A 56,956-nucleotide genomic window follows, 5' to 3' on the forward strand; every position below is an offset into this window, starting at 1 on the left:
GCACTTTGTCTTTCTCTTGGACTTTGATTTTGCATACGCGTAATAGCCTCGCTACTTGACTTAGCTAAAAGCTCTTCACTTAATAAATTTTGAACGATTTTATGCTCAGGAGCTAAGGCTATATAAGAAATACCATAAATCGTATCGGCTCTAGTGGTAAAAACTTCCAAAGCTTTCTCTTTGGCTTTTTGCCTACTCTCTTCGTCTAAATTTAAAGAAAATTCCAAACCTTCGCTTTTGCCTATCCAATTTTCTTGCATAGTTAAAACCTGATTAGGCCACTTGCCCTTTAGTTTTTCTAAGTCCCTTAAAAGCTCTTCGGCATAAGCTGTAATTTTCACATAATAGCCGGGCATTTTTTTCTGCACCACTTCATGACCACAACGCCAACATTTTCCATCTTCAACTTGCTCATTAGCCAAAACGGTTTTATCTTGCTCACACCAATTAACATTAGCTTCTTTGGTATAAATCAAACCTTTTTTAAACATCTTTATAAAAAATTCCTGCTCGAATTTCGTGTATAAAGGGTCTGAAGTGGCTAACATTCTTTTTTTAGAAAAGGAAAGACCCAGAGAAAAAAGTTCTTTTTTCATATAGGCTATATTTTCATAGGTCCAAGTTTTAGGATGAATTTTGTGCTTAATCGCGGCATTTTCAGCAGGCATACCAAAGCTATCAAAACCTATGGGGTGCAAGACATTAAAGCCCGCCTTGCGATAATACCTAGCCAAAGCATCGCTTATAGTATAGTTTCTTACATGTCCCATATGAATGCGTCCGCTAGGATAAGGAAACATTGATAAAATGTATTTTTTAGGTAAAGTTAAATCCTCTTTTGGCTCAAAATACTCACTTTGCTCCCAAAATTCCTGCCATTTTTTTTCTATCAAACTTGCTTTATAAGCCATAATTTTTAAACCCTTCCTTTTTCATATATAGCACGCTCTTTTTCTTTATCCTGTTTTCTTTTTAATTTTTCAAATTCTTTAGCCCTAAATTCAAGCACACTGAATTTAAACCAAAGCAAGGTTGGACTTGCTACAAAAATAGAACTTAAAGTTCCTGCTATAATACCCACAATCAAAGCCAAGGAAAAGCCTTCTATCATTTGCCCACCGAAAAAATATAAAATCACAACAGTGGCTAAAGTAAGACCTGAAGTGAGTATAGTCCTTGATAAAGTCGCTGAAACGCTTTCGTTGATTATAGGTGCAAGTTCGTTGTTTTTGCTGGTTTTAATATTCTCTCTAATCCTATCAAAAATAATAATAGTATCATTTAAAGAATAGCCAAGCACGGTTAAAACAGCAGCTAAGGTATCTAAATTTACATCGATTCTAAACAAAGAAATTGCTCCTAAAGTAATCACAACATCGTGTATTTCGCTAATAATTGCCGCAAGAGCAAAACGCCATTCAAAACGCAGTGCTATATAAATCAAAATGGCTATCAAAGATACAGCCATAGCCATAAGTCCTTTATTTCTAAGCTCATCGCCCACTTTTGGACCCACTACATCAGCACGCCGCACTTCAAATTTTCCTGTATCTTTTAAAAGAGTGCTAATGTGTTCGCCTATGTCATGGCTTACGCTATCATTGCTTCCTAAAAAGCGTATGGTTACTTCTTCATTACTTCCAAATTCCGTTACAGATAAATTTTGAAAAGTCCCCTGCTTTTCTAAAAGATTTCGAATTTCACTTATAGGAGCTGCATTTTCATATTTAAGCTGAACTAAGGTCCCTCCGCTAAAATCAATACCATAGCGCAAACCCCTATCCCAAAGCAAATAAATAGAGCCAAAAAACAAGATAAAAGAAAGAGAAATAGCAGCAAAACGCATTCTCATAAAATCATAAATTTTCTTTTCGCTAAAAAATTGCATTATTTTCTCCTATAACCAAACCAAAATCTTGTATTATTGCTTTTTTCTATGCGTTGCATAAAATAATCAAACATTCCATGAGTTCCTAATATCGCCGTAATCATAGAAACAACAATACCAATTCCCAAAGTTACAGCAAAACCCTTTACCGCTCCCGTTCCATAAGCATAAAGTGCCACTGAAGTAACTAAAGAAGTGATGTTTGCATCGATAATGGCACTCATAGCATTTTTATAGCCTTGTTCTATACTAGCTCTTATCTTAAGCCCTTCACGCAAAAGTTCTCTTATGCGTTCATTGATGATAACATTCGCATCCACAGCCATACCCACGGTTAAAACAAGTCCTGCCATTCCGGGCAGGGTTAAAGTCGCTCCAAACATAGCCATAACCGCTACTACGACTAAAACATTAACCAGCATTGCTATGTTGGCAAAAATTCCAGCTACCCCGTAGTAAAACATCATAAAAACAATGATAAAAACAGAAGCACCCATAAGAGCTATCATACTCATTTTTATACTCTCAGCACCCAAAGATGGTCCTATACTTCTTTGCTCTAAAAGCTTTACAGGAGCGAGTAAAGCCCCACTTCTTAAAGCCACTGCTACATCGCGAGCTTCTTCTTGGCTAAAAGCTCCGCTAATTTGCCCACTTCCCCCTCCTATGCGTTCATTGATAGAGGGTGCAGAATAGACCTTATTATCCAGCACAATAGCAAGGCGTTTACCTACATTTGCTCCTGTATAATCAGCAAATTTCTTAGAACCTTCCGCATTTAAGCTAAAATTAATCACAGGATAAGAGCTTGTATCGCTAAAGCCTACTCTAGCATCAGTAAGCATAGAACCATCTAAAATAGGTATGCTTTTTAAGGCATACTTTAAATTTGGATTTCTAGAATCAGGCACCAAAACAAGCCCATAACTTGCAGCTTCAGCATCGCTCATAATAGAAGCTTGATTCATTTTACTATCATCAACTTCCATAAGTTGCAAATGTGCCGACTTGGTGATGCGTTCTTTTGCCCTTAATTCATCTTCTTTGGTTTTAATCCCTGCAAGTTCAACCAAAATTTTATCATCGCCTTGTTTAGCAACGGTGGGTTCTGCTAAACCAAATTCATCAAGCCTATTTCTTATCGTTTCAACCGCTTGCAAAAGGGCAAAATTTTCTATATTTTTTACTTCTTCTGGGGTAAAAGAAATTTTATAATGCATATTTTCACTTTGCACATGAATTCCTTTTATTTCTTTAAGTAAATTTTCAAGCTTTGGCACATCTGCATTATCAAGTAAGCTAAATTCTAAAATATCATTATGGGTATTTAAGCCATCATTCAAAATATTTTCTTTATTAAAAGAATAACTCAACGAAGATGCGATTGACTTCATTTTTGACTTTACGGCTTCTTCATTATCCACGCCTAAAAGCATATAAAGCCCACCTTGCAAATCAAGCCCTAAATTTATCTTCGCACCTCGTTCTGACTGCAAAAAAGAAGGGAGCGAAAAAGCCACTCCAAAAATAAATACCGCTATAAAAATAAGCAAGCGATAAGTGATTTTAGCATTACGCATCAATTTTCTTTGCTATAAATTCTCTTGAAATTTTTGCAGTAACATTGTCTTCATTAAGCTTAACTTTGATAAAATCCTCCTCTGGTTTTACAACTTCACAAATAAGCCCGCCATTAGTGATGATTTTATCGCCTTTTTGCAGGGACTCAAGCATTTGTTTATGTGCTTTTGCTTGTTTTTGTTGGGGTCTAATCACCAAAAAATAAAAAATTGCAAATAACACTACAAGAGGTAACAATGAAGTTAAAATTGAATTTTCTGCCATATTTTTCCTTTATTCCAAAAAAATTAAACACTAATTCTATCATTTTTAAAATAATAAAAGTCTTTTTTATTGCAATTTTACTTTCAAATTCTATTTATTTATCCTTTTTTGCAAATATTTTCACACAAACTATCAGCCCATTTTTAGCTATTTGGGGCTTGGTTTTACTCCTAAAAAGCAAAAATGCTAAACAATATTTTTGGATAGGTTTTTTTGTAGGAATTCTTTGGTTTTGGTGGATTGGTTTATCTTCAATTTATTTTAATCTAAACTATTTAGTGCCTATTATACCCCTTATCGTAGGGCTTGTTTATGGGGTGCTTTTTCGCTTGTGTTATTTATTAAAATTTGATTTTTTAAGGCTTTGTGGGATTTTTGCTCTAAGCTATGTGCATCCACTGGGTTTTGATTGGCTTAATTGGGGAATTTTTAGCGTTTATGGCTTTTTTGACCCGAGTTTTAGGGGGGTGCTTTGTATTTTTCTTATGACTTATTTTATCTATGAAGGCTATATTTCAAGGTATTATAAAATGGCAATTATCACGGCTTTATTTTTCATAGGCTTTCAATATGATGAAAAAAAAGCCCAAACACTAAAGCTTGATTATAAACTTATCAACACCCAAATTTCACAAGAGCAAAAATTTTTACAAGAAAATTTAAGTATAAATTCCAATGCCTTGATACAAGATATAATTAGGGCTATAAATGAAAAAAAAGAGCTTGTAATCTTACCTGAGAGCGCCTTTGCTTTTGATTTAAAAAATACCAAATATGAACTTATGCTAAAAGAATTATCCCATCAAATCACCATCATTACAGGGGCTTTTAATACCGAAAAAGAGCTTATTTACAATAGCACCTATATCTTTAAAAAAGGTAGCGTTTATATTTTAAATAAGCATTTTCTAGTTCCCTTTGGTGAGGAAATTCCCTTTTTTAAAGACTTGATAAAAAATTATTTTCTTAAAAATATTGAAGAATTTGCCAAGGGTCCCGTGCAAAGCCAATATAAATTAAACAATCAAATCATCACTAATGCCATTTGTTATGAAGCGACTAAGGAGCAAAATTACAAAAATTCCCAAATCATCATAGCTCTAAGCAACAACGCTTGGTTTAATCATAGCACCGAATACAAACTCCAGCAACTCTTAATGAAATTTTACGCAAGCAAATACGGCGTCAGTGTCTATCACTCTGTCAATGGTAAAGAAAATGCAGTGATTTTGCCTAAAGAAAAACTCAGCTTAAAATGGAGCGAGTATTTAAACACGCTCTTTCATTAAAGCTTTGCAAATTTTTTCAAACTTAGCATAATATTTCCAAGAAGCCACTATATCAGGGCGGTGTTCTTTGATATGCTCTAATTCCTCATCAAACATTTTTTTATATTTTTCACACAAAGATGGATTTTCTTTCAAATAGGCTAAAATTTGCTCTTCGTTAATGAGTTTTTGCTTTTCAAACTCTATTCTGTTTAAATAATACTTATAAAGCCCTTGCATAAATTCCTTAGTGTAAAAGTTTTTTATTTTTTTAATAAATGTGTAAAATTGTAATAAATAAGCGATATTAATTTCTTTTTATTTACTTCCTAAACCCTAGTCTGTCCTATGAGCTTATTTAATCTATCCATTATAGAATTAGCAAAAGAATTTATGCTTTCACTGCTTGCTTTCCAGCCATTAGTTTTTGCTTGATTAAATTCTCTATCAAACCAAGCTCCACCATAACCTATGCTTGTATTTTGCCAAACAACTCCTTTTTCCATTGCATATATATCTGCATCAAGCCAACCCTTTTGTGCATAGCCTTTTAACAAACTTGCAAAATCAACTTTACCTGTCATAATGTCATCTAAAGCAATGCCACTACCATTAAAACTCTCCTTAGCCATAGCTCTATTATAAGCTTCTACTTTTGGATTAAGTGTAGTTTTTGAACTCTCAACAGGCAATCCGCCACCATATGATTTTAAAAAACTCATAAATAAAGCTTCTTTAGGATAATTTCCATCTTCATTTTGTGGATAAACTGACATATCAGGATTAAATAGCCAATCTTCACCCTTAGAAACATTTTTGATTTCTTCTAGGGACAAGCCAAAGCTATGTCCGTTTATACCATCTATTAAAGCTCCTGATTGTATATACAAACTTTCAGCTTCTTTCATTTGCTCAGGGGTTTGATAAATGTTTGAAACAAAAGAATTTGAGAAATCTCTTAAGTGAGTGATATTCATTCTATTGTTTAGATTATTAAAATCCATAGATTTTATTCCACTTATAGCATAACCCTTAGGCATAGAATTTATATCTTTTTCACTAAAACTATTTTTATCACTTGGAAAGCTTTGATTTAAAGCATTAGAAAAAAGATTGTAGTATTGTTTAATGGTTTCAGCCATATCGATATTAGAATAATATTTATCTACACCTAGATATTCTCTTATATCAGAAACATTATATTCAGCCACTCTCTCTATCTCATCTAAAGTAGATTTATGTATCTTAAAATCTTTTGGTAATCCTGCAGCTTTGTTAAAGTCTTCTCCCATATAACCATCTTTATCTACACTATAACCATAAGCTGTATTAGTAGAAGTATTACTTATATCTGCTTGTTTGTATTTTAGAGTATAAATAGAGTTTTTAAATTCACTAGATATATTATAATTAGGGGAAGTTGTTTTAGTGTAATAGTTTTTATTGATACTATTATTATTATTAGAATTTGATTGATTATCTAATATTTCACTTCTTGCTAGAGTTTGTGAATTTGCACTTTGAATTTCATTTAATTTACTAGCATTTTGTTTTAAAAAAGCATTAGCAAAATTTATTTTAGAATTTTCTTTACTTTCTTTATTAGCTTTACTTTGTGAAAGTATAGAAGTATAGTTTGAATTATCATTGATACTAAAGATACTCATATTTTTTCCTTTGATTTAGATTTTTTGCCTTCAACCTAAATTTGAAATAATATAAGCAAAATCTGTTCCACTTTGGAATAAAATGGAACAGAGAGTGAGAATTAATATTTGCTTTTGAAATCTCTCATGATATCCATAGCATATTGCCCCCAACTTGTAGAATAATTAGGAAAAATTGTCCCTAAAGTTCCATTGTTATAGCTTTGCAAATAATATTCTTTTTGATTATTTACATAGCGGTATTTGGCAAGAACAGTGCTATTGGAACCTATTTGCAACCGACTATTATCTGCATCAGTTACAATATAAGCATAACTTCTAATGGCTGTGCCATAATCAAAATTTGGGGCTCTTTTAAAATAATACCCACCCTTAACCTCTTTCATCTCATCAAGGCTAAGGACTTTAACACCTGCACTATTATCACTAATTGCTCCATTACTTATTTTAGCAAGAATATCCTCTGCAAAAGCAGAACTTGACAATAAAGCACCTAAAGCTGTAACACTTAACAATTTTTTAAACATTTTAGCTCCTTGTTTTAAGATGTAATATAATTCATTTTATCACAGGATATGTTCTAAATCAAATTTAACAAAGTATTGTGTTATGGATATTTAAAAAATATATATAATGATTTTATGATATTTGTGAAAGTTTTTATTTTTTTAATAAATGTGTAAAATTGTAATAAAGTTAATCTAAATTATAAACAAATAATTTTTATATTTGTATTATATATTAAGATTTAACCCTCTTAATATCTTGCGATGGATAATTTATAAAAGAAAGAATAAAATATAAAAAATACACTAAAAACTTTGGAACACTCCTTGCTTAATTTTTCAAAGCAATATTTTAAAAAGGTAATAAAATGAAAAAAATTATTCTTATTTTGGCAGTTTTAAGTGGTTGGCTTTTTGCTAGTGATGAGCTAAATATCGATAGTTTATTTAAAAAGCAAATAGGTTTAAGAAGTATTACAAGCTTATCCTTGCTTAGCACAGGAAATCCTCACTCATACTACATTTATCCAAATATTGGAGTAAATGGAGATTTAAATGTTTGGAATGACACAAAACAACTTTATTTAAATCAAACTTTTATTTATACGCTTACGCCTAATTTCGATTTACTTATTTCAGGCGGTGGAAATTATGCAAGACAAGAGTATAACAATATTATTTCAGGTGCTTATACGAGCAAAAATACTTTAAATTTTGATTCTTTATGGATAGGTTTTGTTTATACGGGAGAAAGTATTGCTGATTTTGTTCCACAGATTAAATTTCAAACAGCAATCATTCAAAGAGAAAAAACAGTTTTGCAAACTAAAAACTTTTATTTTCAATCCCAAAACTTAGAAGCAAGTTTAAGAGGATATAGCGATCCAGTGGTATATAGTATTTATACAGGATTTGGTTATAATGCCCAAAGAAAATTTAAAATCGCAAAAATAGATTATGGCAATAGTATTTACTTCGGGGGAAATTTATCTATAATTCTAAGCCCTAAAATTACTTTGGATTTAGGAGCAGAACAAAGATTTCAAACCGAACAAAAAATCAATGGTGTAAAAAATTCAGAAATCAGATCAATTCCTACAATTAGTGGCGGTTCTACTTATAGTATAAATCAAGATACTGCTGTTTCAGTCAGTGCAAGTCTAGGTGGAAGCTCTGCTGCACCTGATGCAATTTTTGGTATCAATCTATGGAAAAAATTCTAAAAATAGCATTAATGATTACTCTTTTGCCTTTATTTTTAAAGGCAGAATTTGTAGTTAAGTCTTACCAAGAAATTAAAAATGAAAAAGTTGTAAGACAAAATTATGAAGAATCTTGTGGTGCTGCTTCTTTGGCTACGCTTATTAATACACTTGATGATAATAATTTAACAGAATTAGATTTATTAAAAACTATAAGCGGACAAAAACTTTATACAGATATGGTAAGTTTTGCGGATTTAAATGATGCAGTAAAAAAGCTTGGCTATGAAAGCAAATCTTATAAAGTCGATAGAAAGATTTTAGAGAATATTATATCTGTTCCTATTTTAGTTAAAATTGAAGATGATCCACGCTTTCCACATTTTGTGGTGATTATAAATCATAAAGGTAATTATTTACAAATACTTGATCCAAGCTATGGGGAATATATCAGTTCTAAAAGAGAATTTTATAGTGTTTGGGATAGATATAAAAAAGGTGGATTTGCTTTAGTTGTTAATCCTAAAAAACAACTCAAAGATTACAAACTCAATCTACCCAAATCTTTAAATTTTGAAATAGAACATTTTGGATTTTAATATCGCAATCAAGTGATATTAAATCCTTTACTTTTTAAACATTTTTTGAAACTAATGATATAAATCCTTTTTCTAAACCCTAGTCTGACTTAAAAGGTTGTTTAATCTATCCATTATAGAATCAGCATAAGAATTTATACTTTCACTACTTGCTTTCCAGCCGTTAGCAAGAGCTTGTTTAATCTCAGCATCTAAAGCCCAGTTACCTAAAGCTTGTCTAGGAGTTATGCCTTTATCATACATATAAAGTTCTCCTTCTAATTTACCTTTGCTAAGCAAATTTTTAAATAAATTTTTAAAATCAATCTTACTTGTCATAATATCACTTATATCTACGCTAGTAGTTGAAAAACTTTCTTTAGCCATAGCTCTATTATAAGCTTCTATAGTTGGATCAAGTGTAGTTTTTAAGCTTTCAATAGGACGCCCATTCTTAGATTTTAAAAAACTCATAAATAAAGCTTCTTTAGGATAACTTCCATCTTCATTTTGTGGATAAACAGACATATCAGGGGTAAATTGCCAATCTTCACCCTTAGAAACATTTTTAATCTCTTCTAAGGATAAACCTAAGGTTTCAGGTTTTAAACCATTAATCATATATCCAGAATCAGCCCAAAGTTCATCAGCTTCTTTTGCTTGTTCAGGGGTTTGATAGACATTTGAAATAAAAGAATTTGAATAATTTACTAAAAGAGTGATATTCATTCTATTATTTGGATCATCAAAATCTGCAGTTTTTATTCCACTTACACCATACCCACTAGGCATAGAGTTTATATCTGCTTCAGTGAAACTATTTTTATCACTTGGAAAGCTTTGATTTAAAGCATTAGAAAAAAGATTATAGTATTGTTTTATGGTTTCAGCCATATCTATGTTTGTATAGTATTCACTTACACCTAGATATTCTTTTGTAAATAAAATATGAGGATCATTTTCAGCAGCTTTTTTAATCTCATCTAAAGTAGATTTATGTATTTTAAAATCTTGTGGTAATCCTGCAGCTTTATTAAAATCACTTCCCATATAGCCATCTTTATTTACACTATAACCATAGGCTGTATTAGTAGTAGTGCTTAAATCAGCTTGTTTGTATTTTAGAGTATAAATAGAGTTTTTAAATTCACTGGATATATTATAATTAGGAGAATTTGTCTTACTACTTGTACTAAAATTAGTGTTATTGCTAGTATTTGTTGTATTAGTAGAATTTAATGCTTCACTTCTTGCTAGAGTTTGTGAATTTTTACTTTCTATATCGCTTAACTTACTAGCATTTTGTTTTAAAAAAGCATTAGCAAAACTTATTTTAGAATTTTCTTTACTTTCTTTATTAGCTTTACTTTGTGAAAGTATGGAAGTATAGTTTGAATTATCATTGATACTAAAGATACTCATATTTTTTCCTTGATTTAGATTTTTTTGCCTTCAATCTAATTTGAAATAATATAAGCAAATTCTGTTCCACTTTGGAATAAAATGGAACAGAATGGAGTGGGTTAGTATTTTTTTCTAAAATCTTTTAGAATTTCCATTGCATTTTTTCCCCAAGATGTAGTGTAATTAGGGAAAATCGTTCCAAAAGAGTTAGTTCTAGGATTATAAGCTTGTAGATAATAATCTTTTTGATTATTAACATAACGATATTTAGCAAGAATTGTTTTATATGAATCCACTTGAAGTTCAGAATTAACTGGACCATAATTACCATTATAAACAAAGTAAGCATAACTTCTAACACCTGCAATATTGTCATATCCACTTGCTCTACTAAAATAATACCCACCCTTAACCTCTTTCATCTCATCAAGGCTAAGGACTTTAACACCTGCACTATTATCACTAATTGCTCCATTACTTATTTTAGCAAGAATATCCTCTGCAAAAGCAGAACTTGACAATAAAGCACCTAAAGCTGTAACACTTAACAATTTTTTAAACATTTTAGCTCCTTGTTTTAAGATGTAATATAATTCATTTTATCACAGGATATGTTCTAAATCAAATTTAACAAAGTATTGTGTTATGGATATTTAAAAAATATATATAATGATTTTATGATATTTGTGAAAGTTTTTATTTTTTTAATAAATGTGTAAAATTGTAATAAAGTTAATCTAAATTATAAACAAATAATTTTTATATTTGTATTATATATTAAGATTTAACTCTCTTAATATCTTGAGATGGACAAGTGCTAGGAATACTGAGATTGCAAGAGATAAGCAAATTTAGATTATATTACATAAAAACGATAAAATATTATGCAATATGTATATTCTAAGACCAATTAAAAATATCAAATTTAATTTTTAAAATAAGCAAAAAAGCGGGAAATAAATCCCGCTAAAATTTACATCAAAGCCTTAAATTGCTCTAGTGCATCAAGCTTTTCCCAAGGATAATCCTTTTGTCCCACTTGCCCACGAGCTGCTACATCAGCATAAAGAAAAGTTTCTTTGCTTGGCTTATCCAGCTGAAATTTATCCCGAATCCAATTTGGCGTCAAAGAAAAAGTTTGCATTACAAACTCACTTAGCTTATCATCATTGACCTTGCTTAAATTCGTTCCCATACAATCAACACTCACAGAAGTGGGCTTTGCAACACCTATGGCATAACTAAGCTGAACTATGCACTTTTTAGCAAGTCCTGCTGCGACTATATTTTTAGCCAACCATCTAGCCGCATAAAGTCCGCTTCTATCAACCTTAGTATAATCCTTACTTGACTGCGCTCCCCCGCCAATAGGCGAATAGCCCCCGAAGCTATCCACTATAAGCTTACGCCCCGTTAAACCACTATCGTGCAAAGAAGAGTGATTGACATATTTACCGGTTGGATTGATTAAAATTCTTGTTTTTTCAGGGTTAAAAAGTTCTTTAGGTAAATTACTATCTAAAATTAATTTCATCACCAAAGCCCTTAAATCTTCTATTTTCATACTTGCAACGCAAGGTGCAGAAACCACTATGGTATGGATACTTTGAGGCTTGCAATTTTCAAAATTTGCCTTAGAACCATAATCAATGGTTACTTGAGTTTTTATATCCACACCAAGCTCGTGCGGATTAGCCTTAGCATAAGCATAAACCCTATCACAAAGCATTCTTGCATAGCTAATCGCCGCTGGCATATACTCAGCCGCCTCGCAACTTGCAAAACCAAACATTATGCCTTGGTCCCCTGCTCCTGTTTCTCCATCTTCTTGGTCGACACCTTGATTAATATCTGGGCTTTGCTCATTCAAAAACACCATCACATCAAGCTCATCAGGATGCAAACATTGCTCCTTGCTAAAATGCCCTGCTCCGTCATAGCCTATATTTTTCAAAACATCTTTAACTAAATTATCGTAATCAGCTTTACTAAGCTTGTGATTTGACTTTACTTCGCCTCCTATCACAACCTTATTTCCTGCGACAAAAACCTCACTCGCCACCCTTGAATTTTTGTCATTTTTCAAGAGTATATCCACTATCGTATCAGCGATTATATCAGCACATTTGTCTGGATGACCTGCGCTTACGACTTCTGAAGTGAATAGATACATAAAAAGTCCTTTCATAAAAAATGAGCTACAATTGTAACCCAAATAAACTTATCAAAGCTTAATCCCCTAAAAATTTACTAAAATTAAGCAAAAGTTAGTTAGAATTAAATTCTCTTTAAATATCATTGCAAGGATTTTTATGTTTTCTAAAATAATCCAAAATTACGCTAAGGGCAATCTTATCCTTCAAATTTGCATAGGTATAGCCTTAGGAATACTTGTAGGCATTAGTTCCAAAGAACTATCCGAACTTGCCAATTTACTAGGAACACTCTTTACAGGTGCTTTAAAAGCCATTGCTCCTATGCTTGTTTTTATTTTAATTTTAACTTCCATTTGCACTAAAGATTTTTCTCAAAGTGGCACTAAAATCAAAAATATTATTATCTTATACATAGTAGGCACCTTTCTTGCTTCAGCTTGTGCGGTTGTTGTGAATTTTTTCTTTCCTGTGAAGCTTGTTTTAGATGAAGTTCAAACTGCTCTTAATTCATCTCCTAATCATATCGGTGCTGTTTTTAAAGACCTTTTGCTTAAAATTGTTGATAATCCCATAAACGCTCTTTCAAGTGGAAATTATTTAGGAATTTTAGCTTGGGCAATAGCTGGAGGAATAGCCTTAAAACACTGCTCTAGCGAAGCAAAGCAAGTTTTTATAGATATTAATGAAGGGGTTTTAAAAATCGTTAAATTCATAGTCAAATTGGCTCCTTTTGGAATTTTTGGACTGGTAGCAAATTCCGTAGCTCAAACAGGAGCAGATGGGCTTTTAAGCTATGCAAAACTTCTGCTCTTACTCGTAGGCACTATGCTTTTTGTATGTTTTATAATCAATGCTCTTATAGTCTTTTTTTACACAAGAAAAAATCCCTTTCCTTTGATTTTTATCTGTTTAAGACATAGTGCTTTTTTTGCTTTTTTCACAAGAAGCTCAGCAGCCAATATCCCCGTAAATATGGCTCTTTGCGCTAGATTAGGAATTGATAAAGAATTTTATGGCATATCCATACCCTTAGGCGCTACTATAAATATGGGTGGAGCCGCCGTTACCATAGCGATTTTAAGCCTAAGTGCAGCCCATACCGTTGGCATAGAAATCAGTCTTTTTCAAGCTTTTTTACTCAGCATTATCGCTGCCTTTGCAGCTTGTGGGGCAAGCGGGGTGGCTGGAGGGTCTTTGCTGCTTATACCCCTTGCTTGTTCTTTGCTGGGTGTTGATTATGATATTGCTATGAAGGTCGTTGCCATAGGTTTTATCATAGGAGTGATTCAAGATAGTGTTGAAACCGCTTTAAATAGCTCCACAGATGTTCTTTTTACAGCAATTTGTTCTAAAAATGAATTAAATTACAATATCAAATAAGGCAAAAATATGCGTCATCTCATCACTACAAAGGATTTTAACAAACTCGAAATCCTAGAACTTTTAGGTGAAGCAAGAGAATTTTTAGATGAAAAGCCTAGAACTTTTCTTGAAGGAAAAAGCATTACGACTATTTTTTTTGAAAATTCTACACGCACCCTTTCATCTTTTGAAAGTGCTGCAAAAAGATTGGGCGCAAGGGTTTTACGCCTTGATGTTGCAAAATCAAGCTCAAGCAAGGGCGAAACCCTTTATGATACAGCTGCGATTTTAGATGCTATGGGTCCTAATGCTATCGTTGTAAGGCATGCAAACTCTGGAGTTCCTTCGATATTGGCAAAACACCTACATTGTCCTGTTGTCAATGCAGGAGATGGAAAGCACGCTCACCCCACTCAAGCCTTGCTGGATTTATTTACCATACACAACCACTTTCAAGGCGATATAGAGGGTAAAAAAATTTGCATAGTAGGCGATATTAAAAATTCTCGGGTGGCTAATTCTAACATAGAGCTTTTAAGTCGTTTTAAACTCGACATTAGCTTAGTAGCACCGCCGCATTTTATGCCCACAACTTCTCTTAAAAAATTTTATAAACTGGATGAAAAACTTATAGAAAATACGGATATTATTATGAGTCTTAGGACTCAAAGTGAAAGGCACAATAAAAGCATTTACGCCTCGCTTAAAGACTATGCGAATGATTTTTGCATTGAAAAAAATTTGCTTAAAGATAAAAAGCTTATTTTATTGCACCCCGGACCCGTAAATCGCAACATAGATATAAGCGATGAAATGATGGAAGATGAGAGAACTTTAATCTTAAAGCAGGTTAAAAATGGGGTGGCTATTAGAATGGCTGTGCTTAAAAAACTTATATTAGAAAAGGATGAAAGATGTTAGAATGGAATTTAAATGCTTTATTTCACAATGAAGAAGAATTGCAAAACTTTACGCAAAATCAAATCAAAAGAAGTTTAAGCTTCAAAGAATGCTATGAAAACAAGCTTCAAATGCTAAATAATAATGATTTTTTAATAGCCTTAGAAGCTTATGAGAATTTAAATCAAGCCTTGGGTAAAATTATGAGCTATGCTTATTTGCTTTTTGCTAAAAATACAAAAAAGGGTTCTTTTTACGCCAAATACGAAGAAGAATGTAAAAAAATAGAAGAAAATTTACTCTTTTTTGAGCTTGAATTTTGTCTTTTGTCTGATGAAAAAAGTAAAGAATTCTTAGATTTTTGTAAAAATTATAATTTTTATCTTGCTAATTTACTCCAAAACAAACGCTACAATCTTAGCAAAAACGAAGAACGCATTATGCTTTATCTTTCAAACACGGGTGCAAGTGCTTTTGGTAGGCTTTTTGATGAAAGTTTAAGTGCTTTAAAAATTCCTTTTGAAGGCAAAAAACTTAGCGAAGAAGAAATTCTAAGCAAATTACACGATGAAGATAGAAAAATACGCAAAAAAGCCGCTAAAAAATTTAGCAAAGCCTTGCAAAAAAATAGCAGACTTTTAAGTTTTATTATCAATATGATAAAAACAGAAAAAAAAAATATAAGCCTTTTAAGAGGCTATGAAAACGCTGAAATTTCAAGGCATATTAGCAATCAAATTTCACAAAAAAGCGTGGATGCTCTTATTGTGAGTGCTGAGAAAAATTTCAATCTAGTATCGCAATTTTACAAAAGAAAAAAACAAATTTTAGGCTTTAATGAGCTTAAAGACTATGATAGATACGCGCCCCTTGGAAAAGAAGCTCATTTTGATTTTAAGACGAGTAAAAACATTGTTTTAGAATCTTTTGGGGCTTTTTCTACGCAATTTTACGATATAGCTAAGAATGCCTTTGATAAGGGTTGGATTGATGTTTATCCTAAGGAAAATAAGCAAGGGGGAGCTTTTTCACATCCCACTACTGCTGATGCCCATCCTTTTGTTTTGCTAAATTACACGGGCAAAAGACGCGACCTTTTTACACTAGCTCATGAGCTAGGACACACCATTCATCAAAAACTTTCTTATAGTGTAAGCTATCTTAATCAAAACACCCCTTTAACCACAGCAGAAACCGCTTCAGTTTTTGCTGAGATGTTGGTTTTTGATTTCATTAAGGATAAGCTGAAAAAAGAAGAGCTTTTAGCACTTTATGCGGGTAAAATCGAGGATATTTTTGCAACTTTTTACAGACAAATTAATTTCACTTGTTTTGAAAGACGCTTACACGCACACGAAAATGAATTAAGCACTGAAGAAATCAATAAAATTTGGATGGAAGAATCGCAAAAAATGTTTGCTAATAGCGTAAAACTGACTAAAAATTACGCTTCTTGGTGGAGTTATATTCCGCATTTTATCCATACTCCCTTTTATTGCTATGCTTATGCTTATGCCCAGCTTCTGGTTTTAGCCCTTTATGGACTTTATAAAAGTGGAAAATGTGAGAATTTTAAAGAGCTTTATATCAAAATGCTCTCTTTAGGGGGCAGCGTGAGTCCAAAAGAGCTTGTAGGAATGTTTGGCTTTGATATAGAAGATGAAAATTTTTGGGAAATAGGCATAAAAGAAATTCAAAAACTCATTGATGAATTTATGGAGTTAAAAATATGCTAGAAAAAATTTTAGAAAATGAAAATTTTATCCATCTTATGCAAAAACATTGCTATGAAGTAATAACAAGCCTAACGCAAAACAATATAGAATTTTCCATAGTTGCGAACACAAAATTCATAGATTTTAACCCTGAGCTTCCCAAAGAGCTTGATGTCAAACAAAATCCTTACGCCCTTTTTGCCCTTGGAGGATATACCTTTGAATCCATAGAGTTAAATAAGGATTTCATTCAATTTCACGCTGGTTTTGGTAGCGATGATTTTGATAGTTTTGTCAGCATTGATTTAGGCGCTATCAGTCAAATTCAAGTAGAAAATAGTATAATCTTTGTGAATTTTAGTCTCTATAAACGCAAGGATGATAAGAATTTACAAAAATCTAAAAATATATTTTTAAACAATCCAAAAAATAAAGATTTTTTTAAAAAATGAAGCTATTTGAAGACTTAAATGAAAGTCAAAAAGAAGCCGCAAGTCATATTGATGGAGCTATGCTTATCTTAGCCGGTGCAGGTAGTGGTAAAACCAAAACCATCACAACCCGCTTGGCTTATTTAATCGGCGAAGTGGGCATTGCAGCTTGTAATACCCTTACTCTTACTTTTACAAACAAAGCAGCTAACCTTATGCGTCATAGGGCGTTAAATTTTCTACAAAATCATCATAATCCCTTATACAATCCCTTGCTTTGCACCTTTCACAAATTTGGACTTTTATTTTTAAAACTTCATTTTGAAAGATTGGAGCGTAAAAATAATTTTCTTGTGATTGACACAGATGATACAAAAAGAATTATCAAAGATTTAATCCTTGATAAAAATAAAGACAAGCCCTATGAAATTATGGGACATATTTCTCATTGGAAAAATGAGAGCAAAAGAGTAGAAGAGGTCTTTGAGGATTTAAATTTATTAAAAGAGCAGGACTTTGAAAAATATCAAAATATGTATAAAATGGCTAATTATTACCGCAGCTATGAAGAATACTTACTCAAACAAAATTGCGTAGATTTTGATGACCTTTTGCTTTTAAGCAACCGAATTTTAGAAGCCGATGAGAGCTTTGCTAAGGAGCAAAGTTTGCTTTATCATTATATTATGGTTGATGAATACCAAGATACCAATGCGTTACAATACAAAATTCTAAAAAATTTATGCAAAAGCCACGAAAATATCGCTGTGGTAGGAGATGATGACCAAAGTATTTATAGTTGGCGTGGGGCAAAGATTGAAAATATCTTAAATTTTCAAAATGAATTTAAAAATGTCAAGCTTGTCAAACTTGAGCAAAATTACCGCTCAGTAGGGACTATTTTACAAGCGGCAAATCAACTCATATCGCATAATGAAAAAAGACTGGGCAAAACCTTAATCTGCACTAAAGATGCAGGAGAAAGCATAAAAATTTTAAAAAACGAAAACGAAAAAGATGAAAGCTTACACATCGCACAAGAAGTAAAGAAATTGCTAAATTCTAAAGTAGAAGCTAAAGAAATTGCGATTTTATTTCGTGTCAATGCACTATCTAGGGCAATAGAAGAAGCCTTTATGAAAGAAAAAATTGCCTATAAATTGCTTAGTGGTATGCGTTTTTATGAGAGATTGGAAATCAAAGATTTAAGCTCCTATCTTAGACTTATTTTAAATCCAAGTGATGATTTATCCTTTAAACGCATTATTAACCGTCCTAAACGCTCCATAGGAGAAAAGGCTCTAAGGAAGCTAGAAGAATACGCCAAAAAACATCAAATTTCACTTTTTGATGCCCTATGTGAAAGTGAGGGGGGTGTGAGAATTTTGACAACAAAAAAAGCACAAAATGAAGCCAATGTTTTTATACAAAATATCCACACTTTAAGAAGCTATGATAGTGCAAAAAAAGTTCTTGACAATATAGAAGAATTATTTAAAATCAAAGCTTATTTTTCAGAGCAAGAAGATGGGGATGAAAGGGTTCGTAATTTAGATGAGTTTTATGCTAATTTAAGAGAAAAACTAAAAATGGAGCCTGATTTAAGCTTAGAAGATTTACTAAGCGAAATTGCCTTACTAAGCGACCAAGACGGCTTAGATGAAGAATGTGTTTGCTTGATGAGCATTCACGCAAGTAAGGGCTTGGAATTTGATTTTGTTTTTATCATAGGCTTTGATGAGGGCTTTTTTCCTTTAAATAGTGAAGAAAATCTCGAAGAAGAACGCCGTCTTGCTTATGTCGCTATCACTCGTGCTAAAAAATTTCTTACCCTAAGTGTCGCAAAGTCTCGTTTTCATCAGGGTTTGCGAATCAATGTAAATCCCAGTCGTTTCTTAGAAGAAAGCAGCTCAAATCATAAAAAATTAAAAACTCAAAATATACAAAAAACTACTTTTTGCAAAGGAGATTTAGTTAAACATAAAATTTTTGGCATAGGCAGGGTTGTTGAAGTAAGCAAAAGCACAGAAGAAAAACTTAAGATTAATTTTGGTGGCATAATGCGTGTGATTATGGCAAGTTTCGTGGAAAAAGCAATATGAATAAAATTTTTGTCGCCTTTAAACCAAGGGGTTTAAGCTCTAATGCCTTTTTAAGCTTGATAAAAAAGAAATATGGAGTGCAAAAGGCGGGGTATTCGGGCACTCTTGATCCTTTTGCTAAGGGAGTTTTAATCGTTGCATTTGGACAATACACCAAACTTTTTCGTTTTTTAAAAAAAACTCCAAAAAGCTATAAGGCGACTTTATGGCTTGGGGCTTCTTCTTTAAGTCTTGATGATAAGAATATACAAGAAATTCAAATTTTAAAAGAATTTAAGCTTGTAAATTTAAAACAAATCATCCATCAAATGCAAGGAAAGCTAAGTTTTATCCCCCCGCAATTTAGTGCCAAAAGAATCAATGGAAAGCGTGCTTATGAGTTAGCCAAAAAAGGCATAGAAGCCAATTTAAAGCCCTGTCAAATGGAAGTTTTTGCTTGTGAAATTTTAAGCTATAATCATCCTTTTTTAAATATAGAAATTAGCGTTAGTGAAGGAGCTTACATAAGGTCTTTTTGTGAGCTTTTTGCTGAAAAATTAGGTATTAAGGCTACTTTAAGTTCTTTAGAGCGTATTAAAGAAGGCGAGTTTGTTTATAATAATGAAAAAAGCTTAAATGTGCTAGAATACACTCATTTAAAGCCTAATTTTATTAAAGATTTAAGCAAACTTGAAAATGGCACTAAAATTTCCATTGAAGAATTGGAATTTCAAGATGAAGGAAATTATTATATTCAAACACAAAAATATTTTAGCGTAATTAGCATTAAAGAAAATGCGGTAAAATATCTTCTAAATAAGGTTGAAAAATGTTAATATTATCAAGAAAAGAAAATGAAAGCATCATTATAGGAGAAGGTATAGAAATCAAAGTGGTTCAAACAGGAAAAGGTTATGCCAAAATAGGCATAGAAGCTCCAAAATCTCTTATGATACTACGAAAAGAGCTTGTTTTGCAAGTGAAGGATGAAAATTTGCATTCTGTCGTTCAAAATGATGTCAAACTTGATGATTTGAGTAAAAAACTAATCAAATGAAAGCTTACGCTAAAGCCAATATTTTTTTAAAACTTAGCGGTTTTGACTCAAGAAAATATCATCTTTTAGAATCGCGATTTATACTCTTAAAAGACATCTTTGATGAGCTTGAGCTTGTGGATAAAACTTCTAGTGAAGAATTTGAAATCATTAGTAATTTTGAGTGTGAAAATAACATTATCCAAAAGGCTTATTGGCTACTTTCTAAAAGCTATGGCAAGGAATTAAAAGAATTATTTAGCAAAAAAAGCTTAAAACTCACAAAGAACATTCCCGTATGTGCTGGACTTGGCGGGGGAAGTAGTGATTGTGCGAGTTTTTTAAAACTAGTGAATGAGAGTTTGAATTTAAAACTAAGTTTGCAAGAGCTTATTGCCTTAAGCACACAGCTAGGAAGCGATATTGCCTTTTTTCTAAGCGGTTTTAACTCTGCTAATGTAAGCGGTTGTGGGGAAATTATAGAAGAATTTGAAGATGAAATACCCAATTTAGCTTGGACTTTTCCACAAATTTCTTGCCAAACTAAGGCTGTTTATGATGAATTTGATAAAGGAAGTTTTGATTTTGAAAAAAACAAAAAACAGGCTGAAATTTACAAAAAACTCAGCACAAAAGAATTACTAAAAAACTTTAAAAACAAAGAATTAAACGATTTATTAACTCCTTGTGCAACTTTATATCCTAAAATGAAGCCTTATTTAGAAGAAGATTTTTTTCTAAGTGGCAGTGGAAGTAGTGTTTTTAAGGTTGTCAAGTGAAAATTATTGCAAGAAATAAAAAAGCTTTATTTGATTATAGCATTATAGAACGCTTTGAAGCGGGGCTTGTTTTAAAAGGAAGTGAAGTTGTAGCCTTAAGAGCAGGTAGGGCAAATCTTAAAGACTCTTTTGTTCGCATTATTAAGGGGGAAATTTTTTTGCTAAATGCCCATATTTCTTTGCTTAGCACAACGCACTCTTTTTATAGACACGAAGAAAGAGCTGCTAGGAAGCTTTTGATGCATAAAAAGCAAATTGATAAATTGCTAGGTAAAGTAAGTGTCGAAGGATATACTATTGTGGCATTGGAGCTTTATTTTAATACAAAAAATAAAGTAAAAGCTAATCTTGCTTTAGCCAAAGGAAAAAATTTACACGATAAACGCGAAACCTTAAAGAAAAAACAAGCCGATTTAGAAGCTAGAGCTGCTATGAAAAATTATAAATAAAGGAAATTAAATGAAAAAAATTTTAGCCCTATTTTTAATCAGTTTAGCATTTTTTCTTAATGCTTGCTCCAAGGAAGAAGAAATTCAAAATGATTTTATGTTTAAAGAGTATCACAAAGGCGATAAAATAGTCTTAAATAGTGTAAATGGCGGAAGCAAAACCTTAATAAGAACAGATAAAGGTTTTGTAGTAGAAGCAGAAGAAGAAAAGGTTCTTATGTTTGATTTTTTCGGCACTTTTTGTACCCCATGCAAAGAAGAAGCCTTAGAACTTAGCAAACTTTGGAAAAATAATTCCAGTAAATTTATCATCATAGGGCTTACACATTTTGAAGATGTTAGCGATGAAGTGGTTAAAAAATTTGCAGAGGATTATGGGGCTTATTATTTTCTAAGCAATGGTAGCTCCAATGACCGCATTATTGCCCAAATTTTAAAAGACATAGATTATCAAAATATGGAACAACTTCCTTTTAAAGTCGTCTTAAAAAATGGAATTTATCAAAAAGTAAGCGATTATTGGAATAACAATGCTCCAACCAATTTTTATTTGGGTAAAATTCCCACAGAACTTATGCAAGAAGATTTAAATCAAATTTACAAAGGAAAATAATGCCAAAGCTTCAAATTTTAGAGCAAACAAAGCTTAGCGAACCTAAAATGTATAAGGTCATACTCTTAAATGATGATATAACCACTATGGATTTTGTCATAGAAATTTTAATGAATGTTTTTCATCATAATCTTGAAAAAGCTAGCCAAACGATGTTAGAAATTCATCATAATGGCTCTGGGGTTTGTGGCATTTACTCCCAAGAAATAGCACTTTCAAAACAAAAAAAAGTTATAGATGCAGCCAAACTTGCTAATTTTCCTTTACAAGCAAAGGTAGAAGAAGAATGAAATACCAAGAAACTTTACAAAAATACCTTGACAATGCCAAACACCTAAGCCTAATCAACCATCACGAATTCATCACTTGTGAGCATGTATTGTTTGCTTTATTAAAACTTAGCATTGATTTTAAGGATATATTTGAAGAATTTTCAGATGGGGATTTTGAGCTTTTAGAAGATGAATTAAAAAACTATATTTCTCAAAACAATCAAGCCCTTAAACAAGAAATCGAACCCCTAATGTCAGTTGTTTTAGATGAAATTTTATCTTCATGCAAAAACAATAAAGGCGAAATTAAAATCATAGATTTTATAGAAGAGCTGATACAAGATACAAGGGCATATTCGAGCTATCTTTTGAAAAAACATCATATCAAGCTTGAAAAAATTAAAGAGCTTAAAAATAGCCAAAATATTCAAAATCTAAATACCCACACAAGTGATTTAACGCTTTTGGCTCAAAATGGCAAGATTGACCCTTTAATAGGAAGAAAATTTGAGCTTGAAAGAATGATGCAAATTCTTTGTAGGCGTAAGAAAAACAATCCCATTTTAGTAGGAGAAGCGGGTGTTGGAAAAACGGCTATTGTGGAAGGATTAGCCCTTGCTATTGCCGAAAAAAAAGTTCCTAAAAATTTACAAAATGCTAGAATTTTTAGCTTGGATATGGCTAGCATACTCTCAGGTACCAAATACCGCGGGGATTTTGAAAAAAGAATTAAAGAAATTTTAAATGAGCTTGAACAAATACCTAATGCTATTTTATTTATCGATGAAATTCACACCATAGTGGGAGCTGGAAGCACAAGTGAATCGAATGCTGATTTTTCCAATCTTTTAAAACCAGCCCTTAGCAATGGTTCTTTAAAATGTATAGGTGCTACAACCTTTATGGAATACAAAAATAGCTTTGATAAAAACAAGCCCTTAAGCCGCCGTTTTGCTAAAATCAATGTAGATGAGCCAAGCGAAGAAGAGAGTCTAGAAATTCTCAAAGGCTTAAGAAGCAAATATGAAAATTTTCATTCTATAAAATTAAGCGATGAAATCCTCAAAAACGCTGTCGTTTGGGGTAAGAAATTTTTTAATGATAAATTTTTACCTGATTGTGCCATAGATTTGATTGACGAGCTTGGTGCGTCTTTTGCCCTGAGTGCAAAAACTAAAAAAAGTGCGAGTGTGAAGGATTTGCAAGAAGTTTTAGCAAAAATGACCCACCATCATAAAATGTTTGAATTTGACCAAAATAAAGCCTTAATGAATTTAAGCTCTAATTTAAAGACAAAAATTTTTGGACAAGATGAAGTTATAAATAGCCTTGTTGCAACACTTAAACAAAGTTTTGCAGGATTTAAAAATTCCAATACCCCACGCGGAGTATTTTTATTCACAGGTTCAAGCGGAGTTGGCAAAACTGAGCTTTGCAAAGCTTTGGCGGAATTTTTAGCCCTAAATTTAGAACGCTTTGATATGAGTGAATACGCAGAAAAACACGCTCTAAGCAAGTTAATAGGAAGTCCTGCTGGTTATGTGGGCTATGAAGAAGGCGGACTTTTAAGCAATGCTGTGCGTAAAAACCCTTTTAGCTTAGTGCTTTTTGATGAGATAGAAAAGGCTCATCCTGATTTAAGCAACACCTTTTTGCAAATTTTTGATAATGCAGAGCTTACTGATAATAGCGGTCTTAAAGTGGATTTTAAAAATACCATCATCATAATGACATCTAATTTGGGACTAAAAGAAAGTAATGAGCTTGGATTTTTAAGTAAAAATGAAGAAAAAAGCAATAGGGCTATTAAGGATTTTTTCGCCCCTGAATTTATCAACCGCATTGATAAAATTTTACATTTTAATGATTTAAATGATACAATCTTATCCAAAATCGTCCAAAAAGAGCTAGATGAAATTTCTAAAAATTTAAACAATATAAAACTACTAGCTGATGAAAAAACGAAAATTTATCTAGCCGAAAAAGCCTACAATAAAGAATTTGGAGTAAGGCTTTTAAAACGCATTATTGCCGAAGAAATAGGAGAGAAAATCAGCGATGAAATTTTGTTTGGCAAACTTAAAAAAGGCGGTGTAGCCAAAATCAAACTCGGTAAAAATGGAAAGCTTGAGCTTATATTCTAAACTGCTTAAAGCACCCAAAGACGCACCTGTCTTCTTAAGTGCTAATTTAGAAGCAAATTTTATCTTAAAAGCCTATCATTTTGGGCTTTTTCCTTGGACTAGTAAGCCTGTTGCTTGGTGGTGTCCTGATCCTAGATGTGTGCTATATCCTGATAAAATTCACATACAAAAAAATATGAAAAAATTTATCAATCTTTATCAAATTAGACTTGATTATGATTTTTTAAAACTCATTTCCTTGTGCCGCGATGAGCGTTCCAGGAGTTGGATTGATGATGAATTTATCACAATCTATCATCAACTTTTCACTCAAGGCTACGCACATAGTTTAGAGCTTTATGAAAATAATGAACTTATAGGTGGAATTTATGGTTTAATTTTAGGCAAAGTTTTCTTTGGTGAAAGTATGGTAAGTCTTAGAAAAAATGCGTCTAAAATTGCTATGATTAAACTTTGTGCCTTGTTAAAACCCTATGATTTTATCATCGATTGTCAAGTTTATAATAGGCATTTGGAATTTATGGGAGCTCAAAATATCACTAGAAAAGAATTTTTAAACATACTACAAGAAAAAACTCATCAAAAAAGCGGTTTTGAAAGCTTTAAAGCTTTAATCAAAAGTGATGAAGCCTAAATTTAAAACGGCTAATTTTAAACACAAAAATTTTAAGACAAGTGCTTGAAAGTTATTTTAAGACAACTCCTAAAGAATTTTAACTTGACTTTAGTCAAAAATATAGGCAATTTTAACAAAAATTTTTAAAAGCAAATTTTAAATTTAAGCTTTACAAATTAAATATATCTTTTAAACCCACAACAATCATCTTAAATCCCATAGCTACAATAAACACTTGGGCAATACGAGAAAAAACATGCAAGATAAGCTTCCCAACGATTTTTTCTATGGTGGCTGCAAAATGAAAGAGTATAAACATAAAAATAAAAACTATCATTACCCCGCCCAGTGCCACATCAAGCCCCTCATCTTCTGCTATAACCACGACACTAGCTAGAGTTCCGGGTCCTACTAACATAGGAAAAGCCATAGGAATTAAGCTTTGTTTTAAAATATCTTTCTCATCTAGATTTAAATTTTGCGTAGCCATTTTTGTTGAAAAAAGCAAATTTTTAACCGCCATTATAATAAGAATCAAACCCCCAGAAACCCTTAAATCATTTAATGAAACCCTGAAAATATAGTTCATAAACAAGCCACCTGTTAATAAAAACACCAAAACAATAGCCAAAGCTGTATAGAGTATGGTTCTAAAAAGTTTTTTTCTAAGCATTAAAGGCAAACCATCACTCATAGACAAAAATTGCGTTAAGTTGCCAAAAGGATTTAGCACAGCCAGTAAGGTAATAGCCGCAAAAAACATGGCATAAAGTTCAAAACTCACACTAGAAAACATCATCAATCCTTATTCTTAACAAATTCCAAAGAAATAGAATTGACACAATGCCTTACATTCTTAACAGAAAATCCTTCTCCTTCAAAAACATGCCCCAAATGCCCTTCGCAATTTGCACACACAATCTCCGTTCTAATCCCATCCTTATCAGGCACTCTTTTAACGGCTCCTTTAATCTCATCATCAAAACTTGGCCATCCACAATTTGATTTAAATTTATCTTGAGATTTATAAAGTGAAGCCCCGCATTGCTTACACTGATACACTCCTTTTTCGTAAAAATCATTATATTTCCCGCTAAAAGGTGCTTCTGTGCCTTTATTTAAAATCACTCTTTTTTCTTCTTCATTTAATTCTTTCATCATCTTTCCTTGTAAAATAATTTTGATATTATATAATTAAAATTTCCATTTTAAAGCATTAATTTTGTATTTTTAGAAAGGTTTTAATGCAAAAAGAATTTTTTAAAGAGCTTGAAAATATTTTATATCATAAGGATATAGCAGAGAAATTTTATAATTTTACAAATTTTTATGAAGATTTTAAAAGTGATAATTTTATCTTTAACCACGAAGGCTTAAGTATTTTTAAGAAAAATACAAATCCCACTCTTAGCGTAGCTCACCCCACTCGCATAAGAAGACCCAAACTGGCTAATTCAACCCAGGCTCTGGCTAAAATCATACATTCTATTGCGCATATAGAATTTAGCGCTATTAACTTGGCTCTTGATGCAAGTTACCGTTTTAAAAATCTGCCCTTGCAATTTTACAAAGACTGGCTAGAGGTGGCCGATGAAGAAATCAAGCATTTTGAACTTTTAAATTCCGCTTTAGAAGAGCTTGGCTATAAATATGGAGATTTTGTTGTGCATGATAATTTAGAGGCTGCCTTAGAGGCTACAAAGCATTCTTTAAGTTTTAGAATGGGGGTTGTTCATAGGGGTTTGGAAGCTAAGGGACTGGATGCAAATCCTTATGTGGTTAAAAAACTTCAAAGCTCTGATCATTCTATTAAAAAGCTCTTAATAGAATATCTTGATATTATACTCAATGATGAAATAAAACATGTTGCAAAAGGAGATACTTGGTGGAATTTTGCAAACGAAGATAAGTATGATTTTATAGAGCTTTGCAAAAAATTTAAGCAATTTAGCCTTGCAGGAAAAAAACTCAATACAGAAGCAAGAATGAAAGCAGGTTTTAAGCAAGAAGAATGCGAAGAGCTTGAAAAACTTTATTCTTGATTTCTTATTTTAAGCTTAGAAACAATGAGAGTATAACAAGCACGAATAAGTCCATAAAGCACATACAAACTGGCTAAAATAACCAAACTTTCAAGAGGGTAAAGATATAAAAATGAAAATATGATGATTAGCATAATGAGAACTTTTAACACGCTAGAGCGGTTAAAATCAAGTTTTTTAAAGCTTGGATAACGAATATTAGAGACCATTAAAAGCCCTAAAATTGCTTGAAGCACTAAAAAAACTACTCCATAAGCTTTTAAAAAATCATAACTAATAAAGGCATAAGTCCATATCGCACTGACAACAGCCGCAGTGGGTATGGGAAGACCTATAAAAACAGAAGGTTCATAAGTGCCAGTAGTTACATTAAATCTTGCCAAACGAATAGCTCCAAAAACCACAAAAAAAGCTGTGATTAAAGAGCCAAACTTCCCATAGTCATAACCTATAGCCATATAAAAAAGAATGGCAGGAGCAACCCCAAAAGCCACTATATCCGCTAAAGAATCAAACTCAACGCCAAATTTCGAAGTTGAGTTGGTAAGTCTTGCAACGCGTCCATCAAGCCCATCGCAAATCAAAGATAAGATAATATAAATCAGAGCTGAATAATAATTTCCGTGTATTGAAGCTATAATGGAAATAACGCCCAAAAAAGCCGAAGCAGCTGTGAAAAGATTAGGCAAAATATAAATGAGCTGGGGTCTGTTATTCATTATTTTTCCTTAAGCAAGATAGCCAAGCAAAGAATTGGCTTTAATTTCATCATTTAAACCCACGTGAATTCGAGTATCCTTTGGTAAAAGCAAACTTATAGAACCATTGATTAAAAATCCCATTCTATCATTTGCTTTTAAATCATAAGAAATATTAACTAACTTTAATTTTCTATCAAAAGAACCTGCATAAATTCTTAAAGCCACTCTTTTATCATCCTTAGTTTTTGCTAAAATAAAGGCTCTTTCATTCATCATTTTTGCAGACTCTAACTCACTGCATAAAAAAAGTCCGTGTTTTAGGCGAATATTCTCAATAGACATAGCAAAAGGTGCATTAAAATTCCCCGCATCATAAAAGGCATTTTTAATACTTAGCTCAACGCATTCGCCTAAAATTTGATGATGAATATTTTCTATTTTTACAATTTTGCCATCTATGGGTGCAAAAACAGCCTTTTCATCACTACAAACAAGCTCTCTTTTAGGCATTCTAAAAAGAAAAAGAGTCAATAAAACAAGTAACAGCAATAAAAAAGAAAAAGAGTAAAAAATCCAAACAAAGATAAAAAGCAAACACAAAAGGGCTAAACTTAAATATCCTTCTTTTGCTATATAATCTTTCATTCTTCTACTTTAACTTCACTTTTATTTTCTTCGAGTTCTTGCAAACGGCTTGGAAGATTATTTTGACCTTCAAAATCCTTAATGATTTCACGAACCTTAACACCCTCTATGGTTTCTTCTTCATAAAGAGCTGCAACCATAGTTTCAATAGCACCCTTATAAGTGCTTAGGGTATTTTTCACATCCTTATAGCGTTCATCTAGGGTTCTTTTTACATAATCATCTAAAGATTCTGCCATTTTTTCAGAATAATCCTTTATAGTCTGTCCCCCACTTAAAAAAGTATTTCTTTGTTTTTCAAGCACCATAAGTCCCGCAATTTCGCTCATTCCATACATAGAAATCATAGCTTTTATAATGTCGGTTGCCCTTTCTAAATCATTACTTGCACCTGTGGAAATTTCGCCAATAAATACCTCCTCAGCCGCACGACCCCCTAAAAGCACATCCACTTCAGCAATAAGCTCGTGTTTTTGCATTAAAAATTTATTTTCTTCAGGGGTATTTAAAGTATAACCCAAAGCTGCAAGTCCGCGAGGAATAACAGAAACCTTGCTGACTCTCTTTGCTCCCTTAGTTGTTTCAGCAATGAGAGCGTGTCCGCATTCGTGGTAGGTAACAATTTTCTTTTCTTTTTCATTAATACGGCGTGATTTTTTCTCAAGTCCTGCTATGGCTCTTTCAACCGCTTCAACCAAATCATTTTGTTCTACATGCCTTTTAGAGTCCCTACCCGCTAAAAGAGCTGCTTCATTGATAATATTTGCAAGGTCAGCCCCAGCAAGTCCAGCGGTTAAACGGGCTATGTCTTCTACTTTAACCTTTGGGGAAATTTTTACATCTTTCATATGCACTTTTAAAATATCACACCTGCCTTTAAAATCAGGCTTATCCACCAAAACCTGCCTATCAAATCTTCCCGGTCTTAAAAGGGCTGCATCTAAAACTTCAGGACGATTCGTAGCCGCTAAGACAATAACGGGAGAACTTTCCGTTCCAAAACCATCCATTTCAGCTAAAAGTTGGTTTAAGGTCTGCTCTCTTTCATCGTTTCCACCCATCATACCACTAGCGGCACGACTTTTACCAATAGCGTCTATTTCATCGATAAAAACAATAGCAGGAGCTTCTTTTTTTGCATTCTCAAACAAATCTCTTACACGCGATGCTCCCACACCTACAAACATTTCTATAAAAGACGAACCCGAAACACTAAAAAATGGCACATCTGCCTCACCTGCAACAGCTTTTGCAAGTAGAGTTTTTCCAGTTCCGGGAGGTCCAACAAGCAAAAGTCCTTTGGGAATTTTTGCTCCAAGTTTAATATATCTTTCAGGATATTTTAGAAAATCAACAATTTCCTTTACCTCTTCTTTAGCTTCCTCAACTCCTGCTACATCGCTAAATTTTACCTTAGGTTTTTCTGAATTGACAAGCTTTTTAGAGCTTCCTATACCCAGTATGGAACTGCCCATATTTTTTTGCATACGACTTGCCAAAAACATCCAAATTCCAAAGAAAATAAATACAGGCAAAACCCAAGAGAAAAGCATATCCGTAAACCAATTTGTTTCAGAATACGCTCCATAAGCAATATTCTTACTATCTAGCAAAGTTACAAGCTCGGGGTCATTGACCTTCTTTGCTACATAAACGGTATTATGCGAAGTTGAAATGGCTTTGATTGTGCTCTGACCTATGCTAACTTGATTGATTTGCCCATTCTCAATGAGCTTTTTCAATTCAGAATAAGGAACATTTTTACTAGCTTCATTGCCATTTAATGCTCCACCAAAAGAACTATTTCCATCAAAAAATCCCTTAAAAATCACTATCATCACAATTGCAAAAATTGCAAAAATGAAAATAGGATTTTTGTTAAAAAAATTATTGCCTTTCGGATTACCCTTTGGGGTATTATTATTCATTATTTATCCTTTTTATTATTTTTATATACAAAAGCACACCACTCATTGATTTGCAAAGTATCAACAAGCTCTAAATCCTTAAATTTTTCTTTAATTCTTGTTGCATATTTGTCTAAAATTCCTGCTAAAATAAGTATAGCATTATCTTCTAAATGCTTTTTAATATCTTTTTCTAAAATTAAAATTACATCAGCAATGATATTAGCAACGATTAAATCATACAGACCACTTGCCTTATTTATGGACCCGCACCAAGCCTTGTCAAAATTTACAGCGTTTAATTTTGCGTTTTCCAAAGAACTAGCAATAGCAAGCTCATCCGTATCACAAATTTCAACCCTGCAAGCTAATTTTGCCATAATAATACCCAAAATTCCACTACCACAGCCTAAATCTAAAGCTCTTAAATTCTCTTTGGTAAATTTTTGCAAAAATTTCACGCAAGAATAGGTGCTTTCGTGATGACCCGAACCAAAAGCTAAAGCCGGATTAATCTTAATATTGAGATAATTTTCTTTTTCCTTTTGCCAAGTTGTATGGATATAAATTTTATCTACTAAAATAGGCTCTATACTTTTTTTATATTCTTCTATCCAATCTTTATTTTCTTTTTCTATAAGAGTTAAATTGGAAATAATTTTTTGATTTAAATTAAAAGTAGTTGCAAGTTTTTGAGCAAACATTTCAAATGCCCAAGAAAGCTCTTCTAAGCTTTCATAGGCTCTTATATAAATACCATTATCTTTTTCTTCTATGGCTTCTACACCCAAATCAAAAGCAAAATCAAGAAATAAATCTTTATATTGTTCTTCTACAATAAAGAACAATTCGTAATATTTTTTCTGCATTTAAATTTTCAAAAATCAGCCTTATTCAGCTGCACCTTCTCCGCTTCCTGTTCCTAAAACATCTTCAAGTTTTTCTTTCAAAACTTGCGGAGTAAAAGGCTTTACAATGTAATTATTTACCCCAGCTTTTAAAGCAGTAATTACCTCAGCCTTTCCGCCTTCAGTTGTAACCATAATAATAGGCATATCTTCGTATTTTTTTTCTGCTCTTACTTTTTTTACAAGCTCCAAGCCATTCATTTCAGGCATATTCCAATCTGTGATTAAAACCTTTATATCTTCATTTTTACTTAATAAATCCCAAGCTTCAACGCCATGCTCAGCTTCCAAAACATCATCGTGTCCAAGTCTTGTTAGGGTATTTTTAATAATCCTTCTCATAGTAGAACTGTCATCAACAACTAACAATTTCACAATTTCGTCCTTTCTAAAATTTTTATGATTTTACATTTTACCCTTTTTTGACCAATCAAGTCAAAAAATTTTAAAAAACAGCATTATATCATTTTTTACTTAAAATTTTACTCAAATATTATTATTTTTATACTTAACCGTAAATAAATAAACGCTTAAACCCACAAGCAACAAACTCACTCCACCTATAAGATAAATCGCATAAATCATTTGAGATAAATCCCCAATGGCAAGCTTAAAGACAAGCATTAAAGCCTCAATCGCTAAAGCAATAATGATGGAGCCTAAAAACCTAACCATAGTTTTTTGAATTCCCCCTTCTTCCTTTCGCGTTTTTCCTAACACTTCCTGTTCGATTAGGGTTTTTGCCAAATCAAAAATCGCTAAAGCCAAAGTTATAGCGATGGTGCTTTCAAACATATGCTCAACCCCTATGCTTTGGTCATTAAAAAGACTAAACAAGCCCTTTTGAAATAAAAAGCAAGTAATCACAAATAAAACCAAAGCAAAGCAAAAATACACAAAACGGCTAAACTGAGTAAAAACAAACTCAAATCTCCCCGCCTGAATAATCTTTAAAATATCTTCAAGCTTAATATCGATACAAACCACAAAAAGCAGATGATTTTTATCATCATAAATAGGCATAGAAGCCGTTACGCAAAGCTCGTTATTTAAACTAGAAGGATAAGGGTCACTTAAAACACAACGCCTCAACTTAACCGCTCTATAAAAATAAGCCTTAGAGCTTCTATCCTCGCCCTGCCCTATTTCATAAGCTTTGTTTAAAGAAATAGCATTTTCTATTTGAGTGCCTGAAATATCTAAAATATATAAAGCATCAAAAACCACAACTTCGTGAGCTATCTTATCTAAAGCCGTTTTAATGCTTTCTAAATGAATATCAGGCAATTTATTAGGCAAATTTCTTGTTAAAATATAACTCATATAAGCCCTAGCACGGTAACGACTATCTTCAAATCTTTGTATGTCTTTAATATACATTATACACCCTCTTTATTATGCTTAAATTCAGGCACTATCCTTGATAAATCCCCAGAAATATCTTGGCTAGTTTGCAATTTTTCTATCTCTTCATTAAGCCAAGCTAAATCGACTTTTTCATTTTTTGCCACGAAAATACTTTCATATTGTGTTTTGGCATCATTTTCATCAATTAAAAGCTCTTCATAAAGCTTTTCACCCTTTCTTAAACCTGTGATTTTAATCTCTAAATCATTGCGGTTGCATAACAAAAGCATTTTTTTAGCCAAATCTATGATTTTTACAGGCTTACCCATATCCAAAACAAAAAGTTCACCCCCTTTTGCAATAGCCCCCGCTTGCAAAACAAGCTGCACCGCTTCAGCTACAAGCATAAAATAACGCACTATATCAGGGTGGGTTAAGGTTAGAGCTTCGTTGTTTGCAATTTGTGCCTTAAATTTAGGTATCACACTTCCACTTGAACCTAAGACATTACCAAAACGCACACAAGCCACTTCAAAATTAGCATCACTCATACTCAAAGTATAAAGCTCACAAACCCTTTTGGTGCAACCCATAATATTAGTAGGTCTAACAGCTTTATCTGTGCTTATCATCACAAATTTTTTTACCCCATTAGCCTTGGCACTATCGCATAGAATTTTAGTGCCTAAAATATTATTGATTATCGCTGAATGCGGATTTTGCTCACAAAGGGGCACATGTTTATAAGCGGCTGCGTGTAAAATAAGCTCAGGCTTATAAATTTGTAGCACCTCATCTAAGCTTTGCTTATCTAAAATACTCAGCAAAATAGGATTAATTTTTTCTTTATATAAGCTTAAATCTTCACTAATCTTATAAAGATTATACTCACTATGCTCGACCATAATGAGTCTTTTAGCACCAAATTTAATGCACTGCTTACAAAGCTCACTTCCTATGGTTCCACCTGCACCACTTACTAAAACCACCTTATCCTTTAAAAAGGCAGCCACAGCACTATCATCTAAATCTTTTGGCTTTCTAGCAAGTAAATCTTCTATACTAATATCCCTTGCTTCATTTCTTGTAAAAGAAAAAATCTTTACATCACAAATTCCATATCCCACAAGCTCTTCAAAAAGCTTTTTAAGTTCTTCTTGCTCAAGCTTTAAAGCTATGATGGCTGTTTTTACGCCCTGCTCTACATAAGATTTTATTTTTTCTTTTTCTTCTACAATAAATTTATCACAATAAGTGCCTATAAGTTCTTTTCTTGCATCAACTACGCCCACTGGAAAAAGCCCCAAAGAACCTTCTTTTGCACCTTTTAACAAATGCAAAGCCTTAGAAGTTGCACCCACAACGATACAAGGTGTTTCTTCTTCTTTCATTTTAGAGGGTTTAAAATCCACAAGCATTCTTTTACTAATCCTTAACGCCCCTATAAACAGATAAGAAAGCACAAAATCTATCGCAATAACGCTTCTTGGAAAAGGATTAAAAAAATCACTAAAAAAATAAAAAATAATCAAAAAACAAAACTCAGCCAAAGCTAAGGCTAGAAAAATTTTTCTTGCTTCATTAAGGGAAAAAAATCTCCAAGCCACCTTATAAATGCGAAAAATAAACAAAAAGGCTAGTTTTAAAAGCAATAAAATCAACCCAGCTAAAACCATACCCTTGTAAAAAATACTAGGAATATCCCCGCTAAATCTTAAAGAAAAGGCTAAATAAACGCTAAGCAAAATTAAAATGAAGTCTAAAATTAAAAAAAATGCTAATCTTTTGCTTTTATAAAAAATCATTTCTTTACACTCTTTAAGATTAGTTTTGAAATTTCATAAACATCATCCTTGCTCATTATTGTGCCACTAGGCAAACAAATCCCTTTTTGAAAAAATAACTCGCTATTGCCGTTAAGATAGGCTTTAAAACCCTTAAAAACTTCTTGAGTGTGCATAGCTTTCCATAGAGGTCTTGTTTCTATTTGTTCGTTTTTTAAATCTTCTATGAGTTTTGAAATTTTTGGGTGCAAAGCAATATTTTTTTGAGTGATGCTTACATCTTTTTGATAAGCATTAAGTTCATTTTTATCAAAATCAATCAAAGCTGTGCTAAGCCAACGATTGCTCCTTGAATTTTCTAATTCATCTAAAAAGCTAAAGCATTCGCCTAAAAATTCCTTATACCATTCATAAATTTGCCTTTTTTTAAGCACTCTTTGCTCTAAAACTTCCATTTGTGCCACACCAATAGCTCCTAAAACATTGCTAAGGCGGTAATTATAACCATAGTCTAAATGCTCATAATGCAAACAATTCTCCCTAGCCTGAGTGCTGTAAAATCTCGCTTTTTCAATCTTTTGCTTATCTTTTCCTATAAGCATACCTCCGCCTGAAGTGGTGATGATTTTATTGCCATTATAAGAATACGCCCCAAATTCCCCAAAGCTTCCCAAAGCCTTGTCCTTATAAAAACTTCCTAAAGCTTCGGCAGCATCTTCGATTAAAATGATATTATTTTCTTCACAAATTTTAAGAATTTCATCCATTTTAGCCGCATTGCCATAAAGATGGGTTAAAATCAAAGCTTTTGGCTTTTTCTCACATTCTTCAATAGCAAGTTTTAATAAATTCACATCAATATTATAAGTCTCATCACAATCTATAAAAACAGGCTTTGCCTTAAGATAACAAATAGGAGCTACCGAAGCGATAAAAGTAAAAGAAGAAGCCAAAACAATATCATCTTGCTTTACTCCTGCTACCCTTAAAGCCAAATGTAAAGCAGCTGTGGCTGAATTTAAAGCCAAAGCATTTTCACTTTTACTATAATCTTTTACGCTTTGCTCAAAACGATTAACAAATTCACCCAAAGGGGCTATATAATTACTTTTAAAAACTTCTTCTATGTATTTAAGCTCATTGCCACTCATATGTGGAGGAGAAAGAAAAAATCTCATTATTTGTCCTTGAAAGTGATTTTAAATCATATTTTAACTAAAAAAATTCATCAAAAAAAGCATTTTTCACAAATCCTTTAATTTTTTTGCAGGAACCCCCACAAAAACACCTTTTTCATTTTGACTTTTTACCAAAGTCGCCCCGCCACCTAAAATACTATCATCAGCCAAACTCAAATTGGGCAAAACACAAGAATTTATCCCTAAAAAACAATTTTTTCCTATTTTGACATTGCCCGCACATTTTGCTCCTACACTGATATGGCTAAATTCTCCCACCACACACTCGTGTTCAATCACGCTTGAAGTGTTTAAAATCACGCCTTTTTCTATTTTGGCTCCAGCATTTACCACCACACAAGGCATAATAAGCACTCCTGCATCTTCTTCTAAGAACGCACTAGGACTTATGATGGCACTTTTATGGATAAGATTGACGATTTTAAAGCCCTTTTGCTCTACTTTTTCATAAATTCTTTTTCGAATTTCATTGTTTCCTATGGCTATAAAAAAATCATATTTTGGCAAAGTGCTTTCAAATTTTATGCCCTTATTGTCATCTAAAAAAATACATTCTTTATAGCCCATATCTTTAGCCACATCTTCACAAACCAGCCCATGCCCACTGGCTCCATAAATATAAATTTTTTCAGTTCTTGCCATTAAATTTCTCCGTTGTAACACAGCCTTCTTTACTCACTCCACTTCGTTTTAAAACCTTTAAAGCGGTTAAAAACAAAATTTTTAAATCCAGTAAAAAAGAAATATTTCTAACATAATACACATCCAGTTCAAATTTTTTCTGCCAAGAAAGTGCGTTTCTACCATTAACCTGTGCCCATCCGCTTATGCCCGGACGCACTTTGTGTCTTAGTTTTTGCTCTTCATTATAAAGAGTTAAATACTCCACTAAAAGAGGTCTAGGTCCTACAAAACTCATATCCCCCTTTAAAACATTAAAAAGTTGCAAAAGCTCATCTAAACTTAAGCTTCTAACGATTTTTCCAAAAGCTTTTAAACGCAATTCATCACTGAGCAATTGTCCCTTTTCATCCCTTTCATCGCTCATAGTTTTAAATTTATAAATTTTAAAAATTTTCTCATCTAATCCCGGACGATTTTGAGTAAAAATCACACTGCCTTGAGTGATTTTTAAAAATAAAGCAGTGATTAAAATCACAGGAGAAAAAAGCACTAAAAGCACCAAAGCCAAAATAAAATCAAAAATTCTTTTAAAAAATTTTTCATACATTGTTTATCACCCTATCATAAAGTTTTAAATAACGCTGTGCGATATTATTTTCATCGTATTGTAAAGCATCTTCGGCGGCATTTTTGCCTAAATTCAGTCTTAATTTTTCATCTTCTAATAAAAGGGTAATTTTTTCGCTTAAATCTTTGCCATCTTTGCTTTTAGCCCAAAGTCCATCAAAGCCGTTAGAAATAGCCTCCACACAACCTTCACAATCACTTACCACTATGGCTTTAGCACAAGCTTTTGCTTCTAAAACACTCACAGGAAAACCTTCTTTATAGCTTGGTAAAACAAAAATATCACAATTTTGCAAAAGCTCTACTATATCGCTTCTAGCACCCAAATAATGCACCCTTGCTGAAGTTAAAAATTCCAAACTCGCGCAAGTTGGATTTTCATCTCTTGCACCCACCAAAACAAAATTGGCTTTATCTTCTAACATAGCAGCACACTCATAAAATTCTTTTACGCCTTTATGCCACAAAGCTCTGGCTATCATCAATACAACAGGTTTTTTATCCAGCTTTAAATTTTTCCAAAAAAGCTCTTTTTTTTCTAAATCCACTGGCATAGGAAAGAATTTTTTTAAATTAATCCCCACAGATTTGATAATGCAAATTTTATCCTCACAAAGCCCTAAATTTCGCATAAATTCTGCATTGCTTTCATTAACAAAAATAATTTTTTGAACGAAGTTAAAGCTAAATTTATAAAGAGTATTAATCACAAAACGCACCACACTTGCCTTAAAGCCTTGCTCTATATAAAAAGAACCCAAACCTTCTACTAAAGCAAAACGATAAGGAATTTTTACCCATCTTGCTGCGAAAATTCCAAAAGTATTGCTCTTGTGTGCTGCACTTTGAATAAGATTGAGATTTAAATTTTTCAAAACCCTAGCAAGATGAAAAAAATTTTTTAAGACCACAAAAGGATTTAAACTTGACCTTGAAAACTCATAAACAACTACGCTTAAGCCAAGAGCTTTAAGTTTTTGCGTGTAATCATCTTGTGGCACTATGATAAAAACCTCATCGCCTCTGGCTTTTAATGCTTTAATAATAGGCATTCTAAAATGATAAACACTGGCTCCTGCATGTGATAAAAATCCTATTCTCATTTTTTAACCCTTAAATTTTAAGCTTAAAAACTTTAGCGTCCCTAGAATTAATGATTAAATCGAATAAATTTTTATCATAATTACCTAAGAAAAACATTTGCACATAGGCACTATTAAACATAGTTTTATCCATTAAAATAAATTGTGCGTAAGCAATGGCACTATCCTTTAAATAAAAAATATAAAACCGAGCCTTATCATCGATTGGAGTAATTTTGTATTCACCTTGCTTAATAGAATTAAGCTCTACGATACTATTTACAGAAAATTCGTTATCTTCTATTTTAAAACTTCTAAAATCATCGCTTAAAATCACTCCATTGCTAAGATAAATTTTTCCATCCTTAACGCCAAGCGGATAAGCTGTGCTAAAGGTAAAAGCTTTGTCTAAAACCCCTGAGTCTAAATTGATAGAAGAAAAACTAGCCACGGTTGAAAAAATCAAAGACATTCTAGCAGGCATATAAAGATAAATGTCTCTAGTTTTGGGTGTGTGGATTTTAAAATCTGGTTTGGATAAGGAAGCTAAAAACAAATCCACATTGCTTTGATTATAATCTTGCATCATAGCCTGCAAAATATCTCTTTTTAAAACATCATTTTGTGGGGCGTAAAAACTTTTTTCCGTGTATTCTACGCTAAGTCTAGCCATATTAGCCGCGGCTAATTCATCTTTGCTTAAGACAAAAGAAGGGAAAAAATTATCCTTGCCTAAGTGTTTTCCACCATCGACTAAGGTTTTTACATCGCTATAATAACGCACTCCATAGCCATAATCCCACCAAGTAATTACATAATCTTCCCTAGCAGCTATGTTTTTTAATTGCTCTAACAAAGAAGCTTCATTTTGAGAAAAAACACTAGGAGCCTTGTAATTATAAATATGAACAAAAACCGGAGCTAAGAACAAAATCATTGCCAAAGTAAGACAAACTCTAGCAAGGGCTTGGGTGTATTTTTTAGCTAGGATAGCTTTAATTTCACTCAATAAAAAACCAAGTCCCAAAGCCATTATAGGAACAGCATATATGGTAAATCTAAGTCCGCCTTTTAAGGCTAAAAATCCAAGCACCAACATAGGTAAAGCTATAAGCATACTTTTATGTTTTTTCAAAAGCCATACAAAACCAAGCAAAGAAATCAAGAAAACAAACTCACTGCCGCTAATCCTTCTCATAAATTCACTCAAAGTTATATTTTCGACTTCTTGTATGGTTTGATTGACATTAAAATACACAAAGCCTTGTGTTAAATTAACACTCTCATCGCTTCTAAAAATATAAAATTTCAGCTGATAAAGTATAGGGTCAATTCCACCACTTAAAATCAAAAATACTAAGGTCGCAATACCTAAAATTCCTATACTGATAAAATTAAAGCGTTTTTGTTCCAAAACAAATAAAGCAAAAAGTATCACTATAATAGCACTTTGATAAAACCACGCAATATTTGAAAGAGTAAGAGAAGCTAAAATCACAGCGAGATAAAAAATCTTTTCTTGTCTATGAAAAATAAGTGTATAAATTAAAAAAAGTCCGATTAAAGCCACATTTAAAGTATAACTTGAAGGATACCACCAAAGATAAATTCCTATAAACAAAGGCAGGGCAATTAAAGAAAAAAAGTCTTTTTTTAAAATCATTCTCACCATAAAAAATAAAATAAACATAGGCAAAACAATCACTAGCATATCCGTATCATAATACCCACTCATAGTGCGGTTATAATAGCTATTGGCTATGCTTGCTAAAAGAGCGGCTATAAAGCCCATTAAAGCACACTTGTATTCATTAGCAAGTAAGATAATAGGAACAACCACCAAAGAAGATAAAAACGCACTCATATATAAAATAATGCTTTCAAAAGAAAAGGGCGTGATTTTATAAAGCCAATAAGTAAGCGTAGATAAAGAAGAACCATAGTAGCTCAAATCATTTTCCTGATGAAAACCTGCTATCATATCCCTTGCACCCTCAGCAAAAGCATAGCCATCGTTTGAAATAATCATTAATTGATTATTAAAAAAATACTCATTAAATTCACTTGCCCACCAAACCCAGTAAAATCTACACAACACACTAAAAACATAAGCTGTTATAATCATCATAAATAAAACTAAATAAGGGTTTTTTAAATATTCTTTTTTCAACATTTTTTATCCTAATAAATATTTCAAAGCATCGCGTGCAATTTTGACCTTATCAAAGGCTTTTGCCCTAGTTTTAGCCTTGTTTTTATACGCTTTTTTTAAATTTTCATCTTCAAGCATAGTCTTTAAGCCCTTAAACATAGAATTTTCATTATTTACTTCCACCAAAAGCCCAAATTCATCATCGCCAAAAAGCTCTCTTGCTCCACTTTTATGCTCAGTGCAAACCACCGCACAAGAACAAGCTAAACTTTCGATTAAAACATTTGAAAAACCTTCAAACACAGAAGCAAAGGCAAAAAATTCACATCTAGCCATATATTTATAAGGATTATTATCAAAACCCAAAAGCAAAACTTTCTCTTCTAAATTTAGCTCTTTAATCAAAGTTAAAAGCTCATTTTTAAGCACGCCTTCGCCTAAAATCACAAGCTTTAAATCTGTTTTTAATCTCGCATAAGCACGGATTAACAAAGCGTGATTTTTACCCTTATCAAGCCTACCCACACTTAAAATAAATTTATCCTTTAAAGCTATCTCTTCAAGGGCTTTTTGCTCTATATTTTCTAAATCAATAGCATTGTATAAAATTTCACATTTTTTTGGATTTATATGAAAATTTTCAAGCAAATCTTCTAAATTTCCCTTAGAATTAGGCAAGATTAAATCAGCTCTTGGATAGAGTAAAGAAATTAAAAATTTATTCGCTAAGGAATTAAAATTATTTTTCGCATACATCACGCTTGGTGTAGTGCATTCGTTGATTACAAGGCGGGTTTTATTACCCAACATTCTTGCCATTAAAGCTATATAATTAGGACGATTTAAAAAAACAAATTCCGTATCAATGCCTAAATTTTTACAAAGTTTTTTATATTTTAAAGCCAAAAAAGGTAGTTTTAAAAATTTCAAAATAGGATTTTCATTAGGCTTTGAATGTTCTAAAAAATGAATTTCACACTCGCTAAGCTCATAAGAAATTTTATCATTCATCAAAATCAAATGCACCTCAAATTTCAAACTTAAAATAGGCAATAAAGTCGCCACAACCCTCTCAGCACCGCCACTTCCTAAAGAATAAATAAAAATGCCTAATTTTTGCATAAAGCCACCCGAATTTTTGATAATTTTTCAATCATATTATTTGGAATTATACTTAAAATGAGTAATATCAAGGCAGGGGCGTTGATTTTCACACTTAAACTTTTAAATAAACACAGATAAAGTGCCTTATAGTTTTTTGCAAGTTTTGCATAATAAGCTGCCATTTTATAGTAACTTGCACAAGTTTTTTTATAATCTTTATCCCCACTCGTTTTAAGCTCATCTTCTAAAATTTTGGCAAGTTCTAAATAGCCCAAATACACCCTATGAGCATTTTTACTAGCTCCCAAAGTTACGCTGTCTTCTCTAAAAATTCTATAAATCCTAAAAGCCTTATGGATATAAAAACTTTTTTCTTTATATAAATTAACCCAAAGCGTAGCTTCATTGCCATAAAATTCTTCATTAAAACGCTTATTTTCAAGTAAGGATTTTTTAAAAACAGAAAAAAACTCTCCGCTAAATTTAGCCATTAAAAAATCTTTTTTAGAAATTTCACCATCTTTATCCAAACCCTTACCGCTAAATTCCTTACTTAATTTTCCTTCTTTTTCTATCAAACAATTTCCAAAAACATGGGCATAGCCTTCATCTGCCTTTTGCATTAAGCTACTTAAAGCCCCGCACAAAAGCTCATCATCATCATCTAAAAAAGTTACAAATTCTCCCCTAGCCTTATCAAGTCCATTGTTTTTATTGCCATTGGGTCCTTGTTTATAATTTTGATTTAAAACATAATAAATGCGTTCATCATTCTTTTGTAAATTTTGCACCACACTCTTAGTATCATCACTAGAATTATCATCGCTTACAATGATTTCTAAATCCTTAAAATCTTGATTTTGTATGCTTTTGATAGCCTTTTCTAGCAAAACTTGACGATTAAAGGTTGGCACTATAACAGAAAGCTTAGGCATTTTTAACCTCAGCTATGAGCTTAAGCCATTCTTCTTTGATATGAGAAGGTTCAAAGTCTTTGCATCTTTTTTTCGCATTATTTACAAGTTCTTTTCTTAATGTTTCATCTCTTAAAACAAGTTCGAGTTTTTTAGCAAGGGCTATTTCATCATCACAGCCCACCAAAAGCCCGTCATAATTATCTTTGATTAAATCCTTAGCCCCATTATAATAAGAACTTGAAATTCTACAAACTTCAAAATACAAGCTTTCTATCAAAACCGTTGGCAAACCCTCTATAAAAGAGCAAAGACAAAGCACTTTTGCCCTTTCATAAAGTGCTTTAATATTTTCAACGCGTCCTAAAAAATCAACCCTTATCCCCAAAGATTTTGCCTTATACTCAAGCTCTTGTCTTAATTCCCCATCTCCTGCTATAACAAAACTATAAGTTTCTTGCAAATTTTTATCCAAACAAGCCAAAGCTTTTAAAAACATTGCAGGGTTTTTATTCGCGTCTAAACGCCCTATGAAAAGCACTAAATTTTCTTTCTCAAAGCTGGAATTTAAAGGAAGTTCATCGCTAAAATGACAAGGATTTAACAAAAGCCTTACTCTTTTTACAAAGCTTTCATAATATTCTTTATCGCTACTTCCAAGCACAGTTAAAGCATCGCAAAAAGGATAGCTTATCCTTCTTAAAAAACGCCAAATTTTAGGTTTTAAATACGCCTCGTTACTATGCTCACTTATAATGAGTGGGGTTTTAAGCCCTATTTTCGCAACAATACAAGCAATATTAGTTGTATCCAAAAAAGAAATAAAAACATCAGCCTTGCTTTCTTTCAAAGCCTTTCTTAAAGCAAAAAATTTCTTAAAACGACTGGCAATTTTATGATAAAGCGTGTCAAATCTAAAGCTTTTTAAGCTCTCAACCCTAACTTCACTCTCAAGCTTATAAAAAGACTTTCCCGGATGGAATTTAATGATACTTACCTTATGCTCCTTGCAAAGTGCGTTAGCTAAACTTACCAAAACACGCTCAGCCCCTCCTGAATTTAAAGTCGCAATGATAAAGCTTATTCTCATCCTCTCTCCTTTTTGAGTTTGCCTTGTTCTAAACGATAAACCCTATCGCATTGGGTTATAGTTGAAAGGCGGTGTGCGATGATAATCATAGTTTTATCTTTAGAAATCTTATAAATTTCATCCATAATTTTTGCTTCGCTTTGGGTATCAAGGGCTGAAGTAGCTTCATCAAGCACTAAAATTTCAGGCTCTAAATACAAAGCCCTTGCTATGGCTATGCGTTGTTTTTGTCCCCCGCTTAAATTGCTTCCCCCATCGCCTACTTTTGTTTGCACTCCTTGGGGTAAAGTTTTTATAAAATGTTCTAAATTTGCTTGTTTGATAACCCTATTAAGTTTTTCTTCATCCACGACATCTCCAAAGCTGATATTTTTAGCTATGCTATCATTAAAAAGATAGATATTTTGTGGAATATAGCCTATTTTTTGACGATAATTTTTAATATTTTTGGCATTTAATTCTTGCTCATCAAGTAAAATTTGCCCTTCTTTTGGCTTTAAAAGTCCTATGATAATATCCACTAAAGTGCTTTTTCCACAACCACTTTCTCCTATAAAAGCGATTTTTTCACCCTTTTTAAGGCTTAAATTAAGATTTTTAAACAAAGGTTTTTTTCCTTCATAACCAAAGCTAAGATTGGAAATTTTAAGTTCTTGCTTAAAGCTTATCTTAGATTCGCCTAAATTTTCTTGGGTTTGCTGTAAATTTTGATAAATAATATCCAAAGAAGAATGATAATAAAGCAAATCGTGATAACTCGTGATAATGCGGTTCGCACTTGGCATTAAGCGGTAAAGTGCCAAAACAAAAATAGAAATCGTAGATAAAATACCTGAAATATCACTCTCATTTTTTAAAACCAAAAAAACCACGATAAAAACAAGAACGCAAAAACCTATCCCTTCTAGGTAAATTCTAGGCACCGCAGCTACGCTTTCATTGGTAATATTTGCCTTAGAAAAGGCTTGACTTTGGGCTTTAAAAAGGCTTAATACTCCATCTTCTTTGGTTTTGAGTTTGATAAATTTAAAATTATTTAAATTAGTATTTAAAATTTCAAAGAAATTTTTCATCGCTTCTTCGCGTCTAAGCCCTGCTTTTTTAATGATGGGGCTTAAAATTTTTACCAAAACAAAAGCATTAAGCACCATAAAAAGGCTTAAAAATAAAGTGATTTTGTAATTAATCAAAAGCATTAAAGCATAAAGCAAAAGCACTACAAAAAGCTCACTCATCAAAAGCAAAAAAGATGAGAGCATAGTGCTTAGATTATAAACTTCTCCTGTGATGGATTTTAAAATTTCAGACTGATTTTTTTGGGTAAATTTTTCATAATTGATATTTAAAAATTTAGAAAAAACCTTGTAAGCGATTGCGTGATAACGCCCCTTAGAAAAACGGGCTAAAAGATGAAAATAATACGCATTCAGCAAGGCTCTAAACACATAAAAAATTATAAGCCCTACCCCAAAATAAACAATGATTTCAAAAACAGGGATATTAAGATATGCTTTTAAATCACTTAAATACTTATTCCTATCAAAATAAGAAAAATCACTAGCCAAAGTGATAAAAGGCATTATCAAAGAAATCGCAAAAGTTTCTATAAAAGAAACAAATACCGAAAAGACAAGCAAGAAAAACAAAAATTTCTTATCTTCCTTGCTTAAAATAAAAAAAAGTTTTTTTAGCACTGCTTTTCCCAATCAAAAGCCGATTTACAAATAAGTTCTAAATCATCGTATTTAGGTTGCCAAGAAGTAAGCTTTCTAATCTTACTTGCATCAGAGATTAGCACACTAGGATCACCCGCACGGCGTGGGGACAGCTCCACTTTAAAATCCACTCCGCTAACTTTTTTCATCGCTTCAATCACTTCTTTAACGCTAAAACCATGCCCATAGCCTACATTAAAAACATTGCTTTGATTGTTTTGCAAGTATTCTAAAGCCGCCAAATGCGCACTTGAAATATCATCTACATGGATAAAGTCTCTTATACAAGTGCCATCTTTAGTATCATAATCATCGCCAAATATAAAAAGTTTATCACGCTTTTTAGCGGCACATTCAGCCGCAACTTTTATCAGTAAAGTTGCTTTTGGATAGCGTTGCCCTAAGGTATAATCCATACAAGCACCCGCAACATTAAAATACCTTAAAATACAATGCTTAAATTCAAGATTTGCCATACTTGCATCACGCAAAATCTCTTCACTCATAAGCTTAGAACGCCCATAAGGATTAATAGGCGCTAAAGCACTTGTTTCGCTCACAACTGGGGTTTGTGGTTCGCCATAAGTAGCCGCTGTGGAAGAAAAGATGAATTGATTTACTCCAGTTTGCAAACAAGTTTGGATTAAATTCGTAGTGTTGATGGTATTGTTTGTATAATACTTTAAAGGATTTTGCATACTTTCAAAAACTTCAATACTCGCCGCAAAATGCACAATAGCATCAAATTTTTCTCTCTCAAAAAGAGTTCTTACGCCCTTAAAATCACTTAAATCTTGTTCAAAAAATTTAAAAGCTCTTATTTTTTGCAAATCTTCTATTGCGATTTTAGAGCCTTTAGAAAGATTATCCAAAACACAAAGTTCATAATCTGTTTTTAAAAATTGTCTTAAAGTATGAGAACCTATATAACCCGCACCACCGCTAATAAGAATTTTCATCAGTCTTCCTTTTACTAAAAAATATCAAAAATAAAATTCTAATATATTTTCTTAAATGCTTAAGATTGAACTTTTGAAATTTCACTCTCACAAGCTTTTACAAAAACTTCCGTATAAGAACAATTTGCTCTTTTTGCGAGTAAAAAATCTTTCATACAAGAAAGAAAATAAACATAATCTTCATCGCTAACATTAGCCTTAATAAGCTCATATTTTAAAAAAAGCATATAGGTGTTTAAAACATCACTTTCACAATACTCATAAATTTTTTCAAGCTTATTTTCATAAAAAAGCTTCATCACCTCATCGCCTTGCACCTCATATTTTCCGGGCAAACCCACCATAGAACAAAGTGTATCAAGCTTCATTCCACGCCCATTAGCCAAGCTTTCTAACAAATCACAATGCTTTAATTCTGAAAATCTTGTTTTATAATTATTCCATTTATCGCTTTGCGTATCCAAATAAGCAGCGGCTTTGATATTGTATTTTAAAGCCCTTAAAATAAGCACGGGCATATCAAAATTTTTACCATTAAAACTCACTAATTTTGGCTCATAATTCTCTATAAAATTAAAAAAATTAGCGACCATTTCTTTTTCATTTTGCCCATCGATTTTATTGACCTTAATAAATTTTCCAAAATTATCACTTAAAACCGCACAAATGCTGATGATTTTATGGTAAGGCAAGGGCAAAAACTCACTTCCGCTTTGTTCTTTTTGCCACTGAAATGCTTTTAAACTCACTTCCAAATCCGTCCCTTCAAAACCTAAAGTTTTGCGAATAAGCTCAGCATCTGGCACACTCTCACAATCAAAAACACAAATATAACCTTCATTTTTTGCCATTTTTAACCTTTTTTTAAATATTTTCGCTAAAATCATAACAAAAATTTCAAAATACTAGGTTTTAATGAAAATAGCAATTGTTCGTTTATCAGCCCTTGGCGATATTATTCAAAGTGCTGTAATTTTGCAATTTATCAAAAATTTTAAAAAAGATATAGAAATTCACTGGTTTGTGGATGAAAAATTTGAAGGCATACTCAAAAATCATCCTTTAATAACCAAACTCTATGCTCTGCCTTTAAAAGAAAAAAAATTTATCAAAAGTTTAAAAATTCTTCTTAAAGCAAGAAAAAATAATTATAGTGCAGTAATAGACTTGCAAGGGCTTATAAAATCAGCTATTGTAAGCCGAATTTTAAGTAAAAATAATTTTGGTTTTGATAAAAACAGCCTTAAAGAGAGTTTTGCTCATAATTTTTACAATCAAAAGCTTGAGTTAGATTACAATGAAAATGTTTTTGTAAGGTATTTAAGCCTTGCTTCTTTTATGCTAAATGCTGATTTTAGTGTTAAAAATTTAGCCTTCAAGCAGGATATTTTCAGCGTCAATGAAAATTTAAAACAACTCTTAAGCAATAAATTTAAGCTCGATGAGAATGAGAAAAATATACTCATTCAAGTAGGCTCAAGTGTGGAAAATAAAATCTATCCCAAAACCAAACTCGCCATACTCTGTAAGCTCATCATCAATAAATTTCAAAAAGCAAAAATTTGGCTTGCTTGGGGCAATGTGAAAGAATATGAATTTGCCAAAGAGCTTTCAAAGCTTAGCGGTATTGATGAAGCACATATAAAATTAACCCCAAAATTTAGCCTTGAAGAGCTGATGGCTTTTACAAAAATGATGGATTTAATCATAGGAAATGATAGCGGTCCTACCCACCTAGCCTTTGCTTTAAACAGACCTTCTATTACGATTTTTGGGGCAACTCCTAGCTACCGCAATGCCTTTAAAACTCCCATCAATAAAATCATAGACGCAGGTAAAAAAATCCAAAATGCCAAGCATATCGACAGAAGTGATTTTTGTATCACTCGCATAGAAGAAGAAGATATTTTCAAACTTGCTAAGGATTTGCTAGATAAAGGAAGTGCTGAGTGAAAAATAGCGATAGGCTGTATCTTAGTCTTTATTATATTTTAAATTTTCTTGTGCGTTTTATGCCTGATTTTATCTTGAATTTTTTGGCTTTGATTGTCGCAAGAATCACCTTTTATCTTAATAAAAAACACCGCAAAATCATTGATATAAATTTACAAATCTGTTTTTCGCATTATACAGCCAAAGAACGCGATAAGCTGTCTTTAAAAATTTACGAAAATTTTGCTGAATTTGGGATTGATTGTCTTAAAAATCAAAATACCACAAAAGAAAAAATACTTCAAAATATAGAATTTATCAACGAAGATTTTCTAAAAAATGCCCTAAATTTAAAGCGTCCCCTTGTCTTTACGACCGCACATTATGGAAATTGGGAAGTTTTACCTCTCATCTACGCGGCTAAATATGGTGCAGTCTCAGTCGTGGGCAAGGGCTTAAAAAGCGAAGTGATGTATGAAATTTTAAGTCAAAGTCGCACCCAATTTGATATAGAATTAATCGACAAAAAAGGCGGTTTAAAACAAATGCTTAGTGCCTTAAAAAAGGGGCGAGTTTTGGGAATTTTAACCGACCAAGACTGCACAGCTAAGGAAAGTGTGCGTTTGAAATTTTTTGGCAAAGAAGTGAATTATCAAATGGGAGCAAGCCTTCTAGCCCAAAGAAGCAAAGCCCTAATCATCCCTGTTTATGCCTATAAAAATGGCAAACATTTTTGTGTGGAATTTTTTAAGGCAAAAGACTCTGCAAATGCAAGTTTAGAAGAGCTGACGCTTTATCAAGCCCAAAGTTGCGAAGAAATGATTAAAAAAAGACCTTGGGAATATTTTTTCTTCCACAAACGCTTTGCAAGTTATGATAAAGAAATTTATAAGGATATAAAATGAATCTAAAACAAATAAGCGTGATTATTATTGTAAAAAATGCCGAACAAACCCTGTTTGAGTGTTTAAGTTCTTTAAAAGATTTTGATGAAATTATTTTACTTAACAATGAAAGTAGTGATAATACCTTAAAAATTGCTCAAGAATTTCAAAAAGAATTTGAAAATTTACACATTTATCACAGCACTTTTATAGGCTTTGGGGCTTTAAAAAATCTTGCTTTAAGCTATGCAAAAAATGAATGGATTTTAAGCATTGATGCTGATGAAGTGCTTGAAAATGAGTGTATTAAAGAGCTTAAAAATTTAGAACTTCAAAAAGATAATATCATCGCACTTAGCCGTAAAAATCTCTATAAAGGCGAATGGATAAAGGCTTGTGGTTGGTCGCCTGATTTTGTTTTGAGAATTTTTAATAAAAATTTCACCCGATTTAATGATAATTTAGTGCATGAAAGCCTTATTTTACCACCTGATACTCAAAAAATTTATCTTAAAAATGGATTAAGGCATTATGCTTGTAATGGAATGGAAAGTATGATTTATAAAATGAATCTTTACACTAGCTTTTCAGCAAAAGAAAAACTCAAGCAAGGTAAAAAAGCAAGTGTTTTTGGAGCCATTTTTCGATTCTGGCTGACTTTTATAAAAGATTATTTTTTTCGTGGCGGTATCAAATACGGCTACAAAGGCTTTATAATAGCCCTTTTAAATGCCAATGGAGCCTTTTTTCGCTATATGAAACTTTACGAGTTAAATTATGAAAAAAATTAATATTTTCCTAAAAGACATCACAGAAAGTGGTGGTGGGGAAAGGGTTTGCATAAACCTTGCCAATGCCTTTTCTAAAGAATATAGCGTTGAAATTTTTAGTTTTTATAAAAGCTTTGAAAAACCCAGCTATATGATTGATAAAAGCGTGAAAATTTTTTATCTTAGTCAGCAAGATTTTTATCACGCAAATAAAGTCAAAAAAATCTTTCTAAAAAGTCTTTATCGTTATTTTTTATCCCTTAAAATCATTTTAAAATTTAAAAACGCAAAAGACGCAATTCTTTTAGCCAATGATGGATATTTTTTACCTTTTTTTAAAAACAAAAGCTTAAAATATCTTAGAATTTGGCACATTAAAGCTCCAAAAAAGAAAAAAAGAATTTTTGATAATTTTGATGCTTTGATTTTGCTTTCATCTAAAGAGCTTCAAATATGGCAAAAATGGCATAAGAATATCCATATAGTCCCAAATTTTTTACCCTTTATCTCTTCAAAAGAAAGTGATTTATCTCAAAAAATTGTTCTAAGCGTTGGAAGATTTACAAAACAAAAGGGCTTTTCAAGACTTATAGACATTTGGGAAAGAATACAAAAAAATGAAAATTTAAGAGCTTGGAAACTTCACATTGTAGGTGATGGCATATTAAAAGAAGAATTAGCAAATAAAATAAAACTAAAAAATTTAGAACACTCCGTTCTTTTGCAACCTTTTAATAAAGACATAGAGCAAGAATATCTAAAAGCAAGTATTTATGTGATGACTAGTCATTTTGAGGGTTTTGGAATGGTTCTAGCTGAAAGTGCAAACTATGGGATTGCTAGCATCGCCTTTGATGTAAATACGGGTCCAAGTGATATTATAGAAAATGAAAAAACTGGCTTTTTGATAGAAGATGGAAATTTGGAAGACTTTTCCCAAAAACTTCAAATCCTTATGCAAGATGAGAAGCTAAGAAAAGAATGGGGTAAAAATGCTAAAAAGAAAATACAAAATGAATTTAGCAAAGAAAAGCTTATGAAAAAGTGGAGAGAAATTATCACTGCCTAATTATCTTTCCATTATACTAATAAAATTAAATGAAGAATTCTAGAAAAAATATACATTAAATAAGTTAGCTAGACAACAAAATATCCTTGCTTAAAAGTTAAATATAGATTTAAAAAACCTTGAAGCATAAAAAATCAAATTTTAAGCATTTTGGTTTTAAATGTTGCAACTTTAATTATAGCCTGTGATAGCAATAGTTAGTTTAAAATTTAGCAAATATTTTTTTTGGATGTCTTATATATTTTCTTAATTTCATATAAACTTTATAATATTTTAAATTCTTTACAAAAACTTGAATTTCTTTATTTAGATTCAAAGGGTCCTTGCTGATATTAATGTCAAAATAACGCATATAGTATCTTTTGATACTTTTTTTAAGAAATGAATTATTTATATTTTTATTAAAATTCTGTATTTTTTTTGCAATTGCAATATCGCAATATACTTTAAAATAATTTCTAAGCTCCATATAATCATCAAAATATTTTTCTAAAGATTCCAAATGTTTTGGTAAGATTTTTTTATCAGTAAAATTAGTTATAGACCCTTGCCTAATTCTATAAATCATTAACGATTCTTTCATATAAAACATCTTATTAGCCAAGCAAAATAAAATAGTCCCAAAATCATGGTCTTCATGATATATACCCTGAGTAAAACGGAGATTATACTTGTTTAAAATATCAGCTTTAAATGCCCCTTGCCAAGCAAAATAGAAATTATATCTTTTATTTAATTTTAACAAATCTAGAGGTTTATAAAATTCATTATCACATATTTTTTCAAAAAAGTCTTTTTTCACAAATTTTTTATCACTCTCATAATATTCTTCCAAATCATGTATGCAAATATCCAAATTTCTTTTCGTCATTTCATTTACACATCTTTCTATACAACTAGGCTTAAAATAATCATCAGAATCTAAAAAATGTATTATAGAATTTGGTAATTTTTGAATTATAAAATCGTTTATATTTTCTATATTGGTTCTTATATATCCTTTTTGAATTTGAGTAAAACTGGATTTTATAAGTTCTTGTTTTATTGTTTGAGTGTTTGTTTCAAAAGTATGCGTTGCACTAAAGGACATAATGTTTTGCTCTTGTTTGTCTTCAAAAAAAGCTCTAAGTTTAGTTCCTTTTATAAATTCTAAACCCATATTTCTAGCCGAGCTTAATCCACCATTTTGCTTAGAAATTAAAAATATTCTATTGTCTTTATTTAAATATTCAAGTGCTATATCTAAACTCTCATCGGTGCTTCCATCATCGACTAGAATAATGTCTAAATTTCTATAACTTTGATTTATAACGCTATCTAAACACTCTTTTAGATAAGGTGCTACATTATAAATAGGTATAATAACAGAAATTATAGGCATATTGACCCCTTGTAAAGCAATCAAAAATCTATCTAAAAATGCGAACTAAGCATTGTATTTTTAAAATAAAATATTTTATTAAAAATTTATTTATTATTTTTTTCAATTTATATATAACATAAGGACAAGTTAGTTGATAAAATCTTATTTCTCGTAATAATTTATACATAATCAACTTAATAAGAGTTATTTTTAAAAAAATATATAAGTATTGTTCCATATTTTTCTTATGAGAATTTAAAAACTTTGATAAAATCCTAATAACCATTTTTTCATCTTGTAAATTTTTTTCGATTCTTCTAGCATTGTTTGTCATAACAGAACTAGAGTCGTTTTGACAATAATAATATATATGCTTCGAACTCGTAACAATTTTTTCACAATTTAAAATAATAAAAAAATAAATCAAAGCATCTTCTGCCATCGTTAATTTAATATCCTTCTCATCTAAATAAGTAAAAGCGGTCAAATATACTTCTGTCTTAATCATCTTAGAACAAAGATTCCAATAACAAATTCCATTATTTTGAGTTAAAACATTCTTGCAATATTCAAAAATTGTAAAAGTTTTATCTTGTAAAAAATCTTTCTTGTATTCACACCTTTTGGCTGAATTTTCTTTATACAAAAAGCCAAACCATATAAAATCGCTTTCTTTTTCAACATTTAAAATCCTTGCACACTCTTCACAAGCATTAAGTTCTAAAAAATCATCGGGGTCTAAAAAGAGTATATACCCCCCCCCTGCAATTTTAGCACCCTCATATCTAGCCTTTAAAAGCCCTAAATTTCTTTCATTGTGAATGATTTTTATGCGTTCATCTTTTTTAGCGTAGTCTTTGGCTATTTCTATACTCTTATCGTTTCCACAATCATCTACAATAATGATTTCTATATTTTTAAAGCTTTGATTTACGCAACTATCTAAGGCTCTTGCTATGTATTTTTCGACATTATAAGTAGGTAAGATAATAGAAATTAAAGAATTTTTCAACTATAATTCTCTCTTATGATTTTTAAATGGACGCAATTATAGCTTAGGAAATTTAATGAAAATCTTACTTGTAAATTATGATATGTCAGTGTATGGTGGCACTGAAAGAGTTGTTGTAAATTTAGCCAACTCCTTGGCAAAAGAAAATCATAACATTACCATTCTTAGTGTGTATAAAAAAAACTCTCTATTACCATTCTCCTTGCATGAAAATATTAATTTACATTTTTTATATAAAAATACAGAAAAATGGTTTAAATCCAAAAAAATTACCGCGATAAAAAAAATAATAAACAATATAATCATAAATAAAATTATAAATCAATGGGGAGGGGTGGATGTTGTTTTATCAAACGACTATCAGTCATTCATCCCCATACTAAAACTAAAAAACACCCGATATGTAAAAATTATACATGGAAATTTTAATGTTTATATGCAATGTAATAATCTTTCTTATTTTCACGATATTGTTATTCTCACAAATAAAGAACTTAAACAATGGAAAGAAAGACATCAAAACATCCATATCATTCCCAACTTTCTACCCTATATTCCATCTCAAAAAACCGACTATAAACAAAAAAATATTCTAAGCATAGGGAGATTTACACAAGATGATTTAAAAGGATTTTCCAGACTTATTGACATTTGGAAAATAATTCAAAATGACACAAGATATAAAGAATGGACATTAACCATAGTTGGAGAAGGAGATGGTCAAGAAACAATTCAAGCAAAAATTCAAAATAATAATCTTGAAAAATCCATTCAAATAAAGCCCTTTACGCAAGATATAGAAAAAGAATATTTAAATGCTAGTATATATTTAATGTGTAGCCATTATGAAGGTTTTCCTATGGTGCTACTAGAAGCTTTATCGTTTGGATTGCCATTAATTGCATTTGATATTAAAACTGGACCAAGTGATGTCATAGACGATGAAAAAAATGGGTATTTAATACCCAATAACGATATATTTTCTTTCGCTCAGAAAACCCAAACTTTAATGGAAAATAAGGATTTAAGAATTCAAATGGGGGAAAAATCTAAACAAAAAGCCATAAATGATTTTTCCGAAAAAGTTATTATGTCGAAATGGAAAAAAATATTAAATTTTTAATTTGCTTTTGATTTTATCAATAAATTCAAGCAAGAAATTTTTTCTAGAAAAATACATAATATCAGGATAGTCTATATCATTTAGTAACTTATCTATATGATGTTTAACCAACAAGCTGCCATAAATTCCATCTTTGTAAAGCAAATTTTTATCCATCTTTTTAGCTCTCCACATATCAGAAAATAAATGTAAAAAAGGCCTAGTTTCATCAATTTTCTTTCTTTTGCTTATAAAATCTTTTATTTTAAAGCATGAAATTTGACAAGTTTGCTTATAATCCCATGTATATTTTTCCAAATTCCATTTTCTAACTTCATCCGCTAAAAACCAAGGACCTATAATACCCCAAGGAATTATTTTTCTATTATCAACAATTTTTTCTGCTTCTTGTATGAGACTCTTTCCAAAATTTGAATTTTTAGGAAACTTTAAAAACGATGTTGTAACTCTTGGCTTAGTCTCATCTTTATCAATCTCTTGAGAAAAGATATATTCTTGACTTAAATCCGTATATTTTAGACAAACCATGTCAAGATCTACCCATACCCCACCCTTAAGATAAAGCAAATTAAATCTAAAATAATCCGAAAAGGCAGCCACTCCAGCTCCCCTATCATCACTAAAATAGTTTTCAAAAGGTATTATATCGCTAGCATCTTTAAGCTCAAAGTCATCAAATAATTCACCCATTTTTTTAAAAAAAATATCATCAAGATTATAAGTATATAAGACGAATTTATAACCATTATCTATAAAAGATTTTATAGATAAAAGCTCCATTATGCCTATGCCTTTGTAGCCTTCAGGGGTATGCCAAAAACTACTAACTTCTTGCTTCATAAATTCTCCTTATTAACCCCAACTTTTCCTTTTCCAAAACCTCAAATAATTTTTGATGAAAAATATCATTTTTAAATTCCAAAGAAAGTTGTTTTATAAGTTCGTTGCTTTTCTTTTTATCTTGATAATTTTGACTTAAAATTTCTTTATTTTTGCTTTCATACCTGCCATCTTCATTAAATTCATAATGATAAATACACTCTTTAAAAACGCCTATTTTCTCACAAAGCATAAAATTCATATAGCAAAAAAGCACATCTTCAGCATAACTTAAACGCTCAGCTATTTTAATTTTTTCAAAGCTTTTTAAGCTTATATCTTTTCTAAAACACTTCGCCCAAACCGACCAGCAAAAATGCCTTTGCTTACTTAAAAATTCCAAAAACTGCTCTTTATCAAACACTTCATCTTGTTTAAAACGGTAAAACCTTCTAGTCTTTACCCTATGCACTAACGCGTCAAAAAGCACTATATCAAAACCCTTATTCATAGCACAAAAGGCCAATTCACAAGCATTAAAACTTAAAAAATCATCACTATCTAAAAACATAATAAACTCAGCGCTTGAGTGCAAAACTCCCTTATTCCTACTCGCAAAAGTACCTAAATTTTCATCATTTTTAAAAATTTTTATCCTTTTATCCTCTTTGGCAAAAGCTAGGGCTATTTTAAGGCTCTCATCCTCGCTTTTATCATCGATGATTAAAATTTCTATGTCTTTAAAGCTCTGATTTATGCAACTTTGCAAGGCTCTTGCGATAAAATTATGAGAATTAAAAAGCGGGATAATGATAGAAAGTTTTGGCATATTTTTCCTAAATTTTGTTAAAATATTAAAGACAATTCTATCAAAATTTTAGGAAAATTATGAAAATTTTTATACACCTTCCCACTTGGCTAGGCGATGCAGTGATGGCTTCACCTGCTTTATATGGCATTTATCATCATTTTAAAAACGCCCATTTTATACTCTATGGCTCTTTTGTTTCCACAGCTCTTTTTAAGGATTTTCCTAATGCCAAAATCATTGTAGAAAATAAAAAAACACGCTACAAACAAGCCCTATCTTTACGCAAAAAACTTCACTCTTTAGACCTTGCTCTTTCTTTTAGGTCGGCTCTTTCTTCTAAGCTTATTTTGCACCTTCTTAAGGCAAAACAAAGGCATTTTTTTGATAAAAAAAAGCACAAAGAAGAACATCAGGTTTTAAAATATCTTTATTTTGCAGAAAACGCAGCGGCTATTAAAATCCACTCTAAAGACTTAAAACTTCCTTTTAAGCTCAAATTTCAAGGTCCGCTTAGGCTTAAAAATGGGAAAAAAATACTGGGTCTAAACCCCGGAGCAAGTTTTGGCAGTGCTAAAAGATGGGACGGGGCTTATTTTGCTAAGGTGGCTTTAAATTTTAGCAAAACTCACGAAATTTTAATCTTTGGAGCAGGAAAAGAAGAGCAAATTCTTTGCGATGAAATTTTTAAAATCTTAAAAGAGCAGAATGTAAAAGTAAAAAATCTTTGCAATAAAACCACACTCAAAACCCTTTGTCAAAATATAGCTTTTTGCGATATTTTCATCACAAACGATAGCGGTCCTATGCACCTAGGAGCAGCTTATAAGACGAAAACCATAGCCATCTTTGGTCCTACAAAATTCACTCAAACCTCACCTTGGCAAAATGAAAACGCAAGATTGGTGTATTTAAAGTTAGCTTGTATGCCGTGCATGCAAAAAGCTTGCCCCTTAAAACACCACAGCTGTATGAAGGATTTAAACCCACAGCTAGTCATAGAAGAAGCTAAGAACTTACTTAATTTTTAAGCTTTTACGCATATAAAACGCAAAAAACATTTTATGAATATCCCAAAATAATCTAAAGCATTCCCTGCTAATTTTTTTATAAAATTTAGTCCTTTGGCTAGGGCGTCCAAGAGCCGAAATTTCACTTTCTAGTTTCAAGTTATGCTTTAACAATAAAGGCTTTTTAATGATATTTAAAACCTTATGCTTGTAAAATTTATCCATATAGTCATCCACAGGACAAATTAAATATCTAGCATTATGGATAAATTTTATTGCGGCACTTGTTTGTAGCACATAACCTTGAGCACCACTAATTTTTTCAAAACTCAAACAATAATCCTTATCTAAACCATATAGCTTTTTATCAAACAAATAACAAAGCCTTACATACTCATATGGACTCTTTAACAAGTCCTCTATACCCCCCCCCGCTAAAAACTCGGCACTAAAT

The 56,956-nt window shown here is 31.8% G+C and carries 57 protein-coding genes and 1 pseudogene (2 of these 58 cut by a window edge); 23 read left to right on the forward strand and 35 right to left on the reverse strand.

The genetic code is table 11. From position 1 onward, the window contains the following. The 4 genes in view from leuS to yajC are tightly spaced (at most 5 nt apart) and all read right to left on the reverse strand, a layout consistent with a single transcriptional unit that may run on beyond the window. Window positions 1–911, reverse strand: the start of a protein-coding gene (gene leuS, locus ACLL8X_RS00850; RefSeq protein ID WP_411989061.1) for a leucine--tRNA ligase. 1,516 nt of this gene lie to the left of the window's left edge; the window shows 911 of its 2,427 coding nt (coding positions 1–911); its start codon is at window positions 909–911; the stop codon falls past the left edge of the window. Between the two features lie 5 nt (window positions 912–916). Beyond that, window positions 917–1,888, reverse strand: coding sequence for a protein translocase subunit SecF (secF, locus tag ACLL8X_RS00855; protein ID WP_411989062.1), 972 nt, complete (start codon window positions 1,886–1,888; stop codon window positions 917–919). After that, the gene (gene secD, locus ACLL8X_RS00860; RefSeq protein ID WP_411989063.1) at window positions 1,888–3,468 is read right to left on the reverse strand and encodes a protein translocase subunit SecD; all 1,581 of its coding nucleotides are present in this window, start codon (window positions 3,466–3,468) and stop codon (window positions 1,888–1,890) included. Before secD ends, secF begins: the two co-directional genes overlap by 1 nt. Continuing rightward, a complete protein-coding gene (gene yajC / locus ACLL8X_RS00865) occupies window positions 3,461–3,733 on the reverse strand; it encodes a preprotein translocase subunit YajC (RefSeq protein WP_002786346.1) in 273 nt (90 codons plus the stop codon). Before yajC ends, secD begins: the two co-directional genes overlap by 8 nt. On the opposite strand from yajC, the gene ACLL8X_RS00870 reads away from it, so the two are divergent. After that, entirely contained in the window at window positions 3,706–5,022 is a 1,317-nt protein-coding gene (locus ACLL8X_RS00870; RefSeq protein WP_411989064.1) for an apolipoprotein N-acyltransferase, read from the forward strand. The genes yajC and ACLL8X_RS00870 overlap by 28 nt on opposite strands. Here the strand turns inward: ACLL8X_RS00870 and ACLL8X_RS00875 are convergent. The 3 genes from ACLL8X_RS00875 to ACLL8X_RS00885 form a co-directional block, all read right to left on the reverse strand. Continuing rightward, window positions 5,002–5,313 (reverse strand): DUF2972 domain-containing protein, encoded by a 312-nt coding sequence (locus ACLL8X_RS00875; protein ID WP_411989224.1) that lies wholly within the window; start codon window positions 5,311–5,313, stop codon window positions 5,002–5,004. The two genes, ACLL8X_RS00870 and ACLL8X_RS00875, sit on opposite strands and share 21 nt — an antisense overlap. 17 nt (window positions 5,314–5,330) lie before the next feature. After that, complete coding sequence (locus ACLL8X_RS00880) at window positions 5,331–6,668, reverse strand: Cj0814 family flagellar-dependent secreted protein (RefSeq protein WP_411989065.1); 1,338 nt, start codon at window positions 6,666–6,668, stop codon at window positions 5,331–5,333. 101 nt (window positions 6,669–6,769) lie between these two features. Then, window positions 6,770–7,195, reverse strand: coding sequence for a hypothetical protein (locus tag ACLL8X_RS00885; protein ID WP_411989066.1), 426 nt, complete (start codon window positions 7,193–7,195; stop codon window positions 6,770–6,772). 347 nt (window positions 7,196–7,542) lie between these two features. On the opposite strand from ACLL8X_RS00885, the gene ACLL8X_RS00890 reads away from it, so the two are divergent. Both ACLL8X_RS00890 and ACLL8X_RS00895 read left to right on the forward strand, forming a co-directional pair. Then, window positions 7,543–8,397 carry a hypothetical protein gene (locus ACLL8X_RS00890; protein WP_411989067.1) on the forward strand — a complete coding sequence of 285 codons (855 nt, stop codon included), beginning with the start codon at window positions 7,543–7,545 and terminating at the stop codon, window positions 8,395–8,397. Next, window positions 8,382–8,975, forward strand: a complete 594-nt coding sequence (locus ACLL8X_RS00895) for a cysteine peptidase family C39 domain-containing protein (RefSeq protein ID WP_411989068.1) — start codon at window positions 8,382–8,384, stop codon at window positions 8,973–8,975. The genes ACLL8X_RS00890 and ACLL8X_RS00895 overlap by 16 nt, the downstream gene beginning before the upstream one ends. A 72-nt stretch (window positions 8,976–9,047) precedes the next feature. Here ACLL8X_RS00895 and ACLL8X_RS00900 read toward each other — a convergent pair whose 3' ends face one another. The 3 genes from ACLL8X_RS00900 to metK form a co-directional block, all read right to left on the reverse strand. Next, window positions 9,048–10,376, reverse strand: coding sequence for a Cj0814 family flagellar-dependent secreted protein (locus ACLL8X_RS00900; RefSeq protein ID WP_411989069.1), 1,329 nt, complete (start codon window positions 10,374–10,376; stop codon window positions 9,048–9,050). A gap of 101 nt (window positions 10,377–10,477) precedes the next feature. After that, a complete protein-coding gene (locus ACLL8X_RS00905; protein ID WP_411989070.1) occupies window positions 10,478–10,921 on the reverse strand; it encodes a hypothetical protein in 444 nt (147 codons plus the stop codon). A gap of 410 nt (window positions 10,922–11,331) precedes the next feature. Further along, window positions 11,332–12,531, reverse strand: a complete 1,200-nt coding sequence (metK, locus tag ACLL8X_RS00910; RefSeq protein ID WP_411989071.1) for a methionine adenosyltransferase — start codon at window positions 12,529–12,531, stop codon at window positions 11,332–11,334. Window positions 12,532–12,670: 139 nt separating this feature from the next. Here metK and sstT point away from each other — a divergent pair, with 139 nt between their 5' ends. From sstT to aat, 13 genes are read left to right on the forward strand one after another with little or no spacing between them, the layout of a single operon-like run. Next, the gene (sstT, locus tag ACLL8X_RS00915) at window positions 12,671–13,894 is read left to right on the forward strand and encodes a serine/threonine transporter SstT (RefSeq protein WP_411989072.1); all 1,224 of its coding nucleotides are present in this window, start codon (window positions 12,671–12,673) and stop codon (window positions 13,892–13,894) included. Between the two features lie 9 nt (window positions 13,895–13,903). Continuing rightward, a complete protein-coding gene (locus ACLL8X_RS00920; protein WP_411989073.1) occupies window positions 13,904–14,797 on the forward strand; it encodes an aspartate carbamoyltransferase catalytic subunit in 894 nt (297 codons plus the stop codon). After that, window positions 14,791–16,512, forward strand: a complete 1,722-nt coding sequence (locus ACLL8X_RS00925; protein ID WP_411989074.1) for a M3 family oligoendopeptidase — start codon at window positions 14,791–14,793, stop codon at window positions 16,510–16,512. Before ACLL8X_RS00920 ends, ACLL8X_RS00925 begins: the two co-directional genes overlap by 7 nt. Then, the gene (locus tag ACLL8X_RS00930) at window positions 16,506–16,943 is read left to right on the forward strand and encodes a hypothetical protein (RefSeq protein WP_411989075.1); all 438 of its coding nucleotides are present in this window, start codon (window positions 16,506–16,508) and stop codon (window positions 16,941–16,943) included. The genes ACLL8X_RS00925 and ACLL8X_RS00930 overlap by 7 nt, the downstream gene beginning before the upstream one ends. Next, window positions 16,940–19,024: an ATP-dependent helicase gene (locus ACLL8X_RS00935; protein WP_411989076.1), complete on the forward strand. Its 2,085-nt coding sequence runs from the start codon at window positions 16,940–16,942 to the stop codon at window positions 19,022–19,024. Before ACLL8X_RS00930 ends, ACLL8X_RS00935 begins: the two co-directional genes overlap by 4 nt. Next, on the forward strand, window positions 19,021–19,839 hold the full coding sequence (truB, locus tag ACLL8X_RS00940) for a tRNA pseudouridine(55) synthase TruB (RefSeq protein ID WP_411989077.1): 819 nt from the start codon (window positions 19,021–19,023) through the stop codon (window positions 19,837–19,839). Before ACLL8X_RS00935 ends, truB begins: the two co-directional genes overlap by 4 nt. Then, window positions 19,833–20,060 carry a carbon storage regulator gene (locus ACLL8X_RS00945; RefSeq protein ID WP_411989078.1) on the forward strand — a complete coding sequence of 76 codons (228 nt, stop codon included), beginning with the start codon at window positions 19,833–19,835 and terminating at the stop codon, window positions 20,058–20,060. Before truB ends, ACLL8X_RS00945 begins: the two co-directional genes overlap by 7 nt. Further along, window positions 20,057–20,818: a 4-(cytidine 5'-diphospho)-2-C-methyl-D-erythritol kinase gene (locus tag ACLL8X_RS00950; protein WP_411989079.1), complete on the forward strand. Its 762-nt coding sequence runs from the start codon at window positions 20,057–20,059 to the stop codon at window positions 20,816–20,818. Before ACLL8X_RS00945 ends, ACLL8X_RS00950 begins: the two co-directional genes overlap by 4 nt. After that, window positions 20,815–21,267: an SsrA-binding protein SmpB gene (smpB, locus tag ACLL8X_RS00955; protein ID WP_411989080.1), complete on the forward strand. Its 453-nt coding sequence runs from the start codon at window positions 20,815–20,817 to the stop codon at window positions 21,265–21,267. The genes ACLL8X_RS00950 and smpB overlap by 4 nt, the downstream gene beginning before the upstream one ends. 10 nt (window positions 21,268–21,277) lie before the next feature. Then, window positions 21,278–21,880, forward strand: a complete 603-nt coding sequence (locus ACLL8X_RS00960; protein WP_411989081.1) for a thioredoxin domain-containing protein — start codon at window positions 21,278–21,280, stop codon at window positions 21,878–21,880. Continuing rightward, window positions 21,880–22,170, forward strand: coding sequence for an ATP-dependent Clp protease adaptor ClpS (locus ACLL8X_RS00965; protein WP_411989082.1), 291 nt, complete (start codon window positions 21,880–21,882; stop codon window positions 22,168–22,170). The genes ACLL8X_RS00960 and ACLL8X_RS00965 overlap by 1 nt, the downstream gene beginning before the upstream one ends. Beyond that, entirely contained in the window at window positions 22,167–24,296 is a 2,130-nt protein-coding gene (locus tag ACLL8X_RS00970; protein ID WP_411989083.1) for an AAA family ATPase, read from the forward strand. Before ACLL8X_RS00965 ends, ACLL8X_RS00970 begins: the two co-directional genes overlap by 4 nt. Further along, the gene (gene aat / locus ACLL8X_RS00975) at window positions 24,271–24,930 is read left to right on the forward strand and encodes a leucyl/phenylalanyl-tRNA--protein transferase (RefSeq protein WP_411989084.1); all 660 of its coding nucleotides are present in this window, start codon (window positions 24,271–24,273) and stop codon (window positions 24,928–24,930) included. The genes ACLL8X_RS00970 and aat overlap by 26 nt, the downstream gene beginning before the upstream one ends. A gap of 151 nt (window positions 24,931–25,081) precedes the next feature. On the opposite strand, the gene ACLL8X_RS00980 is transcribed toward aat, so the two are convergent. Further along, on the reverse strand, window positions 25,082–25,696 hold the full coding sequence (locus tag ACLL8X_RS00980) for a MarC family protein (RefSeq protein ID WP_411989225.1): 615 nt from the start codon (window positions 25,694–25,696) through the stop codon (window positions 25,082–25,084). Window positions 25,697–25,710: 14 nt separating this feature from the next. Then, on the reverse strand, window positions 25,711–26,070 hold the full coding sequence (locus tag ACLL8X_RS00985) for a methionine-R-sulfoxide reductase (protein WP_411989085.1): 360 nt from the start codon (window positions 26,068–26,070) through the stop codon (window positions 25,711–25,713). A gap of 86 nt (window positions 26,071–26,156) precedes the next feature. Between ACLL8X_RS00985 and ACLL8X_RS00990 the strand changes: the two genes are divergently transcribed. Further along, window positions 26,157–26,954, forward strand: coding sequence for a ferritin-like domain-containing protein (locus ACLL8X_RS00990; protein WP_411989086.1), 798 nt, complete (start codon window positions 26,157–26,159; stop codon window positions 26,952–26,954). On the opposite strand, the gene pssA is transcribed toward ACLL8X_RS00990, so the two are convergent. From pssA to ACLL8X_RS01080, 18 genes are all read right to left on the reverse strand, one after another. Further along, window positions 26,945–27,673 carry a CDP-diacylglycerol--serine O-phosphatidyltransferase gene (gene pssA / locus ACLL8X_RS00995; protein ID WP_411989087.1) on the reverse strand — a complete coding sequence of 243 codons (729 nt, stop codon included), beginning with the start codon at window positions 27,671–27,673 and terminating at the stop codon, window positions 26,945–26,947. The two genes, ACLL8X_RS00990 and pssA, sit on opposite strands and share 10 nt — an antisense overlap. Window positions 27,674–27,682: 9 nt before the next feature. Beyond that, window positions 27,683–28,300 carry a phosphatidylserine decarboxylase gene (locus tag ACLL8X_RS01000; RefSeq protein WP_411989088.1) on the reverse strand — a complete coding sequence of 206 codons (618 nt, stop codon included), beginning with the start codon at window positions 28,298–28,300 and terminating at the stop codon, window positions 27,683–27,685. Next, window positions 28,297–30,228: an ATP-dependent zinc metalloprotease FtsH gene (gene ftsH, locus ACLL8X_RS01005; protein WP_411989089.1), complete on the reverse strand. Its 1,932-nt coding sequence runs from the start codon at window positions 30,226–30,228 to the stop codon at window positions 28,297–28,299. Before ftsH ends, ACLL8X_RS01000 begins: the two co-directional genes overlap by 4 nt. Further along, window positions 30,228–31,076 (reverse strand): 50S ribosomal protein L11 methyltransferase, encoded by an 849-nt coding sequence (locus ACLL8X_RS01010; RefSeq protein WP_411989090.1) that lies wholly within the window; start codon window positions 31,074–31,076, stop codon window positions 30,228–30,230. The genes ftsH and ACLL8X_RS01010 overlap by 1 nt, the downstream gene beginning before the upstream one ends. Window positions 31,077–31,097: 21 nt before the next feature. Then, entirely contained in the window at window positions 31,098–31,490 is a 393-nt protein-coding gene (locus ACLL8X_RS01015; RefSeq protein WP_411989091.1) for a chemotaxis response regulator CheY, read from the reverse strand. 111 nt (window positions 31,491–31,601) lie between these two features. Next, window positions 31,602–32,495, reverse strand: a complete 894-nt coding sequence (locus tag ACLL8X_RS01020; RefSeq protein ID WP_411989092.1) for a PDC sensor domain-containing protein — start codon at window positions 32,493–32,495, stop codon at window positions 31,602–31,604. Further along, on the reverse strand, window positions 32,495–34,267 hold the full coding sequence (gene pglF / locus ACLL8X_RS01025; protein ID WP_411989093.1) for a UDP-N-acetylglucosamine 4,6-dehydratase (configuration-retaining): 1,773 nt from the start codon (window positions 34,265–34,267) through the stop codon (window positions 32,495–32,497). Before pglF ends, ACLL8X_RS01020 begins: the two co-directional genes overlap by 1 nt. After that, on the reverse strand, window positions 34,264–35,424 hold the full coding sequence (pglE, locus tag ACLL8X_RS01030) for a UDP-N-acetylbacillosamine transaminase (protein WP_411989094.1): 1,161 nt from the start codon (window positions 35,422–35,424) through the stop codon (window positions 34,264–34,266). The genes pglF and pglE overlap by 4 nt, the downstream gene beginning before the upstream one ends. A 66-nt stretch (window positions 35,425–35,490) precedes the next feature. Then, a complete protein-coding gene (gene pglD / locus ACLL8X_RS01035; RefSeq protein ID WP_411989226.1) occupies window positions 35,491–36,087 on the reverse strand; it encodes a UDP-N-acetylbacillosamine N-acetyltransferase in 597 nt (198 codons plus the stop codon). Then, window positions 36,074–36,676, reverse strand: a complete 603-nt coding sequence (gene pglC, locus ACLL8X_RS01040) for an undecaprenyl phosphate N,N'-diacetylbacillosamine 1-phosphate transferase (protein ID WP_411989095.1) — start codon at window positions 36,674–36,676, stop codon at window positions 36,074–36,076. The genes pglD and pglC overlap by 14 nt, the downstream gene beginning before the upstream one ends. Then, complete coding sequence (gene pglA, locus ACLL8X_RS01045; protein WP_411989096.1) at window positions 36,669–37,799, reverse strand: N,N'-diacetylbacillosaminyl-diphospho-undecaprenol alpha-1,3-N-acetylgalactosaminyltransferase; 1,131 nt, start codon at window positions 37,797–37,799, stop codon at window positions 36,669–36,671. The genes pglC and pglA overlap by 8 nt, the downstream gene beginning before the upstream one ends. A gap of 10 nt (window positions 37,800–37,809) precedes the next feature. Further along, window positions 37,810–39,951: an undecaprenyl-diphosphooligosaccharide--protein glycotransferase gene (gene pglB / locus ACLL8X_RS01050; protein ID WP_411989097.1), complete on the reverse strand. Its 2,142-nt coding sequence runs from the start codon at window positions 39,949–39,951 to the stop codon at window positions 37,810–37,812. A gap of 3 nt (window positions 39,952–39,954) precedes the next feature. Continuing rightward, window positions 39,955–41,052 (reverse strand): N-acetylgalactosamine-N,N'-diacetylbacillosaminyl-diphospho-undecaprenol 4-alpha-N-acetylgalactosaminyltransferase, encoded by a 1,098-nt coding sequence (gene pglJ / locus ACLL8X_RS01055; RefSeq protein WP_411989098.1) that lies wholly within the window; start codon window positions 41,050–41,052, stop codon window positions 39,955–39,957. Continuing rightward, window positions 41,040–41,969, reverse strand: a complete 930-nt coding sequence (pglI, locus tag ACLL8X_RS01060; protein WP_411989099.1) for a GalNAc(5)-diNAcBac-PP-undecaprenol beta-1,3-glucosyltransferase — start codon at window positions 41,967–41,969, stop codon at window positions 41,040–41,042. Before pglI ends, pglJ begins: the two co-directional genes overlap by 13 nt. Beyond that, window positions 41,962–43,038, reverse strand: coding sequence for a GalNAc-alpha-(1->4)-GalNAc-alpha-(1->3)-diNAcBac-PP-undecaprenol alpha-1,4-N-acetyl-D-galactosaminyltransferase (gene pglH / locus ACLL8X_RS01065; RefSeq protein WP_411989100.1), 1,077 nt, complete (start codon window positions 43,036–43,038; stop codon window positions 41,962–41,964). Before pglH ends, pglI begins: the two co-directional genes overlap by 8 nt. Further along, window positions 43,035–44,732: a BC-type lipopolysaccharide transporter PglK gene (gene pglK / locus ACLL8X_RS01070; protein WP_411989101.1), complete on the reverse strand. Its 1,698-nt coding sequence runs from the start codon at window positions 44,730–44,732 to the stop codon at window positions 43,035–43,037. Before pglK ends, pglH begins: the two co-directional genes overlap by 4 nt. Continuing rightward, window positions 44,726–45,712, reverse strand: coding sequence for a UDP-glucose 4-epimerase GalE (gene galE, locus ACLL8X_RS01075; RefSeq protein WP_411989102.1), 987 nt, complete (start codon window positions 45,710–45,712; stop codon window positions 44,726–44,728). Before galE ends, pglK begins: the two co-directional genes overlap by 7 nt. 59 nt (window positions 45,713–45,771) lie before the next feature. Further along, a complete protein-coding gene (locus ACLL8X_RS01080) occupies window positions 45,772–46,563 on the reverse strand; it encodes a 3'-5' exonuclease (RefSeq protein WP_411989103.1) in 792 nt (263 codons plus the stop codon). Window positions 46,564–46,627: 64 nt separating this feature from the next. Between ACLL8X_RS01080 and waaC the strand changes: the two genes are divergently transcribed. The 4 genes and pseudogenes from waaC (at window position 46,628) to ACLL8X_RS01100 (ending at window position 50,367) form a co-directional block, all read left to right on the forward strand. Continuing rightward, complete coding sequence (gene waaC / locus ACLL8X_RS01085; RefSeq protein ID WP_411989104.1) at window positions 46,628–47,665, forward strand: lipopolysaccharide heptosyltransferase I; 1,038 nt, start codon at window positions 46,628–46,630, stop codon at window positions 47,663–47,665. Then, complete coding sequence (locus ACLL8X_RS01090) at window positions 47,662–48,549, forward strand: lipid A biosynthesis lauroyl acyltransferase (RefSeq protein ID WP_411989105.1); 888 nt, start codon at window positions 47,662–47,664, stop codon at window positions 48,547–48,549. The genes waaC and ACLL8X_RS01090 overlap by 4 nt, the downstream gene beginning before the upstream one ends. Further along, a pseudogene (locus ACLL8X_RS01095) lies at window positions 48,546–49,313 on the forward strand (glycosyltransferase family 2 protein); the annotation flags it as partial. The gene ACLL8X_RS01090 and the pseudogene ACLL8X_RS01095, both read left to right, overlap by 4 nt. Beyond that, window positions 49,306–50,367 (forward strand): glycosyltransferase family 4 protein, encoded by a 1,062-nt coding sequence (locus ACLL8X_RS01100; protein WP_411989106.1) that lies wholly within the window; start codon window positions 49,306–49,308, stop codon window positions 50,365–50,367. The pseudogene ACLL8X_RS01095 and the gene ACLL8X_RS01100, both read left to right, overlap by 8 nt. A gap of 202 nt (window positions 50,368–50,569) precedes the next feature. Here ACLL8X_RS01100 and ACLL8X_RS01105 read toward each other — a convergent pair whose 3' ends face one another. Together ACLL8X_RS01105 and ACLL8X_RS01110 are read right to left on the reverse strand one after the other, a co-directional pair. Next, window positions 50,570–51,748, reverse strand: a complete 1,179-nt coding sequence (locus tag ACLL8X_RS01105; protein ID WP_411989107.1) for a glycosyltransferase family 2 protein — start codon at window positions 51,746–51,748, stop codon at window positions 50,570–50,572. A gap of 28 nt (window positions 51,749–51,776) precedes the next feature. After that, on the reverse strand, window positions 51,777–52,742 hold the full coding sequence (locus tag ACLL8X_RS01110; protein WP_411989108.1) for a glycosyltransferase family 2 protein: 966 nt from the start codon (window positions 52,740–52,742) through the stop codon (window positions 51,777–51,779). 55 nt (window positions 52,743–52,797) lie between these two features. Between ACLL8X_RS01110 and ACLL8X_RS01115 the strand changes: the two genes are divergently transcribed. Then, window positions 52,798–53,865 carry a glycosyltransferase family 4 protein gene (locus ACLL8X_RS01115; protein WP_411989109.1) on the forward strand — a complete coding sequence of 356 codons (1,068 nt, stop codon included), beginning with the start codon at window positions 52,798–52,800 and terminating at the stop codon, window positions 53,863–53,865. On the opposite strand, the gene ACLL8X_RS01120 is transcribed toward ACLL8X_RS01115, so the two are convergent. Next, window positions 53,854–54,705 (reverse strand): glycosyltransferase, encoded by an 852-nt coding sequence (locus ACLL8X_RS01120; protein WP_411989110.1) that lies wholly within the window; start codon window positions 54,703–54,705, stop codon window positions 53,854–53,856. The genes ACLL8X_RS01115 and ACLL8X_RS01120 overlap by 12 nt on opposite strands. Then, complete coding sequence (locus tag ACLL8X_RS01125) at window positions 54,689–55,513, reverse strand: glycosyltransferase family 2 protein (protein ID WP_411989111.1); 825 nt, start codon at window positions 55,511–55,513, stop codon at window positions 54,689–54,691. The genes ACLL8X_RS01120 and ACLL8X_RS01125 overlap by 17 nt, the downstream gene beginning before the upstream one ends. Before the next feature lie 59 nt (window positions 55,514–55,572). Here ACLL8X_RS01125 and waaF point away from each other — a divergent pair, with 59 nt between their 5' ends. Beyond that, window positions 55,573–56,523 carry a lipopolysaccharide heptosyltransferase II gene (gene waaF, locus ACLL8X_RS01130; RefSeq protein WP_411989112.1) on the forward strand — a complete coding sequence of 317 codons (951 nt, stop codon included), beginning with the start codon at window positions 55,573–55,575 and terminating at the stop codon, window positions 56,521–56,523. On the opposite strand, the gene ACLL8X_RS01135 is transcribed toward waaF, so the two are convergent. After that, window positions 56,509–56,956, reverse strand: the 3' portion of a protein-coding gene (locus ACLL8X_RS01135; RefSeq protein ID WP_411989113.1) for a glycosyltransferase family 25 protein. It continues 308 nt past the right edge of the window; only the last 448 of its 756 coding nucleotides appear in the window; the start codon falls outside the window, past its right edge — the gene reads right to left on this strand; its stop codon occupies window positions 56,509–56,511. The genes waaF and ACLL8X_RS01135 overlap by 15 nt on opposite strands.

The sequence above is a fragment of the Campylobacter parajejuni genome (assembly GCF_046764905.1).
In the GTDB taxonomy this organism is placed as follows: domain Bacteria; phylum Campylobacterota; class Campylobacteria; order Campylobacterales; family Campylobacteraceae; genus Campylobacter_D.

What these genes read in the sequence shown, in the direction of transcription:
- secF (WP_411989062.1), bottom strand. Translation starts at nt 1,888, where the DNA reads ATGCAATTTTTTAGCGAAAAGAAAATTTATGATTTTATGAGAATGCGT.
- secD (WP_411989063.1), bottom strand. Translation starts at nt 3,468, where the DNA reads ATGCGTAATGCTAAAATCACTTATCGCTTGCTTATTTTTATAGCGGTA.
- ACLL8X_RS00870 (WP_411989064.1), top strand. Translation starts at nt 3,706, where the DNA reads ATGAAGTTAAAATTGAATTTTCTGCCATATTTTTCCTTTATTCCAAAA.
- yajC (WP_002786346.1), bottom strand. Translation starts at nt 3,733, where the DNA reads ATGGCAGAAAATTCAATTTTAACTTCATTGTTACCTCTTGTAGTGTTA.
- ACLL8X_RS00880 (WP_411989065.1), bottom strand. Translation starts at nt 6,668, where the DNA reads ATGAGTATCTTTAGTATCAATGATAATTCAAACTATACTTCTATACTT.
- ACLL8X_RS00885 (WP_411989066.1), bottom strand. Translation starts at nt 7,195, where the DNA reads ATGTTTAAAAAATTGTTAAGTGTTACAGCTTTAGGTGCTTTATTGTCA.
- ACLL8X_RS00890 (WP_411989067.1), top strand. Translation starts at nt 7,543, where the DNA reads ATGAAAAAAATTATTCTTATTTTGGCAGTTTTAAGTGGTTGGCTTTTT.
- ACLL8X_RS00895 (WP_411989068.1), top strand. Translation starts at nt 8,382, where the DNA reads ATGGAAAAAATTCTAAAAATAGCATTAATGATTACTCTTTTGCCTTTA.
- ACLL8X_RS00900 (WP_411989069.1), bottom strand. Translation starts at nt 10,376, where the DNA reads ATGAGTATCTTTAGTATCAATGATAATTCAAACTATACTTCCATACTT.
- ACLL8X_RS00905 (WP_411989070.1), bottom strand. Translation starts at nt 10,921, where the DNA reads ATGTTTAAAAAATTGTTAAGTGTTACAGCTTTAGGTGCTTTATTGTCA.
- metK (WP_411989071.1), bottom strand. Translation starts at nt 12,531, where the DNA reads ATGTATCTATTCACTTCAGAAGTCGTAAGCGCAGGTCATCCAGACAAA.
- sstT (WP_411989072.1), top strand. Translation starts at nt 12,671, where the DNA reads ATGTTTTCTAAAATAATCCAAAATTACGCTAAGGGCAATCTTATCCTT.
- ACLL8X_RS00920 (WP_411989073.1), top strand. Translation starts at nt 13,904, where the DNA reads ATGCGTCATCTCATCACTACAAAGGATTTTAACAAACTCGAAATCCTA.
- ACLL8X_RS00925 (WP_411989074.1), top strand. Translation starts at nt 14,791, where the DNA reads ATGTTAGAATGGAATTTAAATGCTTTATTTCACAATGAAGAAGAATTG.
- ACLL8X_RS00930 (WP_411989075.1), top strand. Translation starts at nt 16,506, where the DNA reads ATGCTAGAAAAAATTTTAGAAAATGAAAATTTTATCCATCTTATGCAA.
- ACLL8X_RS00935 (WP_411989076.1), top strand. Translation starts at nt 16,940, where the DNA reads ATGAAGCTATTTGAAGACTTAAATGAAAGTCAAAAAGAAGCCGCAAGT.
- truB (WP_411989077.1), top strand. Translation starts at nt 19,021, where the DNA reads ATGAATAAAATTTTTGTCGCCTTTAAACCAAGGGGTTTAAGCTCTAAT.
- ACLL8X_RS00945 (WP_411989078.1), top strand. Translation starts at nt 19,833, where the DNA reads ATGTTAATATTATCAAGAAAAGAAAATGAAAGCATCATTATAGGAGAA.
- ACLL8X_RS00950 (WP_411989079.1), top strand. Translation starts at nt 20,057, where the DNA reads ATGAAAGCTTACGCTAAAGCCAATATTTTTTTAAAACTTAGCGGTTTT.
- ACLL8X_RS00960 (WP_411989081.1), top strand. Translation starts at nt 21,278, where the DNA reads ATGAAAAAAATTTTAGCCCTATTTTTAATCAGTTTAGCATTTTTTCTT.
- ACLL8X_RS00965 (WP_411989082.1), top strand. Translation starts at nt 21,880, where the DNA reads ATGCCAAAGCTTCAAATTTTAGAGCAAACAAAGCTTAGCGAACCTAAA.
- ACLL8X_RS00970 (WP_411989083.1), top strand. Translation starts at nt 22,167, where the DNA reads ATGAAATACCAAGAAACTTTACAAAAATACCTTGACAATGCCAAACAC.
- aat (WP_411989084.1), top strand. Translation starts at nt 24,271, where the DNA reads ATGGAAAGCTTGAGCTTATATTCTAAACTGCTTAAAGCACCCAAAGAC.
- ACLL8X_RS00985 (WP_411989085.1), bottom strand. Translation starts at nt 26,070, where the DNA reads ATGAAAGAATTAAATGAAGAAGAAAAAAGAGTGATTTTAAATAAAGGC.
- ACLL8X_RS00990 (WP_411989086.1), top strand. Translation starts at nt 26,157, where the DNA reads ATGCAAAAAGAATTTTTTAAAGAGCTTGAAAATATTTTATATCATAAG.
- pssA (WP_411989087.1), bottom strand. Translation starts at nt 27,673, where the DNA reads ATGAATAACAGACCCCAGCTCATTTATATTTTGCCTAATCTTTTCACA.
- ACLL8X_RS01000 (WP_411989088.1), bottom strand. Translation starts at nt 28,300, where the DNA reads ATGAAAGATTATATAGCAAAAGAAGGATATTTAAGTTTAGCCCTTTTG.
- ftsH (WP_411989089.1), bottom strand. Translation starts at nt 30,228, where the DNA reads ATGAATAATAATACCCCAAAGGGTAATCCGAAAGGCAATAATTTTTTT.
- ACLL8X_RS01010 (WP_411989090.1), bottom strand. Translation starts at nt 31,076, where the DNA reads ATGCAGAAAAAATATTACGAATTGTTCTTTATTGTAGAAGAACAATAT.
- ACLL8X_RS01020 (WP_411989092.1), bottom strand. Translation starts at nt 32,495, where the DNA reads ATGTATATTAAAGACATACAAAGATTTGAAGATAGTCGTTACCGTGCT.
- pglF (WP_411989093.1), bottom strand. Translation starts at nt 34,267, where the DNA reads ATGATTTTTTATAAAAGCAAAAGATTAGCATTTTTTTTAATTTTAGAC.
- pglE (WP_411989094.1), bottom strand. Translation starts at nt 35,424, where the DNA reads ATGAGATTTTTTCTTTCTCCTCCACATATGAGTGGCAATGAGCTTAAA.
- pglD (WP_411989226.1), bottom strand. Translation starts at nt 36,087, where the DNA reads ATGGCAAGAACTGAAAAAATTTATATTTATGGAGCCAGTGGGCATGGG.
- pglC (WP_411989095.1), bottom strand. Translation starts at nt 36,676, where the DNA reads ATGTATGAAAAATTTTTTAAAAGAATTTTTGATTTTATTTTGGCTTTG.
- pglA (WP_411989096.1), bottom strand. Translation starts at nt 37,799, where the DNA reads ATGAGAATAGGATTTTTATCACATGCAGGAGCCAGTGTTTATCATTTT.
- pglB (WP_411989097.1), bottom strand. Translation starts at nt 39,951, where the DNA reads ATGTTGAAAAAAGAATATTTAAAAAACCCTTATTTAGTTTTATTTATG.
- pglJ (WP_411989098.1), bottom strand. Translation starts at nt 41,052, where the DNA reads ATGCAAAAATTAGGCATTTTTATTTATTCTTTAGGAAGTGGCGGTGCT.
- pglI (WP_411989099.1), bottom strand. Translation starts at nt 41,969, where the DNA reads ATGCCTAAGCTTTCTGTTATAGTGCCAACCTTTAATCGTCAAGTTTTG.
- pglH (WP_411989100.1), bottom strand. Translation starts at nt 43,038, where the DNA reads ATGAGAATAAGCTTTATCATTGCGACTTTAAATTCAGGAGGGGCTGAG.
- galE (WP_411989102.1), bottom strand. Translation starts at nt 45,712, where the DNA reads ATGAAAATTCTTATTAGCGGTGGTGCGGGTTATATAGGTTCTCATACT.
- ACLL8X_RS01080 (WP_411989103.1), bottom strand. Translation starts at nt 46,563, where the DNA reads ATGGCAAAAAATGAAGGTTATATTTGTGTTTTTGATTGTGAGAGTGTG.
- waaC (WP_411989104.1), top strand. Translation starts at nt 46,628, where the DNA reads ATGAAAATAGCAATTGTTCGTTTATCAGCCCTTGGCGATATTATTCAA.
- ACLL8X_RS01100 (WP_411989106.1), top strand. Translation starts at nt 49,306, where the DNA reads ATGAAAAAAATTAATATTTTCCTAAAAGACATCACAGAAAGTGGTGGT.
- ACLL8X_RS01105 (WP_411989107.1), bottom strand. Translation starts at nt 51,748, where the DNA reads ATGCCTATAATTTCTGTTATTATACCTATTTATAATGTAGCACCTTAT.
- ACLL8X_RS01115 (WP_411989109.1), top strand. Translation starts at nt 52,798, where the DNA reads ATGAAAATCTTACTTGTAAATTATGATATGTCAGTGTATGGTGGCACT.
- ACLL8X_RS01120 (WP_411989110.1), bottom strand. Translation starts at nt 54,705, where the DNA reads ATGAAGCAAGAAGTTAGTAGTTTTTGGCATACCCCTGAAGGCTACAAA.
- ACLL8X_RS01125 (WP_411989111.1), bottom strand. Translation starts at nt 55,513, where the DNA reads ATGCCAAAACTTTCTATCATTATCCCGCTTTTTAATTCTCATAATTTT.
- waaF (WP_411989112.1), top strand. Translation starts at nt 55,573, where the DNA reads ATGAAAATTTTTATACACCTTCCCACTTGGCTAGGCGATGCAGTGATG.